49 protein-coding genes and 1 riboswitch (2 of these 50 cut by a window edge) are annotated in these 56,925 nt (G+C 70.3%); of the genes, 24 read left to right on the top strand and 25 right to left on the bottom strand.

Annotated elements, in window-relative coordinates; genetic code table 11:
- Together PO78_RS19880 and PO78_RS19875 are read left to right on the top strand one after the other, a co-directional pair.
- Positions 1–1,002, top strand: partial view of a chorismate-binding protein gene (locus PO78_RS19880; protein ID WP_052484471.1) — the final stretch only. The gene continues 1,026 nt to the left of window position 1, outside the view; 1,002 of the gene's 2,028 nt are visible here — the last part of the coding sequence; its start codon lies off the left edge, out of view; it ends in the stop codon at positions 1,000–1,002.
- Positions 1,003–1,108: 106 nt separating this feature from the next.
- Positions 1,109–1,315, top strand: a riboswitch (cobalamin riboswitch).
- A gap of 157 nt (positions 1,316–1,472) precedes the next feature.
- A complete protein-coding gene (locus PO78_RS19875) occupies positions 1,473–1,988 on the top strand; it encodes a GNAT family N-acetyltransferase (protein WP_004327579.1) in 516 nt (171 codons plus the stop codon).
- A 113-nt stretch (positions 1,989–2,101) separates the two neighbouring features.
- Here PO78_RS19875 and PO78_RS19870 read toward each other — a convergent pair whose 3' ends face one another.
- The 9 genes from PO78_RS19870 to pqqA all read right to left on the bottom strand — a co-directional run bounded on the left by PO78_RS19870 (position 2,102) and on the right by pqqA (position 8,007).
- Entirely contained in the window at positions 2,102–2,497 is a 396-nt protein-coding gene (locus PO78_RS19870; protein WP_043746358.1) for a type II toxin-antitoxin system VapC family toxin, read from the bottom strand.
- On the bottom strand, positions 2,494–2,739 hold the full coding sequence (locus PO78_RS19865) for a FitA-like ribbon-helix-helix domain-containing protein (protein ID WP_004327583.1): 246 nt from the start codon (positions 2,737–2,739) through the stop codon (positions 2,494–2,496). Before PO78_RS19865 ends, PO78_RS19870 begins: the two co-directional genes overlap by 4 nt.
- 148 nt (positions 2,740–2,887) lie before the next feature.
- Positions 2,888–3,634, bottom strand: a complete 747-nt coding sequence (locus PO78_RS23665) for a hypothetical protein (RefSeq protein ID WP_012585699.1) — start codon at positions 3,632–3,634, stop codon at positions 2,888–2,890.
- On the bottom strand, positions 3,631–4,722 hold the full coding sequence (gene serC, locus PO78_RS19855; protein WP_043746354.1) for a 3-phosphoserine/phosphohydroxythreonine transaminase: 1,092 nt from the start codon (positions 4,720–4,722) through the stop codon (positions 3,631–3,633). The genes PO78_RS23665 and serC overlap by 4 nt, the downstream gene beginning before the upstream one ends.
- Positions 4,723–4,727: 5 nt before the next feature.
- Entirely contained in the window at positions 4,728–5,228 is a 501-nt protein-coding gene (locus tag PO78_RS19850; RefSeq protein WP_043746351.1) for a urate hydroxylase PuuD, read from the bottom strand.
- A gap of 103 nt (positions 5,229–5,331) precedes the next feature.
- Positions 5,332–6,477 carry a pyrroloquinoline quinone biosynthesis protein PqqE gene (pqqE, locus tag PO78_RS19845; protein WP_043746348.1) on the bottom strand — a complete coding sequence of 382 codons (1,146 nt, stop codon included), beginning with the start codon at positions 6,475–6,477 and terminating at the stop codon, positions 5,332–5,334.
- A 92-nt stretch (positions 6,478–6,569) separates the two neighbouring features.
- The gene (locus tag PO78_RS19840; RefSeq protein WP_043746346.1) at positions 6,570–7,583 is read right to left on the bottom strand and encodes an alpha/beta fold hydrolase; all 1,014 of its coding nucleotides are present in this window, start codon (positions 7,581–7,583) and stop codon (positions 6,570–6,572) included.
- The gene (gene pqqD / locus PO78_RS19835; RefSeq protein WP_012585695.1) at positions 7,583–7,870 is read right to left on the bottom strand and encodes a pyrroloquinoline quinone biosynthesis peptide chaperone PqqD; all 288 of its coding nucleotides are present in this window, start codon (positions 7,868–7,870) and stop codon (positions 7,583–7,585) included. The genes PO78_RS19840 and pqqD overlap by 1 nt, the downstream gene beginning before the upstream one ends.
- 62 nt (positions 7,871–7,932) lie before the next feature.
- On the bottom strand, positions 7,933–8,007 hold the full coding sequence (pqqA, locus tag PO78_RS23660; RefSeq protein ID WP_144312226.1) for a pyrroloquinoline quinone precursor peptide PqqA: 75 nt from the start codon (positions 8,005–8,007) through the stop codon (positions 7,933–7,935).
- A 270-nt stretch (positions 8,008–8,277) separates the two neighbouring features.
- On the opposite strand from pqqA, the gene PO78_RS19830 reads away from it, so the two are divergent.
- The 5 genes from PO78_RS19830 to PO78_RS19810 all read left to right on the top strand — a co-directional run bounded on the left by PO78_RS19830 (position 8,278) and on the right by PO78_RS19810 (position 17,518).
- Positions 8,278–9,366, top strand: a complete 1,089-nt coding sequence (locus PO78_RS19830; protein ID WP_043746343.1) for a response regulator — start codon at positions 8,278–8,280, stop codon at positions 9,364–9,366.
- A 5-nt stretch (positions 9,367–9,371) separates the two neighbouring features.
- Complete coding sequence (locus PO78_RS19825; protein WP_231570775.1) at positions 9,372–11,513, top strand: PAS domain S-box protein; 2,142 nt, start codon at positions 9,372–9,374, stop codon at positions 11,511–11,513.
- Positions 11,510–15,733, top strand: a complete 4,224-nt coding sequence (locus PO78_RS19820) for a PAS domain S-box protein (RefSeq protein WP_043746335.1) — start codon at positions 11,510–11,512, stop codon at positions 15,731–15,733. The genes PO78_RS19825 and PO78_RS19820 overlap by 4 nt, the downstream gene beginning before the upstream one ends.
- A gap of 99 nt (positions 15,734–15,832) precedes the next feature.
- A complete protein-coding gene (locus tag PO78_RS19815) occupies positions 15,833–16,564 on the top strand; it encodes a PEP-CTERM sorting domain-containing protein (protein WP_231570774.1) in 732 nt (243 codons plus the stop codon).
- Between the two features lie 201 nt (positions 16,565–16,765).
- Complete coding sequence (locus PO78_RS19810; protein WP_043746329.1) at positions 16,766–17,518, top strand: SDR family NAD(P)-dependent oxidoreductase; 753 nt, start codon at positions 16,766–16,768, stop codon at positions 17,516–17,518.
- 20 nt (positions 17,519–17,538) lie between these two features.
- On the opposite strand, the gene PO78_RS19805 is transcribed toward PO78_RS19810, so the two are convergent.
- From PO78_RS19805 to PO78_RS19795, 3 genes are read right to left on the bottom strand one after another with little or no spacing between them, the layout of a single operon-like run.
- Positions 17,539–18,270, bottom strand: a complete 732-nt coding sequence (locus tag PO78_RS19805) for an ABC transporter ATP-binding protein (protein ID WP_012585689.1) — start codon at positions 18,268–18,270, stop codon at positions 17,539–17,541.
- Positions 18,263–19,471, bottom strand: a complete 1,209-nt coding sequence (locus tag PO78_RS19800) for an ABC transporter permease (protein WP_051021759.1) — start codon at positions 19,469–19,471, stop codon at positions 18,263–18,265. Before PO78_RS19800 ends, PO78_RS19805 begins: the two co-directional genes overlap by 8 nt.
- Before the next feature lie 8 nt (positions 19,472–19,479).
- A complete protein-coding gene (locus tag PO78_RS19795; RefSeq protein ID WP_231570773.1) occupies positions 19,480–20,640 on the bottom strand; it encodes an efflux RND transporter periplasmic adaptor subunit in 1,161 nt (386 codons plus the stop codon).
- A gap of 542 nt (positions 20,641–21,182) precedes the next feature.
- On the opposite strand from PO78_RS19795, the gene PO78_RS19790 reads away from it, so the two are divergent.
- Positions 21,183–22,583: an alpha/beta hydrolase gene (locus PO78_RS19790; RefSeq protein ID WP_156147866.1), complete on the top strand. Its 1,401-nt coding sequence runs from the start codon at positions 21,183–21,185 to the stop codon at positions 22,581–22,583.
- A gap of 103 nt (positions 22,584–22,686) precedes the next feature.
- On the opposite strand, the gene PO78_RS23265 is transcribed toward PO78_RS19790, so the two are convergent.
- The 4 genes from PO78_RS23265 to PO78_RS19770 form a co-directional block, all read right to left on the bottom strand.
- Complete coding sequence (locus tag PO78_RS23265) at positions 22,687–26,463, bottom strand: patatin-like phospholipase family protein (RefSeq protein WP_043746324.1); 3,777 nt, start codon at positions 26,461–26,463, stop codon at positions 22,687–22,689.
- A 177-nt stretch (positions 26,464–26,640) separates the two neighbouring features.
- The gene (gene fdhF / locus PO78_RS19780) at positions 26,641–29,490 is read right to left on the bottom strand and encodes a formate dehydrogenase subunit alpha (protein ID WP_043746322.1); all 2,850 of its coding nucleotides are present in this window, start codon (positions 29,488–29,490) and stop codon (positions 26,641–26,643) included.
- The gene (locus tag PO78_RS19775; protein WP_052484469.1) at positions 29,487–31,232 is read right to left on the bottom strand and encodes an NAD(P)H-dependent oxidoreductase subunit E; all 1,746 of its coding nucleotides are present in this window, start codon (positions 31,230–31,232) and stop codon (positions 29,487–29,489) included. The genes fdhF and PO78_RS19775 overlap by 4 nt, the downstream gene beginning before the upstream one ends.
- A 33-nt stretch (positions 31,233–31,265) precedes the next feature.
- On the bottom strand, positions 31,266–31,760 hold the full coding sequence (locus PO78_RS19770) for a hypothetical protein (RefSeq protein WP_043746320.1): 495 nt from the start codon (positions 31,758–31,760) through the stop codon (positions 31,266–31,268).
- Positions 31,761–31,915: 155 nt separating this feature from the next.
- Here PO78_RS19770 and PO78_RS19765 point away from each other — a divergent pair, with 155 nt between their 5' ends.
- The gene (locus PO78_RS19765) at positions 31,916–32,389 is read left to right on the top strand and encodes a tetratricopeptide repeat protein (protein WP_197068812.1); all 474 of its coding nucleotides are present in this window, start codon (positions 31,916–31,918) and stop codon (positions 32,387–32,389) included.
- 91 nt (positions 32,390–32,480) lie between these two features.
- Here PO78_RS19765 and PO78_RS19760 read toward each other — a convergent pair whose 3' ends face one another.
- Together PO78_RS19760 and PO78_RS19755 are read right to left on the bottom strand one after the other, a co-directional pair.
- Positions 32,481–33,509 (bottom strand): quinoprotein relay system zinc metallohydrolase 1, encoded by a 1,029-nt coding sequence (locus PO78_RS19760; protein ID WP_052484486.1) that lies wholly within the window; start codon positions 33,507–33,509, stop codon positions 32,481–32,483.
- On the bottom strand, positions 33,506–34,321 hold the full coding sequence (locus PO78_RS19755) for a quinoprotein dehydrogenase-associated SoxYZ-like carrier (protein ID WP_043746317.1): 816 nt from the start codon (positions 34,319–34,321) through the stop codon (positions 33,506–33,508). The genes PO78_RS19760 and PO78_RS19755 overlap by 4 nt, the downstream gene beginning before the upstream one ends.
- Positions 34,322–34,653: 332 nt before the next feature.
- Here PO78_RS19755 and PO78_RS19750 point away from each other — a divergent pair, with 332 nt between their 5' ends.
- Both PO78_RS19750 and PO78_RS19745 read left to right on the top strand, forming a co-directional pair.
- Positions 34,654–36,462: a methanol/ethanol family PQQ-dependent dehydrogenase gene (locus PO78_RS19750; protein ID WP_043746313.1), complete on the top strand. Its 1,809-nt coding sequence runs from the start codon at positions 34,654–34,656 to the stop codon at positions 36,460–36,462.
- 166 nt (positions 36,463–36,628) lie between these two features.
- On the top strand, positions 36,629–37,486 hold the full coding sequence (locus PO78_RS19745) for a cache domain-containing protein (RefSeq protein WP_004324241.1): 858 nt from the start codon (positions 36,629–36,631) through the stop codon (positions 37,484–37,486).
- 164 nt (positions 37,487–37,650) lie between these two features.
- Here the strand turns inward: PO78_RS19745 and PO78_RS19740 are convergent, their stop codons facing one another.
- Both PO78_RS19740 and pedF read right to left on the bottom strand, forming a co-directional pair.
- Positions 37,651–38,496 (bottom strand): substrate-binding periplasmic protein, encoded by an 846-nt coding sequence (locus PO78_RS19740; protein ID WP_043746308.1) that lies wholly within the window; start codon positions 38,494–38,496, stop codon positions 37,651–37,653.
- Complete coding sequence (pedF, locus tag PO78_RS19735; protein WP_012585679.1) at positions 38,486–38,935, bottom strand: cytochrome c-550 PedF; 450 nt, start codon at positions 38,933–38,935, stop codon at positions 38,486–38,488. The genes PO78_RS19740 and pedF overlap by 11 nt, the downstream gene beginning before the upstream one ends.
- Positions 38,936–39,222: 287 nt before the next feature.
- On the opposite strand from pedF, the gene PO78_RS19730 reads away from it, so the two are divergent.
- The 10 genes from PO78_RS19730 (at position 39,223) to PO78_RS19685 (ending at position 48,066) form a co-directional block, all read left to right on the top strand.
- A complete protein-coding gene (locus tag PO78_RS19730) occupies positions 39,223–41,322 on the top strand; it encodes a sigma-54-dependent Fis family transcriptional regulator (RefSeq protein ID WP_082047919.1) in 2,100 nt (699 codons plus the stop codon).
- A gap of 130 nt (positions 41,323–41,452) precedes the next feature.
- Positions 41,453–41,932, top strand: coding sequence for a 4Fe-4S dicluster domain-containing protein (locus PO78_RS19725; protein WP_004300497.1), 480 nt, complete (start codon positions 41,453–41,455; stop codon positions 41,930–41,932).
- A 12-nt stretch (positions 41,933–41,944) separates the two neighbouring features.
- Positions 41,945–43,792 (top strand): aldehyde ferredoxin oxidoreductase family protein, encoded by a 1,848-nt coding sequence (locus tag PO78_RS19720; RefSeq protein ID WP_012585677.1) that lies wholly within the window; start codon positions 41,945–41,947, stop codon positions 43,790–43,792.
- Positions 43,793–44,024: 232 nt separating this feature from the next.
- The gene (locus PO78_RS19715) at positions 44,025–45,314 is read left to right on the top strand and encodes an NAD(P)/FAD-dependent oxidoreductase (RefSeq protein WP_043746304.1); all 1,290 of its coding nucleotides are present in this window, start codon (positions 44,025–44,027) and stop codon (positions 45,312–45,314) included.
- 22 nt (positions 45,315–45,336) lie between these two features.
- A complete protein-coding gene (thiS, locus tag PO78_RS19710; protein WP_231570772.1) occupies positions 45,337–45,594 on the top strand; it encodes a sulfur carrier protein ThiS in 258 nt (85 codons plus the stop codon).
- A gap of 4 nt (positions 45,595–45,598) precedes the next feature.
- Positions 45,599–45,907: a hypothetical protein gene (locus PO78_RS19705; RefSeq protein WP_004300501.1), complete on the top strand. Its 309-nt coding sequence runs from the start codon at positions 45,599–45,601 to the stop codon at positions 45,905–45,907.
- A 33-nt stretch (positions 45,908–45,940) separates the two neighbouring features.
- Positions 45,941–46,228: a DUF1330 domain-containing protein gene (locus PO78_RS19700; protein ID WP_043746300.1), complete on the top strand. Its 288-nt coding sequence runs from the start codon at positions 45,941–45,943 to the stop codon at positions 46,226–46,228.
- A 113-nt stretch (positions 46,229–46,341) separates the two neighbouring features.
- Positions 46,342–47,046, top strand: a complete 705-nt coding sequence (locus tag PO78_RS19695) for an ABC transporter permease (RefSeq protein ID WP_012585674.1) — start codon at positions 46,342–46,344, stop codon at positions 47,044–47,046.
- Between the two features lie 8 nt (positions 47,047–47,054).
- Positions 47,055–47,789, top strand: a complete 735-nt coding sequence (locus PO78_RS19690; RefSeq protein WP_004300504.1) for an ABC transporter ATP-binding protein — start codon at positions 47,055–47,057, stop codon at positions 47,787–47,789.
- Positions 47,790–47,814: 25 nt separating this feature from the next.
- Positions 47,815–48,066, top strand: a complete 252-nt coding sequence (locus PO78_RS19685) for a hypothetical protein (RefSeq protein ID WP_043746297.1) — start codon at positions 47,815–47,817, stop codon at positions 48,064–48,066.
- Between the two features lie 34 nt (positions 48,067–48,100).
- Here the strand turns inward: PO78_RS19685 and moaC are convergent, their stop codons facing one another.
- Entirely contained in the window at positions 48,101–48,589 is a 489-nt protein-coding gene (gene moaC / locus PO78_RS19680; RefSeq protein WP_012585665.1) for a cyclic pyranopterin monophosphate synthase MoaC, read from the bottom strand.
- Positions 48,590–48,712: 123 nt separating this feature from the next.
- Between moaC and PO78_RS19675 the strand changes: the two genes are divergently transcribed.
- Both PO78_RS19675 and PO78_RS19670 read left to right on the top strand, forming a co-directional pair.
- Positions 48,713–50,152 carry a M48 family metalloprotease gene (locus tag PO78_RS19675; protein WP_043746293.1) on the top strand — a complete coding sequence of 480 codons (1,440 nt, stop codon included), beginning with the start codon at positions 48,713–48,715 and terminating at the stop codon, positions 50,150–50,152.
- A 106-nt stretch (positions 50,153–50,258) separates the two neighbouring features.
- Positions 50,259–50,489: a sulfurtransferase TusA family protein gene (locus PO78_RS19670; RefSeq protein ID WP_004300518.1), complete on the top strand. Its 231-nt coding sequence runs from the start codon at positions 50,259–50,261 to the stop codon at positions 50,487–50,489.
- Between the two features lie 221 nt (positions 50,490–50,710).
- On the opposite strand, the gene PO78_RS19665 is transcribed toward PO78_RS19670, so the two are convergent.
- The 4 genes from PO78_RS19665 to PO78_RS19650 all read right to left on the bottom strand — a co-directional run bounded on the left by PO78_RS19665 (position 50,711) and on the right by PO78_RS19650 (position 56,605).
- Positions 50,711–53,695, bottom strand: a complete 2,985-nt coding sequence (locus PO78_RS19665) for a valine--tRNA ligase (RefSeq protein WP_043746290.1) — start codon at positions 53,693–53,695, stop codon at positions 50,711–50,713.
- Positions 53,696–53,899: 204 nt separating this feature from the next.
- On the bottom strand, positions 53,900–54,649 hold the full coding sequence (locus tag PO78_RS19660) for a hypothetical protein (RefSeq protein WP_004300520.1): 750 nt from the start codon (positions 54,647–54,649) through the stop codon (positions 53,900–53,902).
- Complete coding sequence (locus tag PO78_RS19655) at positions 54,646–55,086, bottom strand: DNA polymerase III subunit chi (RefSeq protein WP_004300521.1); 441 nt, start codon at positions 55,084–55,086, stop codon at positions 54,646–54,648. The genes PO78_RS19660 and PO78_RS19655 overlap by 4 nt, the downstream gene beginning before the upstream one ends.
- Before the next feature lie 19 nt (positions 55,087–55,105).
- Positions 55,106–56,605, bottom strand: a complete 1,500-nt coding sequence (locus PO78_RS19650; protein WP_004300522.1) for a leucyl aminopeptidase — start codon at positions 56,603–56,605, stop codon at positions 55,106–55,108.
- A 138-nt stretch (positions 56,606–56,743) separates the two neighbouring features.
- Between PO78_RS19650 and lptF the strand changes: the two genes are divergently transcribed.
- Positions 56,744–56,925 carry the 5' portion of an LPS export ABC transporter permease LptF gene (gene lptF / locus PO78_RS19645; protein ID WP_004300523.1) on the top strand. The gene runs 901 nt beyond the window's last position, so only the first 182 of its 1,083 coding nucleotides appear in the window; it begins with the start codon at positions 56,744–56,746; its stop codon lies beyond the right edge, outside the window.

The raw sequence follows: 56,925 nt of genomic DNA, 5'->3' as shown, positions 1-56,925 counted from the left end.
GGCTTTCCCGCGCTGCTGCGCGCGCTGTTTCCCTGCGGCTCGATCACCGGCGCGCCCAAGCACCGCACGATGCAGCTCATCGCCGAGCTGGAGACCGAGCCGCGCGGCCTCTACACCGGCAGCCTCGGCTGGATCGACGCGCCGCGCCCGGGGCACGCCTGCGGCGACTTCTGCCTGTCGGTGGCGATCCGCACGCTGACGCTGGAGCGCATCGGGCAGGGTGCGGATGCGCTCGCCGGCGCGCGGCATCGCGGCCGCATGGGCGTGGGCGCCGGCATCGTGATCGACAGCGCGGCCGCCGACGAGTACGCGGAGTGCCGGCTCAAGGCGCGCTTCCTCAGCGCGCTCGACCCCGGCTTCGCGCTCTTCGAGACCCTGTACGCGACCCGCGAGGCCGGCGTGCGCAATCTCGACCGCCACCTCGCCCGCCTCGAAGCCAGCGCCGCCGCGCTCGACTTCGTGTTCGAGCGCGCACGCATCGAGGTCGCGCTGGGCGCCCAGCTCGCCGCGCTGCCGCCGGCCACGCCCTCGCGCCTGCGCCTGGCGCTGCACAAGGACGGCCGCCTCGAGCTCGCCGCCGCCGCGCTCGACGCGCTGCCGCCCGGCGCGGTCACGGTGCTGCTCGCCGAGCGCCCGCTCGACGACCCGCAGGGCCTCGGCGCGCACAAGACCACGCTGCGCGCGCGCTACGACGAGGGCCTCCGCGCCGCGCTGGCCGCGGGCGCCTTCGACACGCTGTTCTTCGACTCGGCGGGCCGCCTCACCGAGGGCGCGCGCAGCAACGTCTTCCTGCTCCTCGACGGCGAGTGGCGCACCCCGCCCGCCGGCCGCGGCGTGCTGCCCGGCACGATGCGCGCCGCGCTGCTGGAGGATCCGTCCTGGGCCGCGCGCGAGGCCGAGCTGCGCGTGGAGGACCTGCTGCGCGCGCAGCGCATCGTGCTGACGAACGCGCTGCGCGGGGTGGTGGAGGCGAGGCTGGAGCGCGCCGTCGGCGGTCGCTGAGCCGGCGGCGAGTGCTCGGGTCCGACCCAGGGTGGCTCGCCAGCGTGCGGCCGGCATCCGCGGGCGGATCCCGGGAGTGGTTTGACAGGCTGGAGGCGCGCGGCTAACCTCGGCCGCGTTTCATGGTTGCCTGCCCTCACCGGCCGGCATGAAAAGGGAATCCGGTAACACGCCCGCGCGTGCAAGCCGGAGCTGCCCCCGCAACTGTATGCGACGAGTCGCGTGCCCATCTGGCCACTGGAGTCTCTCCGGGAAGGCTGGCACGAGGCGAGGACCCGCAAGCCAGGAGACCTGCCATGGACATCACCTTCATTCGTTTAGGGCGGGGTGTCCCTGACAAGAGGCATGGTCCATACCATTTCACTTGCTCGTCTCGCAGATGATCCGGCAGTTCCCTGCGCCCTTCGCGGCGCCGGGGAGGCTGGGACGCGTCCGCCGGAGATCCCGCCCGCCTGCCCGGGGTCTCCGCCATGTCCGTCGTCGCCAGTCCAGTCTCGCCCAGTTCCCTCGCTGCGGATGATCGCAAGCGGCACCGCCCTCCCGGCCCGCTGCTCGGGTTCGCGCCGGCGGATGCCGAGCGCATCCTCGCCCACCTCGTGGCGCTCGATGTCGACGATCGCTTCCTTCGCTTCGGCTACGGCATCGGTGACGAGGGGATCGCCCGCTACGTCGCCCGCATCGACTTCGCGCGCGACCACGTCCACGGCCTGACCGACGCGGGCGGAAGGGTCGTGGCGCTCGCGCACATGGCCGTCCGCGATGGCGAGGTCGATTTCGGTCTCAGCGTGGCACCCGCCTGGCGCCGCCGCGGCTGGGGCCGGACCCTGTTCGCCCACGTCGTCGAGCTCGCACCCCTGCTGCGCGCGCAGCGCGTGCTGTGCCACAGCATCAGCCCCGCGGTGCTGCACATGGCCGGCGCCAGCGGTTTTCGCCGCGTGGGCGGCAATCCGGCCGCGCCCCTGGTGCTGGACATTCCAGTCGGCTGACGCCTCGGCTACCGGAGCACTCGACCGGTTTTTCAGCCGGCTCCGGCGACGCGAGGGAAGCCATTTCGGCGGAGCTTCAGCGAGAAGGTGCGCCAAACCGCTGAATCCAGGGCTCACGCCGCAGTGAGCGGCACCGCGAACTTCGGGAATGCCCTGAGCAGCCTGGCTTCCATCGTCACCAGTTTCACGTCCAGGCGCAGGGCCAGCGCGGCAAACTCGCAGTCATACGCAGAACAATCGGTGTCGCGCACGAGCTCCAGTACCCGCTGAGAGTCGACTTTATGCTCGTTCCCCGCAAGCAGGCTCTCCGCCTCGGCCTGCAAGGCGCGCGCATCATCGAAAGCCAGGGTCTTTCGTCGCAGGTAACCCGCGAGAATGCTGCGGAACTCGCTGCGCCACAGCACCGGCGCCACCCACTCCGGGTCATGCTCCAGCAGCGCCTCGGCATGTGTATTGAACTCGGTCGGCAGGTACAGGTACGCCAGGACATTGGTATCCACCACGATCACAGGCGGTCCTCGCGCTTCAAGGCGTCGATGTCGTGCGCCCTGAACTTCGACGCTGGCAGTGCAGCTCGCAATGCGCGGGCACGGGCCAGTCGCTCACTCGGGGCGATCCTGCCCGGCAGCAACACGGTCTCCAGGCACACGATCGCTTCGCTGTTCAGGCTGCGCCTGTGCGTTACCGCCGACGCCTTCAGACGTTGGTATATCTCATCTGGAATATTCTTCAGGGTCAGCGTAGTGGGCATGGCAGGCTCCTTCCAAAGTGGAACCATAATGGTTCTTGAGGCCAGTGCGTCAAGCCGATACGTCCACCATATCGACCACATCGCGCGCCAGGTGCGATTCGGGCAGCCAATCCTGCAACGAGGGCGGCAGAGGTAGTCCGCCAGCTTGCTAGGCGCTGCCCAGCAACTGCGCCAGACAGGTCGCCCCCGATTCGGAGAATGCGCGGTGAACCTGCACGCCCGCAGCGCCGCTCGCGCGGACTTCGGCGACGTCGCTTGCCTTGCGGATGCCGCCCACTGCCACCACGGCCGGACCGTCGGACACTGCGGTGATCAGAACGTGCAGGCGCGAGAGGCGCTTCGGGTCGTCGTCCGGCAGCACGGCCGTCAGCAGGTCGAAGCCTGCTGCCGCGGCGGCGAGGGCGACCGCCGGCGGCGCCTCATTCGCCCAGTTCGCCCCGCCGAGCCTGAACTTGAGCGCGAGCGGAACCCGGCGCGGCAGCCCGGCGCGCGCCGCCGCCACCGCGCGCAGCGCGGCCTCGACGAGCGGCAGCCTTGCAGGCGCCAGCAGCGGCGCGCAGGCGCGCGCGGACAGGTTGAAGCTGAGGTAGTCCGCCACGTCCCAGGCGCCGTAGAGCCCGGCGATCCAGCACGCGGCGAGCGTCCGGGGCGCTGCGTCGGCGGGCTGGCCGAGGCCGATGCCGATCGCGGCCGCGCCGGGCGCACGCGCGGGCAGGGCGGCGAGCCGGGCGCGCAGCGCGGCCAGCTCCGCGCCTGCCCGCGGCCCGACCGCGACGGTGCCGAACTCCACGCTGCCGAAGCCGAGGCCGAGCAGCTCGGCGGCGCGCGTGGCGTCCTTGTCGATGCCGCCGGCCAGACCCGGGCGGGCGTGCCAGGGGAAGGTCGCCCGGCTCATCCGCGACGGCGGGCGAAGTCCGCCATGAAGCCGGCCAGCGCGTCCGCGCCGGCCTGTGGCATGGCGTTGTAGAGGCTGGCACGCAGTCCGCCCACCTGGCGATGGCCGCGCAGGTTGTGCAGGCCGTGGGTGGCGGCTTCGGCGAGGAAGGGCTCGACGAGTGCTTCGTCGGCGAGGTGGAAGCGGACATTCACCGGCGAGCGGTGCGCCGCGGCCACCGGCGCGCGATAGAAGCCGCCGCTGCCGTCGATCGCCGCGTACAGCGTGGCGGCCTTGCGGCGGTTGGCGGCGCCCATCGCGGCCAGCCCGCCGCATTCGGCGATCCAGTCGAAGACCAGGCCGGCGAGGTGGATCGCCAGCGTCGGCGGCGTATTGAGGCAGCTGTCGGCTTCGGCCTGGCGGCGATAGCTCAGCGCCGCGGGCACCGCGGGCGCGGCGCGCTCGAGCAGGTCCTCGCGCACCACCAGCACGCACAGCCCGGCGACGCCGAGGTTCTTCTGCGCGCTGGCGTAGAGCAGGCCGAAGCGGGCGAGGTCGAGCGGCGCGGTGAGCAGACACGAGGTGGCGTCGGCCACCAGCGCAACCTCGCCGGTGTCGGGCAGGGCCGGGTAGGCGAGGCCGTCGACCGTCTCGTTGGGGGTGATGTGGCAGTAGGCGCAGTCGGCGGGCAGGTCCCAGCGCCCGCCCGGCGGTGCGGCGAGTGGTGCAGCGCCCTCGAAGCCGGGCGCGGCGACCACCTCGCAGTAGCGCCGCGCCTCGGCGATCGCGCGCTGCGCCCAGTAGCCGGAGTCGGCGTAGGCCGCGCGCTGCGCGCCGCCGAGCAGGTTCATCGGCACCAGCGCGAACTGCTGCATGGCGCCGCCGGCGAGGAAGAGGACGCGGTAGCCGGCGGGCAGCTCGAGGAGCTGCGCCAGGCGCTCGCGTGCGCTGTGCAGCGTCGCGCGGAAGGCGTCGCCGGTGAAGGGGCGCTCGAGCGCCGAGGCGCCGTCCGCGCCGCGCACGAACAGGCCGTCGCGCGCGCGCTCGAGCACCGCGTCGGGCAGGCGCGCCGGGCCGGCGGCGAAGTTCCAGGCGGTGGCGGGATTCATCGCGTTCAGCCCGCCAGACCGCCGTGGCTGCTCGCCGCCATGAAGAACAGCAGCGGGATCGACAGCATGGTGTTGGTGCGCGAGGACAGGTGGGTGATGCGCGAGCAGCGCAGGCGCTCGTCCACGCTCGCCGGCACCAGGCCGAGCACCTTCTGCTGGTGCGGCCACAGCACGAACCAGACGTTGAGCATCATGAAAGTGCCGATCCAGGTGCCCAGCCCGATCGGCGCCAGCGCGCCGTCGAGCATGAGCGCGTCAGGCAGCCAGCCGCGCTGCCACAGCATCAGCAGGCCGGCGCTCCACGCCACCACCGAGGCCCAGCGGAAGAAGCCGTGCTCGCGGTTGAGCAGGGCCTGGAAGCGCGGGCTGGTGTCGTCGGTGAGGTCGGCGGCGGCGAGCGGCCGCCAGCCCGGGCGCTGCACCACGCTGGAGTAGTTGTGGCCGACCCAGATAATCCCGGCGATGAAGTGCGTCCAGCGCAGCGCGAGGTCGAAGAGCGGGTCCATGGCGCTTTCAGCCGGCGACGAGCGGCAGCAGGGCGGCGAGCACGGCGGTGAGCAGCAGCCCGAGCGCGATCGTGCCGGTGGCGGTGTCGTAGGGATGGCGCATTCAGCCCTCCATGAAGGCGGTGGAGACCGCGCCGGCGGCGCGCTTGATGAGCGGCTTGCGGAAGCGCAGCGGCGCCGCCACCCCGGCCACCGCCTGCTGCACCAGGTGATGGTGCGGCGAGCGGCTGCACGCCGGGTCGGTGTTGGCGGCGTCGCCGGTGAGCAGGAAGGCCTGGCAGCGGCAGCCGCCGAAGTCCTTCTCCTTCTCCGCACAGGACCCGCAGGGCTCGGGCAGCCAGTCCAGGCCGCGGTACTTGCGGAACAGCGGCGACTCGTGCCAGATCCAGCCAAGCGGTCGGTCGCGCACCGACTCGAACGCCAGCCCGGGGATCACGCGCGCCTCCTGGCAGGGCATGGCGACGCCGTCGGGCGCGATCGTGAGGTGGATCGCGCCCCAGCCGTTCATGCACGCCTTGGGGCGGCCCTCGTAGTAGTCGGGGATCACGAAGTAGATCGTCATCGCCTTGCCGAGCTTCGCGCGCCATTCATTGACCACGCGTTCGGCCTCGCGCACCTGCTCGAGGGTGGGCATCAGTTCGTCGCGGTTCATCAGCGCCCAGTTGTAGTACTGGATGTTGGCGAACTCGATGTACTCGACGCCGAGCCCGGCGGCCCACTCGATCATCTCGCCGATCAGCTCGATGTTGTGGCGGAACACCGGCATGTTGAGCACCATCGGGAAGCCGTGCGCCTTGATCAGGCGCGCGGCCTCGAGCTTGTGCGCGTGGGCGCGCGCGCCCACCAGCGCGTCGGTGAGCCCGGGGCGGGTCGACTGCAGCGAGAGCTGGATCTGCTTGAGGCCGGCGGCCTTGAGGGCGAGCAGGCGTTCTTCGCTCAGGCCGATGCCCGAGGTGATCAGGTTGGTGTAGAAGCCCAGCCCGTCGGCGTGCGCGACCAGCTCTTCCAGGTCGGCGCGCTGCAGCGGCTCGCCGCCGGTGAAGCCGAGCTGCAGCGCGCCGATCGCGCGTGCGTCCCGCAGCACCTGCTTCCACTCCTCGGTCGACAGCTCCTTCGCGGCGTAGTCCTCGAAGTCGAGCGGGTTGTTGCACCAGGTGCACTTGAGCGGGCAGCGATAGGTCAGCTCCAGCGACAGCCACAAGGGCTTGCCCTGGCCGTCGAGGCTGAGTCCGTGGGTTTCCTTGGGCATGGCGTGCATCCTCCGGTGTCGATGCGGCCATGTTGCCCGTCGTCCGGGGGCGTGGCGTCCTGATGCTCTGCGATGCGGGCTGGCGATTTTCTTTATCGGCTGCGGCGGGGGTGGGCGCCGCGGTGGGCGCACTCTGCGACACGGTCGAGTGCGGCGACGCAGGCGGCGGCGATCGCCGCATCCAGCCCGGAGTGGCCCGCGCCGGCGACCTCGGTGTAGTCCGCCGCCGGCCATGCGCGGTGCAGCGCGCGCGCAGTGGCGGGCGGGCACACCGGATCGTCGGCGCCATGCACGATCGCCGCCGGCAGGCGGCGCAAGGCCGCGCAGGTGGCGAGCAGGCGTGCGGCGTCGGTGAAGCAGCCGTGGGCGAGGTAATGCGCCTGGATGCGCGCCTTGGCGAGTTCGCGGGCGTCGGGCGGGGCGGCGAGCGGCGGCTCGCCCATCAGCGCGCGCTCGTGGTCCAGCCAGTGGCGCGCGGCGGCGCGCCTCGTCTCGGGGCGGCCGGCGAGCATGCGGCGGCACCAGGTGGCGAGCAGATCGTCTTCCGCGTGTCGGGATCGGGCCCGGGGCAAGCGGATGAGCGCTTCCTCCGCGAGGCGCTGGCGCAGCCCGGGTGCGCGTGGAGGAATGCGCTCGGTGTAGGTACGCAGTTCCGCCGGCGAGCCGAGGAAGATGCCGCGCAGCACCAGGCCGGCGACGCGATGCGGGTGCGCGCCGGCGTATTCGAGCGCGAGCAGACTGCCCCAGGAGCCGCCGAACACGATCCAGCGCTCGATCGCCAGCGCTGTGCGGATGCGCTCGATGTCGGCGACGAGGTGGGCGGTGGTATTGGCGCGCAGGCCGCCGAGCGGCGTGCTGCGACCGCCGCCGCGCTGATCGAAGAGCACGGCGCGAAATCGTGCGGGGTCGAACAGGCGGCGCTGGCGCGGGTTGCAGCCGCTGCCCGGGCCACCGTGCAGGAAGACCACCGGGATGCCGTCGGCGCGGCCGCATTCCTCCACGTGCAGCACGTGGCCGCTCCCCACCGCGAGGCGGTGCGTGCAGAACGGCGCCGCCTCGGCCCACAGCGGCGGCGCGCCGCGCGAGGGCGCCGGGGCGGCGTCCATCAGGCGGCGCGCAGCCAGCCCTTGTCGCAGGCGAGATCCACGAAGGCGCGCACGCCGTCGGCGATCTCCGCGCCCTGTGCGGGAAAGGCCGCCTGCAGCTCGGCGACGATCGTCGCGACCGTGCGCGCACCGTCGCAGCGCTCGAGGACCGCGCCGGCCGAGGCGTTGAGTTTGATCAGACCTTCCGGGTAGAGCAGGATGAAAGCCGACTGGCTCTCTTCCCAGCGGAAGACGTAGTGGGGCGACAGCCGCGGGCGGGCGTCGGCGGGCAGGGGGAGGGCGTCCATGGCCGTCGGGGCGGCCGCGGCGGCGGCGATCCGTCTCCGCCGCGGCCGCGCGCTGCATACGCTCAACGTACGTATACGTAAGCCGTGACTTCGAAGCCGAGACGGATTTCGCAGTAGGCGGGGGTTTCCCAGTTCATGGCGCTTTCCTTGTGAGACGGGGCGGCACCGTGCTGCCCCCACGACGCATTGTTCTCCGGCGGACACGGCGCAGACCAGCGGCGAATCGCGAACACGGGCTCGCGAAAATCATGAGCTGGCGGGTGCGGGCGAGATGGACGCCATCGTTCATGCCGCTGGTCTGCTCGAGGATCTGCCTGTCGGGCGGTGCTTGCGGAGCGGAAAAATCCCGCAAACGCGCGCCGCAAATACTCGTAAACTGCAGCCGTGGTTTTCGTGCTGGAGCTCCCGTGCTTGAACACACCCTTCTGATCGTGGATGACGAGCCGGCCAATCTGGCGGTGCTGACGCACCTGTTGCAGCCCTACTACCGCGTGCGTGCGGTCAATTCCGGCCGCCGCTGCCTCGCGGCGGTGCGGCCGCCGCTGAAGCCGGATCTGATCCTGCTCGACGTGATGATGCCGGAGATGGATGGCTACGAAGTCCTGGCCCGGCTCCGCGCCGATCCCGCGACGAGCGACATCCCGGTGCTCTTCGTCACTGCACTCGATGACGACCTCAACGAGGAGAGCGGGCTGGCCCGAGGTGCCGCCGACTATCTCACCAAGCCGATTCGCCCCGGCGTCCTGCTGGCCCGTGTGCGCACCCAGCTCGAAGCCAAGCGGGGCCGCGACTTCTTGCGCGACCAGAATGCCCTGCTCGATGCGGAGGTCGCTCGGCGCATGCGCGAGAACGAACTCACCCAACTGGTCAGCATTCGCGCCTTGGCCCATCTCGCCGAAACGCGCGATCCCGAGACGGGCAACCACATCCTGCGCACTCAGGGCTATGTCCACCAGCTCGCCACGGCGCTGCAGCGGCACCCGCGCTTCAGCGATGTGCTCACATCGCGCTACATCGATCTCCTGACCAAGTCGGCGCCGCTGCACGATATCGGCAAGGTGGGCATCCCCGACGCCATCCTGCAGAAGCCCGGCCCGCTCACGCCCGAGGAATGGGCGGTCATGAAGACACACGCAGAGATCGGCGCCGAAGCCATCGATCGCGCCGAGGCCGACATCGAGACGACGGTCGATTTCCTTGTCCTGGCCAAGGAGATCGCCCACTGGCATCACGAAAAATGGGATGGCAGCGGTTACCCCGACGGACTCGAGGCAGAGGCCATTCCGCTCTCGGCTCGCCTCATGGCGCTGGCCGATGTGTTCGACGCACTGATTTCGGTGCGCGTGTACAAGCCAGCCATGTCCTACGAGGAGGCGCGGGAAGTCATCCTGGCCGGCCGGGGCCGGCATTTCGACCCGGACGTGGTCGATGCCTTCCTGACGAACTACGCCGAATTCGTCCGCATCGCCGAGCGCCACAGCGACACCGCCGCTTGAGTGCCATGATGACGCCGAGCACAGCCGACATCGCCGCAGCCTCCGCCATGGAATATCGGCGCGCCGGGCGGCCGGCGTCGTGGCCGCGCGCCGCGAGCGCGCCGCCCATCTCCCTGCGTCACATCCTCGCCGCGCTGTGGCTGGCGCTGATTCCCTCCACCTTGTTCGCACAGGTGCCCGATTTCCGCCAAGTGTTCGACGATCACGGCGTCGTGATGCTGCTGATCGACCCGGCCTCCGGGCAGATCGTCGATGCCAACCCGGCCGCGGCGGACTTCTATGGTTACGGACGCGATGCGCTGCGGTCCATGACCATCGCGCAGATCAACTCCTTCAGCGCGGAGCTGTTGGCGGCCGAGCGCGCCCTTGCCGAAAAGGAAAACCGCAACTACTTCATCTTCCGCCATCGACTGGCGAGTGGCGAGCTCCGTACCGTCGAGGTGTATTCCCATCCTTTCGAATTCGATGGACGTCCCCTGCTGCTGTCGATGATTCATGACATCACCCCCGGACGCAGTCTCGAAGAGGGGATGTGGCACTACCAGCAGCGGCTGGAAGAGTTGGTGGCGGCGCGCACGGCCGAGGCCGAAGCGCGCCATCGTGCCGTTATCGCGCTGCTGGCAGGATTGTCGGTCGCCGCGGTGCTGACCCTGGTCCTTGTCCTGGCCATTCGCCGGATCAAGCGCGCCGAGGCGGAATTGCGCGAGAGCGACGCCCTCTACCGCCATCTCTTTCATGCGAACCCGAACCCCATGTGGGTCTTTGAGCTCGCGACACTGCGCTTCCTGGCCGTGAACGATGCGGCAGTCAGCCACTACGGCTATTCGCGGGACGAATTCCTCTCCATGACGATCAAGGACATTCGCCCGCCCGAGGATCTGCCGCGCCTTTACGAGAATCTGGGCGAGTTGCCCGCAGGGGGCCTCGATCAGGCGGGCGTCTGGCGGCACTTGAAGAAAGACGGCAGTGTGATCGAAGTCGAGATCACCTCGCACGTGCTGGAGTTCGACAGACGGGAGTGCGAACTGGTGCTGGCGCACGACATCACGGCGCGTCGGCAGGCGGAGGAGCGCTTGCGCGAGAGCGAGGAACGCCTGCGTCTGTCCACCGAGCTGGCCCAGGTAGCCGTTTGGGACTATCGCGTGCCGACCGACCGCATGTCGCGCTCGAAGAACCACGACTCCCTCTACGGACTGCCCTGGCAGGACGACTGGGAGTTCGGCACCTTCCTCGACGTAACCCACCCCGACGACCGCGCACGCGCACACGAGACGATCCGGCAGTCGTTGGCGCCCGGCGGCCTCGACCACTATGCGTTCGATTTTCGTGTCATCCACCCCGACCAGAGCATCCATTGGCTGAGTGTGGTCGGTCAGGTGGTCGAGCGCGGTCCGGACGGGAGCGGCATGACGGTTCGCGGCACCTTGACGGACGTCACCGAGCGCAAGAGGGGCGAGCTTGCGCTTGCGCTCGCAGCCCGCCGTGACCAAGCCCTGCTGAACCTGCCGGAGGCCGCCGAGGCGCTCGACGAAGCCGCGTTCATGCAGCGTGGGCAGGAACTCGCCGAGGAACTGACCGGTAGCCGGATCGCCGTCATCCATCTCGTCGACGACGACCAGGAGACCATCGAGCGGGTCACCTGGCCGCGTGCCACGCTGGAACAGGATTGCCGGGCCACCCGCGACAAGCATTGCCCGGTCAGCCAGGCCGGCGTCTGGGCGGATGCCCTGCGTCTTCGCGCGCCCGTGGTTTTCAACGACTACGCCAATGCGCCCGACAAGCATGGATTGCCGCAAGGCGATGCGGGCCTGGAGAGGCTGATCAGCGTGCCGGTGATCGAAGACGGGCGGGTACACATGCTTACGGGGGTCGGCAACAAGCCCGAGCCTTATTCAGGCGCCGACGTGGAAACGGTTCGTCTGCTAGGTGAATCCATCTGGCGCATCGTCAGCAAGAAGCGCCAGCAAGCCGAACTTCGGCAAAAGCTCGCCGAACTGCAGCAGTGGTACGAGGTGATGCTGGGCCGCGAGGGGCGCATCCTCGAACTCAAGCGCGAGGCTGACGCCCTGCGCCAGCGGCTGGATGAACCGCGGCGCTATGCCGAGGACCTGGCAGATCTTCCGCAAGAGGGCGGGATCGCCGAATGAGCACCCCCGCCTCGAGCCCGACTCCCTCCGCAAGCCCGATGAGCCGCTCTTTCGGCGCGCGGCTGCTGCTCGTTCTGGCGCTATCGGTGGCGCTGATCGGCGCCGGCGGCCGCTGGCATTACCACAACCAGCAGGCCGAGGCCCGCCACTTTGCCGCGGAAACGCTCATCCAGATCGCAGACACGAAGGTCGAGCAGATCGCCCAATGGATGACGGAACGGTACGCCGATGCCGAGGCCATGCAGGATGTGCCGCAGGCGGCCCGCTACCTGCAGAGGCCGGACGACGCCCAGGCCCTCGAGAGTGTGCAGGCATGGATGAGCGGAATCCAGCAGCGTCACGGTTACCGCGCGGTGGCCTTGTTCGATGCGGCCGGCGAGCGGTGCCTGGCGGTTCCGGAAACGTATTGCGGCGATGCCGCGAACCTTGCGCATGGCCGCGAGCATGTTCGGCGCAATCGGTTGGCGCGCGAGGTCTCCTTCAGCGACCTGCATCGCCTGCCCGACCAGTCCATCCAGATGATCTTCGCCGCGCCGGTCGGCTTGTCATCCCAGGCGGGGGAGCCGGCAATCGGCATGCTGTTGGTCGTCATCGACCCGCGCCGCTTTCTGTACCCCCTGATCCAGCGCTGGCCCACCCCCAGCGCCAGCGCGGAAACCATTCTCATCCGGCGCGAAGGCGACGAGCTGGTTTCTCTGAACGACCTGCGCCACCGCGCCGATTCGGCGCTCAGGCTGCGGCTGCCGATCGCGACAAACCCGCTCCTTCCGGCGGCGATGGCGGTGCAAGGGGTGCAGGGCGTGGTCGAAGGCGTGGACTATCGCGGCACCCCCGTGCTCGCCGTCGTTCGCAGGGTCATGAACACGCCCTGGTTCATGGTCGCCAAGGTGGATGAGGACGAGATCCATGCGCCGGTGCGTCGGCAGGCCTGGACCACCGGACTGCTGAGCGTTCTGCTGATGCTGCTGGCCAGCCTCGGGGTCGCTCTGCTGTGGCGCCAGCAGCGGCTGGTGAGCGCACAGCAGGCGGCCGCCGTGCTGCGCGAAAGCGAAAACCGGTTGAGGAAGGCTCTGGATGTCCAGAACGTGGGCGTGATGTTCTGGGACGTGACCTCCGGCACCCTGATCGATGCCAACGACACCTTTCTGAAGATCATGGGTTACAGCCGGCAGGAGGTGGACGCGCACCAGTTGACCTGGCAAACGTTCACGCCGCCGGAATACATCGAGACGAGCATCGCGGAGATGGAGTCGTTCCGGGCGAACGGCCGCGTCGGCCCGTACGAGAAGGAATACTTGCGCAAGGATGGCTCGCGGCAATGGTTCGTGTTTGCCGGCAGCGCGCTCGACGAGAACAGGTGCGTGGAATACTGCATCGACGTTTCCGGCCAGAAGCGGGCGGAATCGGCACTCGCCGAAAGCGAAGAAAGACTGCGGCTCGCCTTGCAGGCCACGAACCTCGGCCTGTATGACCTGAACGTCCAGTCCGGGGAGGCACTCGTCAACGCGGAGTACGCCGCGATGCTGGGGTATGACCCCGAAACCTTTGTCGAAACCAATGCAGCCTGGATCGAGCGCATTCATCCGGACGACAGGGAGATCACGGCACGCGCCTACGCGGACTACGTGGCGGGAAGAACTGCGCAGTATCGGGTGGAATTCCGTCAGAAAACGCGCGACGGGGACTGGAAGTGGATTCTTTCGCTCGGCAAGATCGTCGCATTCGATGATGCCGGAAAGCCCCTCAGGATGCTCGGCACCCATACCGACATCACCGAGCGCAAGCGGGCCGAGGCCTCCGTGGCGCAACACGCGCGGGAACTGGAACGTGGACGCCAGGCACTGCTGAGCGTGCTGCAGGACCAGCGCCGTGCGGAAACTTCGCTGCGTCAGCTGGCGCTGGCGGTGGAGCAGAGCCCGGAGAGCATTGTCATCACGAACCTCTCGGCCGAGATCGAATACGTCAATGCCGCGTTTCTGGCCACCACAGGCTACACGCGCGAGCAGGTCATCGGCAGGAACCCGCGCATTCTGCAATCCGGCAGGACGCCGCGCGCGACCTACGACGCGATCTGGGCGGCGCTCACGGCCGAGCAGACGTGGAAGGGCGAACTGGTCAACCGCAAGGCCAGCGGCGAGGACTATGTCGAGTTCGCCCATATCGCACCGCTACGGCAGCCGGATGGCCGTATCAGCCATTACGTCGCGGTGAAGGAGGACATCACCGAGAAGAAGCGCCTCGGCGAGGAACTGGATCGCCACCGCCACCACCTCGAAGACCTGGTGACGCAGCGCACCGCCGAACTGGCGCAAGCGCGACAGCAGGCCGAGGCCGCCAGTCAGGCCAAGAGCGCCTTCCTGGCCAACATGAGCCACGAGATCCGCACGCCGATGAACGCCATCATCGGACTGACTCATCTGCTGCGAAAGGATGGTGTCACTCCGCAGCAGGACGGGCGGCTGGAGCAGATCGAGGCATCGGGCCGGCATCTGCTCGGCCTGATCAACGACATCCTCGACCTCTCCAAGATCGAGGCCGGCAAACTCGATCTGGCGCTGGAAGATTTTCACCTCTCGGCGGTGCTCGACCACGTCGCCTCGTTGATTCGCCCGTCCGCCCAATCCAAGGGCTTGCACATCGAACTCGACGGCGACGCCGTGCCGACGTGGTTGCGTGGCGACCCGATGCGCCTGCGCCAATGTCTGTTCAACCTGGCTGGCAACGCGGTCAAGTTTACCGAAAGGGGCAGCATCGTCCTGCGCGCCAAGCTGTTGAAGGATGGCGCGGAGGGCTTGCAGGTGCGCTTTGAAGTCGAGGACACGGGGATTGGCGTGACGCCGGCGCAGGGGCAGCGCCTGTTCCACGTGTTCCAGCAGGCCGAAGTCGGCACCACGCGCAAATACGGCGGCACCGGCCTCGGTCTGGCGCTGACGCGCAACCTGGCGCAGATGATGGGCGGTGAGGCGGGGATGGATAGCATCCCGGGCGAGGGCAGCACCTTCTGGTTTACGGTGCTGTTGCAGCGCGGCCACGGCATCATGCCCGCACCAACGGCGCGGCGCGCCGATGCCGAGCGGGCGCTGCGCCATGAGCAGGCGGGCACGCGGGTGTTGCTGGTGGAAGACAACCCCATCAACCGGCTGGTGGCATTGGAGCTGCTGCATGCCGTCGGTTTGACGGTGGAGACGGCCGAGGACGGCGCCGAGGCCCTGGAGCGGGTCAAGGCCGCCGACTACGCGCTGATCCTGATGGACATGCAGATGCCGGTGATGGATGGCCTGGACGCGACCCGCGCCATCCGCGCCCTGCCGGGCTGGCGCGACAAGCCGATTCTGGCAATGACCGCCAATGCCTTCGATGACGATCGCCGCACCTGCGTGGAGGCCGGCATGAACGATTTCATCGCCAAGCCCGTGGAGCCGGAGCGGCTCTACGCCACCCTGCACAAGTGGCTGCCGGGGCGAACCGGGAAGTTGCCGCCGTCGGCGTCCGACGAGTCGGACTTCGCACTTGATGAAGGCGACCACCCGTGCAGCGTTGCAGGTGCTGGCGTGATGGCGCCGCAGGCCGACCTGGCTCCGCTGGCCGCAGCGCCTGCGGAGGCCGCCGATGCCGAGCTGCGCACGCGGCTGTCGGCGATTGGCGATCTGGATCTGGAAAGTGGCCTGCGCACCTTGGGCGGTTCGTGGCTGGACTACCCGCCTATCCTGGGGCTCTTCGCCGAATACCATGGCGACGATGCACGCAAACTCGCCGAACAGATCCAGCAAGACGATCTTGCCGGCGCGAGGCGCCTGGCTCACGCGCTGAAGGGTGCGGCCGGCACGGTCGGCGCCACGATCGTCCATCGACTCGCCGGCGACCTCGAGGACGCGCTCAAGCGCGGCGACCGTGCGGAGGTGCAGGCGGCGCTGGTGCCGCTGACCGAACGTCTGCCCAGGCTGATTGCCGCGCTACAGGATGCTCTGGTGCAAGCCAATCGGGTAATGGTGCAGGAGATGCCTGCAAGACGGGTGGACACCAGCGTGCTGGTGCGACTCGAGGCCTTGCTGGCCGGGGACGACACGACGGCGATCAGCTTCCTTGCGGAAAATCGGCAGGCCCTGCGCGAGACCTTGCTGATGGACTTTGAAGAGGTTCGACGCCAGATCGAGGTGTTCGACTTTCCGGGGGCATTGGAAAGTGTGCGCGCGGCGCTTGCGGCCTTGGCGAGCAAGTAGCGTCGGCACGCCGGTTTCAGCGTCTGCAAGAGGACGACGGCGGGCTCGGTTCCGCGCGGCCGCGTCATTTTCCTTGCCTGTCACTTGCCACCGTCTAGAGTGAAGGATCAAGCCGGCGGGGTGGGTCAGGCTGGCAAGGCGCGGAGGATCGACGGATCCATCCACAGGCAGCCAATCGAGCTGCTGCAATCCGGCAGTGATCCGAATGTCCCCCACATCAATAACCCCGGGACTGCGCCGGATACGACCCAGGGTGGGGTGCTCGACTTCTATTGGTGGGACAACAACAATCAGAACATCAGCTCGCCGTTCAGTGCCGCCGATCTCGCCAGGCGTGGCCAGGGGGGCAGTCGGAGCGGCAACGCCGAGGGCGCCTATCAGGGGGTGAGCTGCGCAGCGAACAATAATGCCGGCTGCTATTTTCTTGCGCGTTTCGACTTCACCTCTGGTGCCGATGTCAATAGCCAGGTCAATACGATGATCTCTCCGGCAGGGAGGCAGAACTTCTCGAGTTATCTGAGTGTCGATAGCGGTGTGATGGGCTATTGGAGCGCCGCGCTCGATTCGGATTTCTTCACGCTCAACCCCAACAACCAACGATGCGGCGACCCGGGCGTCTCTTGCGTCCGCGCCAACGATATGCGAACGGCGGGCGACTTCACGAGGCTCGGTGCCGAAAATTGGGATGTCGCCAATACGGATATCATTGGACTGGGCAAGACTGGAACCTCGACGGCGTTCGTCGTGCCGGAGCCGACATCGCTCATCCTGCTCGGACTTGGCGTGGCGCTGATCGGCGTGAGCAGAACGGGGCGCCGGGCAAGGAGATGAAAGGATTCGGTGGGCCAAGGGTGTTCATCAGCAGGCGCGCATTCGAAATGCGCGCCTGCTTTCGTCTTGTGGGCGAAGAGCGTGAGCGCGACGCAAAGGAGGGCCTGATGAGCTGTCTGGAGATGGATGAGCAAATGGAAGACCTGACCCCATCGTATTTCAAATGGAAGACCTGACCCCATCGTATTTCAGGAGCGAGACATGGTGAGAAAGCTTGAAGGCAAGGTGGCCGTCGTCACGGGCGCCAGCAGCGGGATCGGCAGATCGATCGTCGAAAGCTATGCGCAGGAAGGCGCCCGGGTGGTGGCGTTCGCGCGCAATCTCGACGCCTTGAAGGCACTCGAGACCGCGTGGCCCGGGCAGGTCCGGGCCGTGGCGGGTGACGTGACCAGGGCCGAGGACCTGCAGCGCCTGGTCGATGAAGCCGTCCGCGTCCATGGCGGTGTGGATGTCGTCGTGCCCAATGCCGGCATCGCGCGCGTCGTGTCTTTCGCGGACAGCACCGCCGAAGCCTTCCATACGCAGTTCTCGGTCAATCTCTTCGGTGCGGCGGAAACCGCGCGTCTCTTCGTTCCCCACATCCGCAAGGGGGGCTCGATCCAGTTCATCACGACCTTCCTGACCCAGGTCGGCTTTCCCGGGCTGGCCATCTACAGCGCCAGCAAGGCTGCGTTGAAGTCCCTGTCCCAGACCCTGGCGGCCGAGCTTGCCCCCCTGGGCATCCGGGTCAACTCGATCGCCCCCGGCCCGATCGGGACGCCGCTGTGGGGCACGGTCGGGCTGCCGCCCGAGATCCTGGGGGCCGTCGCGGAGAAGATCACGTCCCGGCTCATGCCTGGCGCATTCGGTCAGCCGGAGGATATCGCCGAGCTCTCGGTGTTCCTCGCGTCGGACAGCGCCAGGAACATCTACGGCCAGGAAATCGTCGTGGATGGCGGCTACACGGTCGGATGAGCTTCGTCGCGCTCGCGGCCTCATGAGCCGTCGACCGGGCCAGAGTCCGGCGGCGCGGCGTTGTTGGGCCGGTCGGAGACGACGACCCCGTCCACGAGTTCGATGATGCGGTCGCAGCGGCGGGCGAGGCGGGGGTCGTGGGTGACGATCAGGAAGCTCGTGCCGAGTTGCCGATTGACCTCGCGCAGCAGCGCGAAGACCTCGTCCGCCGAGTGCGTGTCGAGGTTGCCGGTGGGTTCGTCGGCGAGCACCAGCGCGGGCGACATTGCCAGCGCACGGGCGATCGCGACGCGCTGCTGCTGGCCGCCGGAGAGCCGGTTGGCGAGCTGGCGCCGCTGCCGGGCCAGGCCGACGCGGTCGAGCAGCTCGCCGGCGCGCGCGAACATCGCCGCGTCCGGCCGCCCGCGCGCGATCAGCAGCGGCATGGCGACGTTCTCCTCGGCGGTGAAGGCGGGGATCAGGTGGTGGTGCTGGAACACGAAGCCGATGCGTTCGCCGCGCAGGCGGGTGAGGGCGGTGTCGTCGAGCGTCGCGGTCTCCTCGCCATCGATGACGAGGCGGCCGCTGCTGGGGCGGTCGAGCAGGCCGATCAGATTGAGCAGCGTGCTCTTGCCCGAGCCGGAGGGGCCGATCAGGGCGGCGAACTCGCCGCGCCCGAGGCGCAGGTCGATGCCGTGCAGGACTTCGTACTCCGTGTCGGCGCCGGCGTAGGCCTTGCGCAGGCCTTCGAGTTTCAGGACCGCGTCAGCCACGGATCGCCACCACCGGGTCGAGCCCTGCCGCACGCCGTGCCGGCAGCAGCGCCGCGAGGATGCCGACCACGCTGGCGCCGCCCGCGGCGATCGCCACCAGCGCGGGCTCGACGCCGATGTCGAACAGCGGCGTGCCGTCCGGGTTGCGCGCGAGCATCCGCCACAGCATCAGGAAGGCCCACGCCAGCGCCGAGCCCAGGAAGGATCCGAGGAAACCCACGATGCCGCCCTGCAGCAGGAAGATGCGCCGCATCTGCGCCTGCGTGGCGCCCATCGCGCGCAGGATGCCGATCTCCTTGCTGCGCTGGACCACCGACACCACCAGCACGCTGGCGATGCCGAAGGACACCGAGAGCGCGATGAAGAAGCGGATCACGTTGCTCGACACCCGCTGCGAGGTGAGCGCGGTGACGAACTGCGCGTTGGTGCGGATCCAGCTGTCGGCGATCAGGCCGGACTCGGCGGCGATGCGCTGCGCCACGTCCTCCGCGAGGTCGAGGTCGTGGAGGGCGAGGTCGATGTTGGAGACGCCGCCGACCAGGTCGAGCAGGGTCTGACCGGTGCGCAGGCCGACATAGACGTTGCGTGCATTGACGCCCTTGTTGCCGAGATCGAACAGCCCGGTCACGGTCAGCGTCTCGGCCTCGCCCTGCGCGCCGCGGATGCGCAGCTTGTCGCCGACGTCGGCGCCGAGGTCCTTGGCCAGCTCGATGCCGATCACCGCCTCGCCGGCGCCGACGCGCAGCTCGCCGGCGGTGATGCGTCCGCCGAGGTCGATGACCTGCTGGTAGCGCGCGGGTTCGATGCCGAGCAGGGTCACCGCCTTGCTGGCGTCGCCACGCACCGCGAACGCTGGGCCGGAGGCGGCCGGCGACACCGCGGCGATCTCGGGCCAGGCCTCGAGGCGGTCGCGCAGCAGTTGCCACTGGTCGATCGAGCGCAGCCGCTGCGCCTGCTTCTGCAGGCGGATCGCGTCGTGCCCGCTCGAGGCCTGCGGGCGCGCCACCTCCTCGGCCGGCAGCAGCACGATGTGCGCCTGCGAACTGAGCGTGCGGCGCACCAGGTTGGCCTGCAGACCGGACAGCAGCGCCGACATGAACACGATCACCGCCACGCCGACGCCGACGCCGACGATGATCAGCAGCGACTGCATGCGTCCCTCCTGCAGGAAGCGCAGCGCGGCGATCCATTCGAAGGGCATCCACGACTTCATGGCTGCACGCGCGTCCGCACCGCCCGCCCTGCGGGCACGTCGGCCGGCGCCGGCACCACGGCCTCGCCGGCGGCGAGGCCCTCGAGCACCTCCACCCTGCCGGCGCCGCGGATGCCCAGCCGCACCGGCTGGCGTGCGGTACGGCCGTCGCGCACCACCAGCACCCAGGGCTGCGCCCCGCCGGACTCGCGTACCGCCGCGGCGGGCACGGCCAGCGTGCGCTCGCGCCGCGCCGCCTCGATGTCGAGCGATACCGTCATCTCGTGGCGCAGGTAGGGCGGCGGCTCGGGTACGCGCAGGCGGACCTCCACCGAGCCGCGCTGGGCGTCCACCGAGGGGGCGATGTAGGCGAGCACGGCGGCGAAGCGCTCGCCCGGGTAGGCATCGGCCGAGGCCAGCGCGGCCTGGCCGGGGTGAAGCAGGGCGAGGTTCTTCTCGTCGATCTGCACGGTGAGCTCGGTGGCGCCGGCCGGGGCGATCGTCATCAGCGGCGTGCCTGGCTGCACGGTGTCGCCGGCCTCGACGTTGCGGGTCAGCACGGTCCCCGCGACCGGGGCGCGCAGGGTCGCGTAGCTCAGCCGGGTCTCCGCCGCGGCCAGCGCCGCGCGCGCCTGTTCCAGGGCGCTGCGCGCGAGCTCGATCTCGCTGCCGCCAGGCTGCTGGCTGGCGCGCTGCAGGCGGGCGCTGCGGACCTGGCTGTCGGCCACGTCGAGCGCCCGGCGCGCCTCGTCGAGCTGTGCCTGGCTGTAGAAGCCGCGCGCGACGAGCTCCTGCACGCGCCGATGGTGCCGCTGCGCCTGCAGCGCCGTGGCCTCGGCCTGGCGCAGCGCCTGTTCGGCCACCGGCAGGCCGAGCTCGCGCAGCTGGCGCAGGCGCGCCTCGCCCTGCACCACGGCGGCGCCGGCCTGGGCGACGGCCGCCCCCCACTCGCGCTCGTCCAGGCGCAGCAGCGCCTGGCCCGGCGCCAGCGTGTCGCCCTCGCGCGCCTCCACCGCCTGCACCCGCCCGGCGATCTGCGCCGATACCACGATGCGCTCGGGCGTGCGCACCCGCCCGCTCGCCACGATCGCCTGGCGCAGCGGTCCCTCCTCGACGAGGGCCACGTTCACCGTCTCGTGGTGGAAGGTGGCGAAGGCGAGCGCGGAGATCGCCAGCACGCCCGCGCCGACGCCCGCGCGCGAGCCGAGCAGGCGTCGCAGGGTGGAGGGGCGGCCGGCGCGGAGAGGATCGTCGGGGGTCTTGCCGGGTGTGTTCAGGATGATCGTGGCTCCGCTGTCGATGCCGCGGGCTGGGTTTGCTGCTGCGGGTAGGAGGGCCGCGTCGTGCCGCCCGGCCGGCGCCGACCGGCTCGGGGAGGTCCGGCGGGGTTCCGCGGACGGGGCTCGGAGGTCGGGGCAAGGCAGGGCGGACGCGGCGGGAACGCCCACGAGCCGGCGGGACCCGCATTGTCGCCGCCCGGCGCGGTCGCCGACAAGCGCCGGGGCTGTGCGGGGGGCCGCATCGGCCGGAGTCGCCCGTGCCGCTGCGCAGCCGACGCCACGCCCGCCGATGCGGCTTGGCTGGACAGGTGGTGTGCCGCTTCCTAAGCTGAATCGAGGGCGACGATGACGGGCAGGCATGACGGATGGCACGAGGCCCGGCACGCGAAGCGCCCCTTGCCCGTCGAACGACCGCCGTGCGGTCAGGGAGGGAGGCGATTATGAAGCGTGGAAGCGGAGCATTGCGCACAAGGCGGATCCTGACGGCGCTCGCCGCCTGCATCGTGGCGGGCTGTGCTTCGAACGAGGCTTATCACCCGTCCGCCGACGCCACGGCGTGCCGGAGCGCTCCGGACTCCGAAGCCTGTCGCAACAGCTATTACCAGGAGTTCGAATCGCACGATTTCGCCTTCGTCGAATTCACCGAGCGCGGTAATGCCTTCGACGACCGCAGGGTGGCGGACGTGCTCGACAGGATCGGGACCCGGGCGCGCGCGGGCGGGGCGGTGGTCGTGGTCTTCGTCCATGGCTGGAAGCACAACGCCAGCGAGGAGGACGGCAACGTACGCAGCTTCAAGGAAGCGCTGCGCACCCTCGGCACCATCCTCGGCCAACAGTACGGGGCGGGCGGCCTGCGCACGCGCCGGCTGGTCGGCGTCTATGTGGGCTGGCGTGGTGCCAGCATCCAGCTGCCACTGGTGGAGAACCTCACCTTCTGGGATCGCAAGGCGGTCGCGGAGGAACTCGGCAGCGGTTCGGTCACCCGCCTGCTGCTCGACCTCGACCGCGTCACCGCCGGGGAGGCGCGCAACGTGCTCGTGGTGGTGGGGCACAGCTTCGGCGGGGCGATCGTGGTGCGCGCGCTCACCGACGTGTTCACCGAGCGCGTGACCAACCGCGCGGAGCAGGGCCGCGCACGGCTGTTCGGCGACGGCGTGCTGGTGCTGAACCCGGCGATCGAGGCCAACCAGGCCTTGCCCTTCGTCGAGGCGGCGGTCGAGCAGCCCTACGCCCCGAACCAGCTGCCCCTGTTCATCTCGATCAGCTCGGATGCCGACGCGGCCACGCATTACGCGTTTCCGCTCGGCCAGACGATCGGGCTGCTCACCTGGCGGCAGGCCGACCTGCAGCGCACCTACTACCACGACCGTGAGGCGCCGAGCGAGGCCATGCCCTTGCGCGAGCGCCATCTCGACGCCACCACGGTGGGCAACTTCGCGCCCTTCCTGACCCATCGCCTGCACGCGAGCGGGCAGGGCGCGGCGGTGAGCTTCGAGATGACGCGCTGCGACGCGGTGCCCGAACACTGCACGCCCAAGGGCTGGACGACCTTGTCCGGCCAGCCCACGATCGGCCCGCTGCCGGCGAACTATCCGCTCTACTTCATCAAGACCGATGAATCGGTGATGGCCGACCACAACGACATCTTCAATCAGCAGGTGCGCAGCTTCGTGTTCACCGTGATCGACGACGTGGTGCGCAGGAGCCTGCGCGAGACGAAGGCGGCCGATGCCGCCAGAGCCCTCGCGGTGCCGGTCGAGCCGCCCCTGATCGCCGACCCGGGGCGCTTCACCGCCCGCATGAACCAGATCTGGACGGTGGTGGGGCCGAAGGTCGATTGAGCGCTGCTCCGACTGCATCCCGTCGCGCGCGGGCCGCTTCGGGGCGGAAACCGCGGCGCGGGCGAGTCGCCAAGGACTCGCCCGCGCCCTTCGTGCCGCCGATTCATTTGGCTTCGCCCGCCCTGGCGGGGACTTCGGGGCCGATCCAGACCTCGATCACGCCGCGCGTGGGCTTGAGCGATGGCGCAAGCGGCTCGACTATCCAGTTCGGCTTGTTCCGGCACGCTTGGTCGTCCTGCTGCGCTTTCCGGCACTCGCCCTCCTTCTTCTCCTGCTTGCACCGGGCGACGTTTTGCTGCGTACCGTCACACTCGGCCGCGGCTCGCAACTCCCGTGCGCAGGCGAGCGAGCCGGCGTCGTGGTAGCGCACGGTCGTCCGTTCGACCGGCCGCGGCGGGGGGCGCTGCTTCGCGCGTGCGCTCGCCACCACGTCCTCGATTGGCGGCACCGAGGCGCCTAGTTTGCGCCAGGGTTCGCGATAGGTTCGCACCGTGTCGCGTTGGTCGGGGCCGTGGATCTGCACGTAGATGGTCTTGCCGCTACAGACGGGCACCGTCGGTGTCGGGGCGCTCGTCGGCTTCGGTTGCGGCGCGGGCGTCGCAGCCGCGGGCGCGCTGTCGGGAGGGCTTGCGCACAAGGCCCGTCGGGCATTCGCGCGCTCCTCCTCCGCGCTCGCCTTCGAATTGGCGACCGGGTCGCCCGGATGCGCGCTGAGGTTCCTCGTGGCGCCCGACCCGTAAAGATAGGCCCAGTAGTGTGGCTGCCTTCCTGCAGGAGGATCCTCCCTGCGCTTCGCAAAGCAGATCTGGGGCCATGCCTGGCGGTCTTCGACGGGACGCGCCTGGGCGTCGAGCAGCGCCGTACAGGCAACGCTGCGCGTTCGCGTCTCGACCAGACGGCAGCGTTCGATCGCCTCGTCGAAGATTTCCTGCACCAGCCTCGATTCGGCGAGCCAGTCGGCCTCTTCCGATGGGCACAGCGCATCCGCATGGTGCAGGAAGGCGCCCGCCAAGGCGGTGAGCGGCGGCTCTTCCTGCTTCAGGGTCTTGTCGCAGCGATCGAGCTCCGGCAGCTTCGCCCATAGCTCGGTGATCTTGTGGATCGCATCGCGCTCGGCCTTGCGTTCCTCGGCCATCGCTCCGAACGCGCCGTCCACGGCCTGCCACGACGACACCAGCACCGTGGCTACTGCGCCGATGCCGATCGAGGCGCTCACCGCGCTGTTGCGGATGCGCTCGGGCAGCCGGCTGGCCGCGGCCTCGGCGACGGCCGCGGCCGCTGCGGCCGCGCCCGCCGGCATTGTCGCCGGGGTAACGGAGGTCCGGGGCGTTGCCGCGGTGAGGGCGCCGGTGTCGGACTCGAACAGGGCCGCGTTGCGACTGCGCAGCTCCTCCAGCAAGTCCGCATCGAGCACGTCGCCGAGATTGAAGCCGAGCTGGTAGTAGCTCTCCCACTGCGCCTCGTCGAAGAACTGGTCGGCGGTGGTCTGCTGCGGGAAGGCCGGGTTGCTGGCGGCGAAGTTGATCAGGTCGACCGGCAGCCCGGCGCTGATGTTGGGCTTGACCAGCACGAGCCAGCCCGGCTCGGCCGTGTCGACGTAGCGCACGCGCGCGAGCGCGAGGCAGGCGTTGCTCTTGCGCGAGGCCAGATCGTTGAGCGAGCCGAACAGCGCCAGCCCGGCCGGTCGCGCCGCACCCTCCGCACAGGGACGCGGGCGCAGGAACTCGATCTCCGCGCCCAGATCGATGCGCGCCTTGCGCACCAGGTTCTCGAGGTCGCCGAAGCGATAGTCCGGGTCGGCGCCGCAGTCGGCCACCACGATCATGCCGCAGCGCTCGGCGAGCAGGGCGTAGGCGCCCGTGATCTCGAAGTGACCGCCGTCGCTCAGGAACCAGTCGGGGCCGCTGCTGCCCTTGAAGTTGCAGAACACCTCGCTGAGCAGGCCGCGCGACTTGGCTGCGAGGCGGCGTTTCGGGCGCTGCAGGTTCTCGCGTGCAGCGCGCGTCCACCAGTAGCCGAGGCGGATGCCGGCGAAGGCCAGCAGCGCCGAGATGCCGCCGCGCGTCTGGCTGCCCAGGCCGGGCGACACCGCGGCGCCCGAGATCGCCACCCACGAGCCCAGGCCGAGGGCGCCCCGGCCTTCCATCTTTTCCCATTGCCCCAGCCCCACCCGCACCCAGCCCCGTGGTCCCACCGTCAGCGGGAGGCCGCGGCGGTCGCGGTTGAACAGCCCGCCACGCGGATCGTGCGTCTGGTTGATGCAGACCCCGATCAGATGCACCGGGCCGCCCTGCCGGTGCGGCGCGTAGGCTTCCAGCGCCAAGTCGTCGCCCGCGTCGGGGGCGAACACGCTCTTGTGGGCGAGGTGCGCCGCGCCGTTCTCGGAAACGACGCCGATGGGGCCGAGCGGGTCCTGCCGGTCGAAGCGGGCCGGGTTGGCCGCGCCCAGGTAGCTGCGCACCAGGCGTGCACGGTAGAAGGTGTGCAGCGACGAGAGATTGAGGAATTCGAAGTTGCGCCCGGTGGCGAGCACGTAGCCGCCGGCGGCCGCAGCGATCACGAGCAGCCGGAGCCAGGGCGCACCGAAGTCCACCGCCCAGGCGGTCGCGACGAGGTTCGCCGCGCAGTTGGTCGCGACGAGGTCCTCCGCGCACTTGGTCGGGAACATCGGCCCCAGCGCCGCCGCGTGCACCAGCGAGACCCACCACGCGCACAGCAGGAAGCTGAGAACGTAGCCGGCGAGTTGGCCCAGGCTCAGCAGCAGCTTGCCGCTGATTCCGCCCTGGGGGCCGCCACCCAGCACCGGCATCGCCGCCCGTAGCGCGGCGGCGGCCACCGCCAGGGCGAGCGCCGTGTTGGCCTGCGCCTCGAACTCGAAGGCGAGGAACCACGCCACCCGGTCCACCAGCCCGAGCAGCAGTACGACCGCGATCGCCTTCATGCAAAGGGATTGCCAGTCGGCCAGCCAACGCCGCACCGCCTCCTCGCGGAGCCGCAGCGCATCGCGCGCGGTCTCTTCGAAGAGGTGACGCAGCAGGAAGCGCGCCCACGGGATCGCGATCAGCCAGGCGGTGGCAAGGCCGATCGTTCCCCAGGTCAGCGCCATCCGGATCGCATGACCCGGTTGCCCTTGCGGGCCGATGAGGGTGTCGCGAAAGCCCACCAGCAGCCCGCATGCGATCGCCAGGATCCCCCATTGCACGGCGAGGTAGCCGGGCCGCCAACCGGGCCGGCCGGCCGACGCCACCCAGGGCACGACCCAGTACGCCGCGGTGGCCAGGCCGCCGAGCACGGCCAGCACCGGGATCGCGGCCGGCCACAGCGTGGGCAGCCAGAGCGGCAGCCAGCGCAGGGCCTCGATGCGCTCGCCCGTCACCCACTCGTCCGTCACCCAGTGCGCGATCGCAGCCCACACGCCCACATCGATCGTCGCCAGCGCCACGCCGAGCGCGAGGGCCAGCGCGCCGAGCTCGAGGTGGATCGCAAGCAGGTTGCGCAGGAAGATGGCGAACGCGAAGGTCCGGTCTGCCGGCCCGCGCGGCACCAGGTAGCGGCCGTTGGCGCGCAGCCACCAGCGAAACCAGCGTGGCTCCTGGGAGCCGAAGGCCGCGAAGATGGCGCGGGTGTCGTCCGCGGAGCGTGCGCCGTGCAGCAGGCGGCCGAGCATGCCGCCGATGTAGCCGCCGCCGGACACGGTCGAGAGCAGGTCGAAGCGTTCGAGCAGGCGGTTGCGGGCGAGCACGCCGAGCAGGCCGAAGCAGAAGGTCGCGCTGCGGATGCCGCCGCCCGACAGGGCCAGGCCCCATTTGTCCGCGACGCCGTCCTTGCGCCCGAGGGCCGCGCGCCGTTCGCCCACCAGTTGGTCGATCTTCTCGCTCATGGCACCGTCCTCCCCGCCGCTGGTGCGAAGCCGCGAACACCGTTTCGCGCGCACAGTGTCTCTATAGCACCCGAACTCTGCGCATGACAGCATCAAGGACGGCCGCGGCGGTGCCGCGCGGACCCGGTGCACCAGGGCCGCGGCCGTGGCGGTCGGGGAGGGCGCTGCCCGCGAGGCTCAGCCGGGGCCGAGCCGGCACGCCGCGTACTTGAACTCCGGAATCTTTCCGTACGGATCGAGGGCCGGGTTGGTGAGCAGGTTGGCTGCGGCTTCGACGTAGCAGAAGGGCACGAAGACCATGCCCGCGGGCATCAGCGGATCGGCGCGGGCGGCGAGCGTGATGCGGCCGCGGCGGGTCTCGATGCTCAGTGCGGCACCGGGAGCGAGGCCGAGGCGCGCCAGTTCGGCCGGGGCCAGCGTCGCCACCGCGGCCGGTTCGAGCGCGTCGAGCACCGCGCTGCGCCGCGTCATCGCGCCGGTGTGCCAGTGTTCGAGCTGGCGGCCGGTGATCAGCACCGTGGGCCAGGCGGCGTCGACCGGCTCGTCGGGCGGCAGCGGCACGGCGGGGCGGAAGCGCGCGCGTCCGCTCGCGGTGGGGAAGCGGTCGTCGAAGACCACGTCCTTGCCCGGGGCGTCCTCGGCCGGGCAAGGGGTTGTGACCGCTCCCTCGCGCTCCAGACGCGCCCAGTCGATGTGGTCGAGCGAGCGCATCGCCCGCTTCATCTCGGCGAAGACTTCGCGCGGGTGCGCGTACTGCCAGTCGAGGCCGAGGCAGCGGGCGAGCTGCTGGAGGATCCACCAGTCGGGCCGCGCCTCGCCGGGCAGCGGCACGGCGGCGCGGCCGAGCTGGATCTGGCGGTTGGTGTTGGTGACGGTGCCGTCCTTCTCGGGCCAGGCCGAGGCGGGCAGGATCACGTCGGCGAACTGCGCGGTCTCGGTGACGAAGAGGTCCTGCACGACGAGGTGCTCGAGCCTGGCGAGCGCGGCGCGGGTGTGGTGCAGGTCGGGGTCGGACATCGCCGGGTTCTCGCCGAGGATGTACATGCCGCGCACCCGGCCGGCGGCGATCGCGTCCATGGTCTCGACGACCGTGAGGCCGGGCTCGGCGGGGAGCGGCGTCGCCCACAGTTCCTCGAAGGCGGCGCGGTACTGCGCGTCGCCCACCGGGCGGTAGTCGGGCAGCACCATGGGGATCAGGCCGGCGTCGGACGCCCCCTGCACGTTGTTCTGCCCGCGCAGCGGATGCAGGCCGGTGCCGGGGCGGCCGACATGGCCGGTGGCGAGCGCGAGCGCGATCAGGCAGCGCGCGTTGTCGGTGCCGTGCACATGCTGCGAGATGCCCATGCCCCAGAAGATCATCGCGCGCTCGGCGGTGGCGTAGAGGCGGGCGATGGCGCGAATCTCGTCCGGCGCCACCCCGCACAGCGGCGCCATGGCCTCGGGCGTGAGCGGTGCGACGTGGGCGGCGAGCGCCTCGAAGCCCTCGGTGCGCGCGGCGATGAAGTCGCGGTCGCACAGGCCCTCGCCGACGATGACGTTGAGCATGGCGTTGAACAGCGCGACGTCGCTGCCCGGCGTGAAGCTCACCATGCGGTGGGCGTGGTGGCCGAGCACCAGGCCGCGCGGGTCGAGCACGATCAGCCTGGTGCCGCGCTTGGCGGCCTGCTTGAAGTACGTGGCGGCGACCGGGTGGTTCACCGTCGGGTTGCAGCCGGTGAGGATGACCACGTCCGCGTGCGCGGCCTGCATGAAGGAGGCCGTGACCGCGCCCGAGCCGATGCACTCCATCAGCGCGGCGACCGAGCTGGCGTGGCACAGCCGGGTGCAGTGGTCGACGTTGTTGGAGCCGAAGCCCGTGCGCACCAGCTTCTGGAACAGCCAGGCCTCCTCGTTCGAGCACTTGGCGCTGCCGAAGCCGGCGAGCACGCCGGGGCCGTGGGCGTCGAGCAGGCGGCGGAGGCCGGCGGCGGCGAAGTCGAGCGCCTCGTCCCAGCTCGCCGGGCGGAAGTGGCTGAGCGGATTCGCCGGATCGAAGGCGGGATCCACGCCCTTGGGCACGCCCGCGCGGCGGATCAGCGGCGTCGTGAGGCGGCCGCGGTGGTTGGGGTAATCGAAGCCGAAGCGGCCCTTCACGCACAGGCGGTTCTCGTTGGCCGGGCCGTTGCGGCCCTCGACGAAGAGGATGCGCTCGTCCCGGACGTGGTAGGTGAGCTGGCAGCCCACGCCGCAGTAGGGGCACACCGAATCCACCTTGCGCTCGGCGCAGGCCGAGTCGCCGCGGCCCTGCGCATCGACCAGGGTGGCGGGCATCAGCGCGCCGGTGGGACAGGCCTGCACGCACTCGCCGCAGGCCACGCAGCTGCTGTCGCCGAGCGCATCGTCGAAGTCGAAGACGATCTTCGCACGTGCACCGCGGTGGGCGAGGCCGATGACCTCGTTCACCTGCACCTCGCGGCAGGCGCGCACGCACAGGCCGCAGGTGATGCAGGCGTCCAGGTTCACGTGGATCGCGGGGTGGGTGCGGTCCGGCTGCTGCGCTGCGGGGCCGCGGTCGGCGGCGGGCAAACGCATGTGCTCGACCAGCTCCCAGAAATCGCTGGAGCGGTCGGGGCTGTGTGTGCGTGCCGGCTGCTGCTCGAGCAGCAGTTCGAGCACGCCCTCGCGCGCCTGCCGTGCCCGCGTCGAGCTGGCGCTGCGTACCACCATGCCCGGCTGCGCCGCGCGGATGCAGGAGGCGGCGAGCACGCGCTCGCCCTCGATCTCGACCATGCAGGCGCGGCAGTTGCCGTCGGCGCGGTAGCCGGGAGCGTCCTTGAAACACAGGTGGGGGATGCGCTCGCCGGCGCGCAGTGCGACCTGCCACAGCGTCTCGCCGGGGAAAGCCTGCACCGCGACGCCGTCGAGGAGGATCTCGAAGGCGTCCGCACGCTGGTCGAGCGCGTCGTGTGCTGCCGCAACAACTGGCGCCATCGCCAGGTTGGGGGGCTTGGGCGTGGAGCCAAGGGCCTTGCGATCGTGCCGGCTCATGGCTGCAGCTCCCCGGTGTCGCGGGCAGGAGGCCCGGCATGCAGCCTCACCCCGGCGCGCGCGAGCTCGGCCGGGAAGAAGCGCAGCAGGCTGCTCACCGGGTTGGGCGCGGCCTGGCCGAGGCCGCAGATCGAGGCGTCGCGCAGGGTCTGCGCGAGGGCCTGCAGGCGCGCCACGTCCCAGTCGTCCGTGCGCAGCAGCGCGAGCAGCTTTTCGGTGCCGAGGCGGCAGGGCGTGCATTGGCCGCAGGATTCGTCGGCGAAGAAGGCGAGCAGATTGTCGGCGACGGCGCGCAGATCGTCCTGGTCCGAGAGCACGATGATCGCCGCCGAGCCGATGAAGCAGCCATGGGGCTGCAAGGTGTCGAAGTCGAGCGGCAGGTCGGCGAGCGCGGCGGGCAGGATGCCGCCCGAGGCGCCGCCGGGCAGGTAGGCGAGCAGGCGGTGGCCGGGCTGCAGGCCGCCGCAGTGCTCGTCCACCAGCTCGCGCAGGGTGATGCCGGCGGGGGCCAGGTGCACACCGGGCTTGTTCACGCGGCCAGACACCGAGAAGCTGCGCAGGCCGCTGCGCCGGCGCCGCCCCTCGCCGGCGAAGGCGGCGCCGGCGGCGAGCAGCGGGATCCAGTACAGGGTCTCGACGTTGTTCACCAGCGTCGGTCGGCCGAAGAGCCCGGCCTCGGCGACGAAGGGCGGGCGATGGCGCGGCTTGCCCGGCTTGCCTTCGAGCGACTCGATCAGCGCCGACTCCTCGCCGCAGATGTAGGCGCCGGCGCCGCGGCGCAACACGATGAAGCCGGGTGCGACGAGGCCGGCGGCCTCCAGTTCGGCGATCGCCTCGCGCAGCACCGCGTGCAGGCCGGGGTATTCGTCGCGCAGGTAGACGTAGATCGCCGCCGCGCCCACCGCGAGCGCGCTCGCCAGCGCGCCCTCGAGCACCCGGTGCGGCGCCGTTTCCAGGTAGTGGCGGTCCTTGAAGGTGCCCGGCTCGCCTTCGTCGGCATTGACGACCAGGTAGCGCGGCGCGGCGCCGGCGCGCACCGCCTGCCACTTGCGCGCGGTCGGGAAGCCGGCACCGCCGAGGCCGCGCAGGCCGGCTTCGGCGAGCCGGGCCTCGAGCGCGGCAACGCCGGTCTCGCCGCTCCGCAGGCGCTCCAGCAGGGTGTAGCCGCCTGCGGCGCGATAGTCGGCGAGGCGCTGCCAGGCGATCGGTTCGGGGTCGAGCGCTCCGCGGGCGAGTGCGGCCAGGACCGCGGCCGGGGTCGCGCGGCTCAGGTGACGGCGGCCGAGCTGGGCGACCGGGGCCTGGTCGCAGCGTCCCATGCAGGGCGCGCGCAGCACGCGGATGCGCGCCGGATCGAGCGCGGCGTCGAGCGCCGCGCGCAGCGCCTGCGCGCCGGCGAGCTGGCAGGGCAGGGAGTCGCACACGCGCACGGTGAGCGCGGGTGGCACCGGCTCGTCCTCGCGCACGACGTCGAAGTGGGCGTAGAAGGTGGCGGTCTCGTACACCTCGGCCATCGGCAGCCGCATCCAGTCGGCGAGCGCGCGCAGGTGGCGCAGCGAGAGGTGGCCGAAGCGGTCCTGCAGCGCATGCAGGTGCTCGATCAGCTCGTCGCGCTCGCGGCGGGCAGCGCCGAGCAGGGCCTCGATCTCGGCGAGCGCGGCGGGATCGGTCTGGCGTCCGCGCAGGCCGGGGCGGGTGTGCCGGCCTGCGGCTTGGGAGGCGGAGGGGGAGGGAGAAGGCATGGCGATCGGATCCGGGGTGCTGCGGGCGCGGGCTCAGCGTCGCCCGACGAGCCGCGCGGCGCCGGTCACGATGCGCGCCATCAACGCGCGCACGGCGTCTCCGCCGGGGGAGTCGAGCGTCGGCGGGCGCCAGGCGAGGGTGGCGTCGCGCGGGGTGTGCGGCAGACTGTACACCGCGATCGATAGCGGGCACAGCGCGATGTGTTCGCGCGCCTCGGCGACCAGACGGGCGGCGACGCCGGCACTGCAGAAGCTGAGTACCTCGGCGTCGCCGTAGAGCGCGGGGTCGTGGCCGAGATCGGGTGCGGTGCGTTCGAGCATGGCGCCGAAGCGGCTGACCACCGGCGCGCTCAGGCCCTCGTCGGCGATCGCGTCGGCGAGGGCCTCGCGCAGGTCGGCGAAGGGCACGCCGGGAAAATGTTCGACCGCGATGCCTTCGGCCCGCGCGCTGGAGCTGGTCGCCGGAGCGAGCGCGAGCGCACAGCAGATCGCGGCCAGGCGCAGGGCGCGCAGCAGTCGTCGCGGCACGGCGTGGGTCGGGGACGCCGCTGGCGTGCTGGTGTGCGTACCTGTGCGCGCCGGCCGCGGATCCGTCCGTGCGCGGCCGCGTGCGACGTCGCGTCGCGCTACGGGCCCGCTTGTTGCTTCGTTCATGTCCTCACCTCGACCGGAGCCGCAACGCCATGCGTCCTCTCGTTGCACGATTGTTGACCGCCTGGATCATTGCACAGGCGCCCGGCGCGGCGCACGCGCTCGAACCCGAAGAGATGGACGCGCTGGTGGCGCGGCCCAGCATCGGCCTCTACAAGGCCTACGCCGAATTCAAGATGGCGCGCTACGGCAGCGCGCGCGAGATCTGGAGCGCGCTCGCGCAGGCCGGCGTGGCGGAGGCCTGGTTCCACCTCGGCATCCTCGCCGAGGATGGCCTGGGCGAGCCGCGCGACGCCGCCGCGGCGCTGGAGCGTTACCGCCGCGGCGGCGAGGCCGGCTCCAGCAAGGCGCAGTACCGGCTCGGCCTGCTCCATCTCGAGGGCCGCCTGGTGCCGGCCGATCCGGTGCAGGCGCGCTACTGGCTGGCGGTGGCCGCTGCCAACGGCGACGAGGAGGCCGCACGCCGGCTCGCCACGTTGCCCGCGTCGACCCCCGCCGCGCGCTGAGCGCGCAAGCCGGCGCGCACCCGCGCGCGGGATGCTCGCGTGGCCGCGCCGGCGACCGTCCCGCCGCACCCTCGGCGTGATCGCGCCGCGCTCAGCGCGACGCCTTGTTGCGCGCGGCTTCGAGCACGGCCTGCTCCGCCGCGGGGAAGAGGTGCACCACCGAGCGGCGGAACTCCGCCTGCACCAGCGCCAGGCCGGCGAAGCGCTGCGGGATCGGGGTCTGGAAGAGCTCGGTCATGTCCTGGCCCGACTCGGCGCCGGCGCGGATGGCCTGCGCCAGCCAGCCGAGGTAGTCGCGGGTCTGGCGCAGCGGGGCGAGGTCGGTCGCCGGCTCGCCATGACCCGGCACCCAGCGCCGCGCGGGCAGGCCTTCCAGCGTGTCGAGCGCGGCGAGCCAGCGCGCGATGTCCGCGTGCGGCGTGGTGGGCGCGCGGCCGTTGAAGAGCAGGTCGGCGGCGTACACGGTGCCGCTGTCGTGGTCGATCACCACCAGGTCGGCGACGGTGTGGCCGCCGAGCGCGACCAGCTCCACGTCGCGCCCGCCGATGCGCTGGCGCCCGGCGGCGAGTGCGCGCTCGGGGACGACGACCTCGGTGTCGCGCATCCAGTCGCCGTTGAGGCGGTACATGTTGGCGTTGAAGCCTTCGCCCTCGCTGCGGAGCGCGGCGATGGTCTCCGGCAGCGCGGCGAGCGTCGCGCGCGGGAAGGCCTGGTTGCCGAGGAAGTGGTCGGGGTGGTGGTGGGTGTTCACCGTCAGCACGATCGGCAAGGGAGTGACGCGGCGGATGGCGGCGAGCATCTGCTCGCCGTAGCGCTTCGACGAGCCGGTGTCGATGACGATCACCCCCTCGCGGCCGACGATGAAGCCCGTATTGACGATGTTGCCGCCGTTGGCGAAGGAGAAATCCTCCTTCAGGCCGACCACGACCCAGGCGCCGGGGGCGAGCTCGCGCGGCTGCAGGCGGTAGTTGAAGTCCCCGGCGAAGTCCTCGGCGTGCGCCGGCAGGGCGGTGAGGAGCAGGGCGCACAGCGCGACCAGCAGCCCCGCGAGCAGGGTCCGCAGCGCGCGGGCGGCAGGACGGCGCTGGAGCGCCGGAGCGCAAGAGGCGGGTCGGCTCATCGGGTCACCCATGCGTCGATGCGGTTGCCGTTGTTGTCGCGCCCGGCCACGTGCAGGCGCGCGCCGGGCGCGGCCGCGCGCAGGTCGAGCGTGAAGCTGGGGTTCTCGGAGACCGGCTCGAGGGGCTGGATGCGGCTCAGCGTGCGGCCTTCGGCGTCGGCGATCACGATGTCCTCGATGTGGAAGGCGGGGATGCCGGCGGCCAGGCCGGTGTCCATCGGATGGATGATGCGCATGCGCAGGCGCTCGCCACCGTCGACCCGGGGCCACAGCTTGCCGTTGACCTCGTTGAGGCGCTCCTGCCATTCCGGCGAGCCCGAGCCCACCGAGGGCAGCGTGCAGCCGCCGCCGGTGGCCGTGATCCAGGCGCCGCCGACGTGCCACACCCCGTCGGCCGTGCGCGCGGCGGCGCGCACCGGCGAGGACTGCTGCAGCTTGATGCGGAAGCCCAGGCGCGGCTGGGCGGCGCCGGGCTCGAAGCGCAGCGCCTTGACGATCGGGTTGAAGTCGGCGAACACGATCAGCTCCTCCACCCCGGGGAGGGCGCTCGCATCGACATTGACCGGGACGTTGAGCGAATCCTCCGCGACCGCCGGGCCGCTCACCTTGACGCGCTCGTCGAACACCACCGTGACGTCCGCGAAGAAGCTCTTGCGCATGTCTTCCCAGCGTGGCGAGTCGAGCGGGTCGGTGTGCGCGGCGGGGGGGGAGGGGGCGCCCGTGCGGGGGGCTGCGGCGAGCGCTGCCGGGCTGGCCAGCGCGGTCAGGGCCGCGGCGATCCAGGCGAGGGCGGGGCGGGCGGACGGTCTCATCGGTGCTCCTGTGGGCCGGGCGCGGTGCGTGCGCCTGCGTGTGCCGGAGCGTGGATGCAAGCCACATGCCAATTCCGCGAGCGGGCCACGGACGCGGACCTGCGCAGCCGCGGAGCATTGCGCCCGGATCCCGGGTGTTCCGATCCGCAACATCCTGTGCTCCGCCGCCACAGTGTCCGTCCGCAATGCGCCCGCGTTGGAGCAGCGCGGGCGCGAGCGCATGGGTTCGTGGCCCTGGCACGGGCTTTGCGGTGGGGTCGTGGTCCGGCACGAGTTGGTGCCGGAAGTCACACCACCCGGAAAAGCTTAGAAAGAAATCCAAGGAGGAGTCGATGATGAAGAACGACAGACGCGCGCGCACCCTGCCGGCGATGCTGACCGCCCTGACGGTCGCGCTGGCCGCGGCGGGCATGGGCGCCACGGCGCAGGCCGCGAGCGTGAGCGACGAGGACATCCTGAAGGATGCCGAGACGACGCATCAGGTCGTCACCAACGGCCTCGGCACCAAGGGTCAGCGCTACAGCCCGCTCGCCAAGGTCAATGTCGACACCGTGAAGGACCTCGTCCCGGTGTGGGCCTTCTCCTTCGGCGGCGAGAAGCAGCGCGGCCAGCAGTCGCAGCCGTTGATCCACGACGGCAAGATGTTCGTGACCGCGTCCTACAGCCGCATCTACGCGCTCGACGCCAAGACCGGCCAGAAGCTGTGGAAGTACGAGCACCGCCTGCCCGAGGGCATCATGCCGTGCTGCGACGTGATCAACCGCGGCGCCGCGCTCTACGGCGACCTGGTGATCTTCGGCACCCTGGACGCGCAGCTCGTCGCGCTCAACCGCGACACCGGCAAGGTGGTGTGGCGCGAGAAGATCGACGACTACAAGGCCGGCTACTCGATGACCGCCGCGCCGCAGATCGTCAAGGGCATGGTGATCACCGGGGTGTCGGGCGGCGAGTTCGGCGTCGTCGGCCGCGTCGAGGCGCGCGACGCCAAGACCGGCAAGAAGGTCTGGGTGCGCCCGGTGGTCGAAGGCCACATGGGCTACAAGTACGACAAGGACGGCAAGGAGATCGAGAACGGCATCTCGGGCACGACCAACGCCACCTGGCCGGGCGACCTGTGGAAGACCGGCGGCGCCGCGACCTGGCAGACCGCCTACTACGATCCGGACGTGAACCTGATCTTCATGGGCACCGGCAACCCGGCGCCGTGGAACTCCTGGCTGCGTCCGGGCGACAACCTGTACTCGTCGTCCACGGTCGCGGTCGACCCGGACACCGGCAAGATCGTCTGGCACTACCAGAACACGCCGCACGACGGCTGGGACTTCGACGGGGTGAACGAATTCATCTCCTTCGAGTACAAGGACCCGAAGACCGGAAAGCTGGTCAAGGCGGGCGCGAAGGCGGACCGCAACGGCTTCTTCTTCGTCAATGACCGCACCAACGGCAAGCTGCTGGGCGCCTACCCCTTCCTGACCCGCATCGACTGGGCCAAGGGCTACGACCTCGAGACCGGTCGGCCGATCACCAACGACGACAAGCGTCCGCCCAATCCGTTTGCCGAGGGCGCGGCCGGCGAGGGCGGCAAGGGCAAGCCGGTGTTCGCCGCGCCGTCCTTCCTCGGCGGCAAGAACCAGATGCCGATGGGCTACAGCCCGGACACCGGCCTGTTCTACGTGCCCGCCAACGAGTGGGGCATGGACATCTGGAACGAGCCGGTGAGCTACAAGCGCGGCGCGGCCTACCTGGGCGCGGGCTTCACCATCAAGCCGCTGTACGAGGACTACATCGGCGCGATGCGCGCGATCGACCCGGTGAGCGGCAAGATCGTCTGGGAGGTCAAGAACAACGCGCCGCTGTGGGGCGGGGTGCTCAGCACCGCCGGCAACCTGGTGTTCTATGGCACGCCCGAGGGCTACCTGAAGGCGGTCAACGCGAAGACCGGCGAGGAGGCGTGGAAATTCCAGACCGGCTCGGGCGTGATCGCGCCGCCGGTGACCTGGGAAGCCGACGGCGAGCAGTACGTCGCGGTGGTGTCGGGCTGGGGCGGGGCGGTACCGCTGTGGGGCGGCGACGTCGCCAAGCGGGTGAACTTCCTCGAGCAGGGCGGCACCGTGTGGGTGTTCAAGCTGCACAAGAGCTGATCGCGTTGCCTGCGGCGCCCTCCGGGGGGCCGCAGGCCGCGGCGCCGCACTCCCCGCGGCCCGGACGCGATGGCGCCCGGGCCGTGTCGTGTCGGGACGCCGCATGCGTGGCTGCGGTCGCGCCGCGAGAAAGAGGCAGGTTTTTCGGCAACATGGAGCATTTCCGATGACAAAGTTACAGCTATCCAGCTTCGCCACCGCGGTCGTGCTCGCGGTCGGCGTCGGTACGGCCGCGCATGCGGCTGAGCGCGCGACACCGCGCGAGGCGCGCACGATGTTCGAGCAGGCCGTGCGCTACATGGAGGAGAACGGCCCCGAGCGCGCGTTCGCGGCCTTCAACGATCGCCAGGGCGGGTTCGTGCGCAAGGACCTCTATGTCTTCGCGATCGACGACAAGGGTGTGTATCAAGCCAGCGGCGCGGCGCCCGAGGCGCTGGTCGGGCTGAAGGTGCTCGACACCACCGACGCGGCGGGCAATCCGCTGTTCCGCGAGATGATCGACGCCACCCGCGTCAGCCAGGAGGCGACGGTGCGCTACGTGTGGCTGAACCGCGCGAGCAACAAGGTCGAGCCCAAGGTCAGCTATGTGCGCAAGGTCGGGCAGTACGTGGTCGGGGTGGGCTACTCGGCGCCACGCGCGAGCGCGGACGATGCGCGCGCGATGCTCGAGCGTGCGGTCGCGGTGGCGCGCGGCGAGGGGGGCGCGCGGGCCGCGGCGCGCTTCAACGACCGCCGTGGCGACTTCGTCAAGGACGACCTCTACGTGTTCATGGTGAACATGGAGAGCGGCCGCTTCGAGGCGATGGGCATGAACCCCGCGCTCTCGGACACCGACGCGCTCGGCCTGCGCGACGCCGCCGGCAATCCCCTGATCGCCGAGATGATCGCCCGGCTGCAGCAGGCGGACGAGGCCACCGTCGATTACGTGTGGCGCAATCCGGTCACCAACGCGGTGGAGCACAAGCGATCCTACGTCCGCAAGGTGGGCAAGTCCCTGGTCGGCGTGGGGCACTATCTCGAGTAAGTGCAGGGTGTTGCTCCACCATGGAGCACATGCTCCGTGGTGGAGCAATATGGAGCAGAAAAAAGGGCCCGCGATGCGGGCCCTCTTCATTGGCGGGTGGATTGTCGGAGCGAATCTGCGCGGCTGGGGTGGCGTGGGCGTGCGAGCCCGGCTGCCCCGAAGGATCAGGGGGTGCGCTGCCTGACCCCGTGCGCGGCGAAGATCCTGCCCAGCTCGCCGGAGCGCTGCAGCTCGGCGATCGCCCCCGACAAGGCCTGCTCCAGGCCGCTGTGCTCCGCCTTGACGGCCATGCCGAGCGGCCAGGAGGCGACGCGCAGCTCGGGCATCGACAGGGTGTCGAGCGCGATCGCGGCGTCGCCGCCGATCGCCGTCTCCAGCTCGGAGCGCGTGCCCATCACCGCGGCGATCTCGCCGCGCTTCATCGCCGCCACCGCCTCGCCCACGTTGCGGAAGTGCGCGACGTTGGGCTGCAGGCGCCCGCCCAGGATGTGGCGCAGGAAGTCGCTCGCATGCGAGTCGAGCTCGGCGCCGATGCGTTCCTGCTCGAACACCGCGAAGCTGGCGTCGGCCGAGCCCCCCGGTGCGGGCACGCGCTCGGGCAGGCGGGCGAGCGCGATGGTCTCGAGGTGGTAGGGGCCGAAGATCTTCACCTGCTTGTTGAGTGCTGCGAAGCGCGGGTCGACGGGCACGTGCAGCATGACGTCGCCCGGCTTGTGGCCGAGGTAGTGGCCGCGCCAGACCATGTTGCGCAGGTCGTCGTTCATGTTCTCGTCGGCGGGAAACTCCACGACCTGCGGCTGCAGGCCGAGGCGCTCGGCGAGCGCGCGCCCGAGTGCGATATCGATGCCCTTGCCGGCGGTCGACCAGGGCGCGAAGTTGGCATAGACCGCGACGCGCAGCGTGCCCGGCTGCTGCAGCTCGAGTTCGGCCGCGGCCGCCCGCGCCGGGCTGGCGGCAAGGACGGCGAGCGCGCCGGCGGCGAGCAGGAAACGGCGGCGATCAGTTTTCATGGACGGTCTCCAGCCAGGCGCGGATGGCCCACATGGCCTCCTGGGTCAGCATGCCCTCGAAGGGCGGCATATAGACCGCGCCGTTGCGGGTGACACCGTTGCGCACCTTGCCGATGAAGAACTCGTCGGTGCCGTCGTCGGCGACGTCGAGCAGGCGCAGGTCGGGGGCGATGCCGCCGGAGACCGCGCCGAGGCCGTGGCAGCGCGCGCAGTTCTGATTGAAGGCGGAGTCGCCGATGCGGATCGCCTCCTTGTTGCCGCGGTAGGGGTTCACCGTGACCCAGGTCCCGCCGAGCTGCTTGAGCGAGGACGTGTCGACCGCCTGCGGCGTGACGTCGCCGTGGGCATGGGCCAGCGCGCTGGCGGCTGCAAGGGCGATCCCGGTCGCGGTGATGGCCAGGCGCTTGCGCAGGTTCTCCTTGATGGTACGAGTGTTCACCTTGTCTTCCTCTTCGATGTGGTGGTGTTTGGATCCGCTCCGGTTCACCCCGGATGGGAGTCCTACTGCAATCCCTGTGCCATGTGCGTCCGGCTGCCCAGGCATGGACGGCCCCGGGTTCCGGCCGCCATGCCGCGGTCGGCCTGGCAGGATTCCTGCTTGCTCCTTCGCCGGCGGAGCAGCGGATTTGTATCGATCCGCATCAGGTGCTACGTTTTGAATCGAAGTCGAAGAGTCACAAGAGGCGGTCGCCGGCACGTCGCGCGGCAAGGCTGCCCGGAGGAGACATGAAAGTCATGCAACAGACCGCGATGGCGCCGGCCGTCCGCGAGGACGCAGTCCGGCTGGCACGAGGCCAGTTTTTCGGGGAAGGGCGTGCGCCCGAGGCAGGCGTGTCCCCGCTCATCGTCGACTCGTGGCTGCGTTGCCGCGAGCGCGGAATGGCAGCCGACGACCGCGCCGAAGCCGAGCATGCGGGTCGCCTGCAGCTGGCGGAGGCGCGCGAAGGCAACCGCGGCCTGCTCGATTACGCCAGTGGGGTCATGGAACACGTGTTCGAGCAGATCCGTGCCTCGGGCAGCCTGGTGATCCTGTCCGACCCGCAGGGCATGATCCTGCACAGCCTGGGCGACGCGGAGTTCGTCGATCGGGCGAGCCGGGTGGCGCTGCAGCCGGGCGCGTGCTGGAGCGAGGCGGCGCGCGGCACCAACGCCATCGGCACGGCGATCGTGACCGAAGCCCCCACCGTGGTGCTCGGCGGCGAGCACTACCTCGACCGCAACGGCTTCCTGTCCTGCACGGCCGCGCCGATCCGCGATCCGCGCGGCGCGCTCGCCGGCGTGCTCGACGTGTCCTGCGAGCAGCGCATGCACCAGCGCCACTCGCTCGGACTGGTACGCTTGTCCGTGCAGCTGATCGAGAAGCGCCTCTTCGAGGCCGAGTTCGCCAACCACATCCTGGTCGCCTTCCACGAGCGCCCGGAGTACGTCGGCAGCCTGCAGGAAGGACTGGTTGCGGTGACGCCTGAGGGCCACCTGGCCGGTGCCAACTCGATCGCGCGCGAGTGGATCGGGCGTCGCGTCGAGTGCGGAGGTGGGGCCTCGTTCGCGGAGCTGTTCCGCCAGGGGCTCGGAAAGGTGGTCGACCGGGCGATGAGTTCGAGCGACGCGCTGATCCGGCTGGGACTGCGCGATGGTTCCGAGATCCACGTTCAGCTGCGCTCGCTGCGCCCGCGCTTCACCGCCTTCGGCTCGGCCCAGGCCGGGGAGGGCATGCGCACGTTTGCCGCGGAATCCAGCCCGGCGGCGGTCGGCTCCGCACCCCCGGTGTCGGCGCCGGCGCCTGTGTCGGCGCCGCACGGGCCGATCACGCTCCACGATCTCGCCACCGGGGACGCGGGTATCGGGCGGGCGGTCGATCGTGCGCGGCGCATCCTGGGCAAGGACATTCCGCTGCTGATCCAGGGCGAGTCGGGCGTGGGCAAGGAGCTCTTCGCCCAGGCCTTCCACAACAGCGGGCCGCGCGCCGACAAGACCTTCGTCGCGCTCAACTGCGCCGCGGTGCCGGAGACCCTGATCGAGTCGGAGCTCTTCGGCTACGTCGGCGGCGCCTTCACCGGCGCGCGCAAGGAAGGCGCGCTCGGCAAGATCCAGCAGGCCAACGGTGGCACGCTCTTCCTCGACGAGATCGGCGACATGCCGCTCGGCATGCAGGCGCGCCTGCTGCGCGTGCTGCAGGAGCGCTGCGTGACGCCGGTGGGCTCGGTCAAGTCAATCCCGGTCGACATCTCGCTGGTGTGCGCGACCCACCGCGTGCTGCGCGATGCGGTAGCGCGCGGCGAGTTTCGCGAGGACCTCTACTACCGGGTCAACAGCCTCACCGTGACCCTGCCCGCGCTGCGCGAGCGCAGCGACATCCGCTGCATCGTCGAGCGCATCCTGGCCGCGGAGTGCCGCGAGGCCGGGCTGCAGGGCGTATGGATCGGCGACGAGGTCATGCGCTTCGTCGAGCGCCACGGCTGGCCGGGGAACGTGCGCCAGCTGCAGAACGTGATCCGCGTCGCGGTCGCGCTGCTCGACGAGGGCGAGCGCGAGATCCGGCCCGAGCATCTGCCCGAGGACCTCTTCCTCGCCGATCCGGTCGACGGCGGCAAGACGCCGCCGGCGGCCCACGCGGGGCCGCTCGTGGCGGCGGCGAGCGCCGCGCTGCCGCTGGCGGCCGACGCGCCGCCGATTTCCGCCGCGAAACGCCTGGACCAGCTCGAGATCGAGTTGATCGAGCGCGTCATGCGCGAGGTCGGCGGCAACCTGTCGGCGGCGGCGCGCACGCTCGGGGTCAGCCGCAACCGCCTCTATCGCAAGCTCGGCCGCGCCGGCGGGGTGTCCTGAGTGGGGTAATCCCGCCTTGCCCGCGGGCAGGTATGACTTATGCTTGTACTTGCATAGGTGAGCAGTGGGGCGTACTGCCCGCAGCACTGTGACCGAGCGCAGGAATCGATAAACGACAAGGAGACGATCGATGTGGAAAGCACTGCACATTGATCCCGCGAAGTGCACCGGCTGTCTGCAATGCGAGATGGCCTGTTCCTACGAGCACACCGGGGTCATCAATCCGAGCAAGTCGCGCATCAAGGTGTTCAACTTCGAGCACGAGGGCCGCAAGGTGCCCTACACCTGCACGCAGTGCACCGAGGCCTGGTGCCTGAACTCCTGTCCGGTGGATGCGATCCGCATCGACCTGTCGACCGGCGCCAAGATGGTGTTCGAGGACACCTGCGTCGGCTGCAAGGTGTGCACGATCGCCTGTCCGTTCGGCACCATCAACTACAACCAGGACAGCGGCAAGGTGCAGAAGTGCGACCTGTGCGAGGGCAACCCCGCCTGCGCCAGCGCCTGTCCGACCGGGGCGATCACCTATGTGGACGCCGACTGGACCGGCATCGACAAGATGCGCGCCTGGGCCGCGAAGGCCAACACCCCGGCTTCGGCCGCTGCCTGAGGAGGATGCGTCATGGGATGGAATCGCAAAGTCCTGCGCGTGAACCTCACCGCAGGGACCTGTACCGAAGAAGCGCTGAACATGCAGTGGGCCGACGAATACCTCGGCTCGCGCGGGCTGGCCACCAAGTACCTGGTGTCCGAGATCGACCCCAGGGTCGACCCGCTGTCGCCCGACAACAAGATGATCATGGCCACCGGGCCGCTCACCGGCACCATGGCCTCGACCGGTGGCCGCTACACCGTGGTCACCAAGGGGCCGCTGACCGGCGCCATCGCGTGCTCGAACTCGGGCGGCTTCTTCGGCGCCGAGATGAAGTTCGCCGGCTGGGACATGGTGATCTTCGAGGGCAAGTCGGCCAAGCCGGTATGGCTCTACATCGAGAACGACAAGGCCGAGCTGCGTGACGCTTCCGGCCTGTGGGGCAGGAGCTGCTGGGAAACCGAGGAGAAGATCAAGGAGCAACTCCAGGACCCGCTGGTGCGCATCTCCTCGATCGGCGTCTCGGGCGAGAACCAGGTGCTCTATTCCTGCATCGTCAATGACCTGCACCGTGCCGCCGGGCGCTCCGGCGTGGGTGCGGTGATGGGCTCGAAGAACCTCAAGGCGGTGGCGATCCGCGGCACCAAGGGGGTCTCCGGCATCAAGGACTTCGGCGCCTTCCTGAAGGCCACGAACGACGCCAAGAAAGTGCTCGCCGACAACGCGGTCACCGGCCAGGGCCTGCCCAAGTACGGCACCCAGGTGCTGATGAACGTGATCAACGAGATCGGCGCGCTGCCCACGCGCAACCACCGCGACGTGCAGTTCGAGGACGCCTCGAAGATCTCCGCCGAGGCCATGCACGAGAAGCGCGCGTCCGACGGCAAGACCCACCTCGTCACCAATGCCGCCTGCTTCGGGTGCACGATCGCCTGCGGGCGCATCTCCGAGATCGACAAGACCCACTTCACGGTCAAGAACAGCCCGAAGTACTGGGGCGCCTCCGGCGGCCTGGAGTACGAAGCGGCGTGGGCGCTCGGCGCGGCCAACGGCGTGGGCGACCTCGAGGCGCTGCAGTACGCCAACCTGATCTGCAACGAGCAGGGCATGGACCCGATCTCCTTCGGCGCCACTGTCGGCGCGGCGATGGAGCTCTACGAGCTGGGCCTCCTCGACGACGCGAAGATCGGCATCGCAGCGCCCTTCGGCTCGGCCGAGGCGCTGGCGAAGATGGTCGAGATGACCGCGCTCGGCGAGGGTTTCGGCAAGGAGCTCGGCCTGGGCAGCAAGCGCCTGTGCGAGAAGTACGGCCGTCCCGAGCTGTCGATGAGCGTGAAGGGGCAGGAATTCCCCGCCTACGACTCGCGCGGCATCCAGGGCATGGGCCTGGCCTACGCCACCTCCAACCGCGGCGCCTGCCACCTGCGTGGCTATACCGTGGCGTCGGAGGTGCTCGGCATCCCGGTCAAGACCGACCCGCTCACCACCGATGGCAAGCCCGAGCTGGTGAAGGCCTTCCAGGACGCCACCGCGGTGTTCGACTCCGCCGGGATCTGCGTGTTCACCAGCTTCGCGTGGACCCTGGCCGACGTGCAGCCGCAGGTCGCCGCGGCGTGCGAGGGCGACTGGAGCATGGAGAAGCTCAACGAGGTGGGCGAGCGCATCTGGAACATGGAGCGCATGTTCAACAACGCCGCCGGCTTCACCGCCAAGGATGACAACCTGCCGCCGCGCCTCACCCAGGAACCGGCCAAGACCGGCCCGGCCAAGGGCCTGGTCAACGGCCTGGCGAAGATGCTGCCCGAGTACTATCAGGTGCGCGGATGGACGCCGGGTGGCGAGCCGACCGCGGAGACACGGGCACGCCTGGGCCTGTGATTCAGCAAACGCCCATGGACGCCCCCGCGGGCGCCCATGGCGCTGGATTGCCCTGCAGGAGCGGCGTCAGCCGCGAGGGTCTGGACGGGCGCGGTTGGCGCCGCGCACGCTCGGCCCGATCCGAAGGGCGCGCGGCTTGCGCCGCTCCTACGGGGCCCGGATCACCCGGATTACCTGCGATCGCCTTGCCGCGGCCTGCCTTCCACGCCGCGGTTCGCTAGAGGACGCTGCAATGAAACACCTGATTCTCGGCAACGGCCCCGCGGGCGTCGTTGCTGCCGAAACCCTGCGCAAGGTGGCGCCGGCCGACGACATCCTGATGGTCGGCCACGAGGACGCGCCGCCGTATTCGCGCATGGCGATTCCCTACCTGCTCGAAGGCAACATCGACGAGTCGGGCACCTGGCTGCGCAAGGACCCCGGCCACTTCGAGCGCCTGCGCATCCGCCAGCTGCGCGGCCGCGCGGTCGCGCTCGACGCCGACAAGCGCAAGGTGCTGTTCGACGACGGCCACTTCGAGCACTACGACCGCCTGCTGATCGCCACCGGCTCGCATCCGGTGCGCCCGCCCATCCCCGGCGTGGACCTGCCCTCGGTGCACACCTGCTGGACGCTCGCCGACGCGCGCGCGATCGCCGCCCATGCCAGACCCGGCGCGCGCGTGCTGCAACTGGGCGCCGGCTTCATCGGCTGCATCATCATGGAAGCGCTCGCCAAGTGCGGCGTGCAGCTCACCGTGGTGGAGATGGGCGACCGCATGGTGCCACGCATGATGACGCCGAAGGCTGGCGGCATGATCAAGCGCTGGGTCGAGGAGAAGGGCATCCGCGTGCTCACCTCGGCGGGCGTGCAGCGCATCGACCGCGGCAGCGAGGCCGGTTCCGATGCGCCGCTGGTGGTGAGCCTGTCCACCGGCGACCGCCTCGACTGCGACCTGGTGATCGTCGCCGCGGGCGTGGCGCCCAACGTCGGCTTTCTCGACGAGACGCCGGTGCATGTGGCCAAGGGCGTGCTGGTCGACGACCACATGGAGACCAGCGTGCCCGGCATCTTCGCGGCCGGCGACGTGGCCGAGGCGCCCGACCTGTTCACCGGCGCGCACCTGGTGTCGGCGATCCAGCCCAACGCCGCCGACCAGGCGCGCATCGCCGCCACCAACATGGCGCGCGACCGCGTCCACGAGTCGCGCCTCAACGGCGTGCTGGCCATCAACGTGCTCGACACGCTCGGCTTGATCTCCTCGTCCTTCGGCCAGTGGTGGGGCGAAAAGCCCGAGGCCGGCGGCAGCGGGGTCGAGATGGTGGACGAGGCGCGCTACCGCTACCTGAGCCTGCAGTTCAAGGACGACGTGCTGGTCGGCGCCACCTCGATCGGGCTCACCCAGCATGTGGGCGCGCTGCGCGGGCTGATCCACGGCCAGGTGAAGCTGGGCGACTGGAAGGAGCGCCTGCTCGCCAACCCGCTCGCCTTCGTCGATGCCTACGTCGCGCGCAGCCAGCAGCCGATGGCGCTGGCGCGCTGAGGGGACGATCCTGGAGACTCGCGTGACGATCCGCATCGCCTTCAAGCTCTTCGCCTCGCTGTCGGACTATCTGCCCGACGGCCACCGTGGCAACCGCCTCGAACTCGAGGTGGACGAGGGCACCACGGTGGCGGAGATGATCCGGCGCTACAACGTGCCCGAGCGCAGCGCGCATCTGGTGCTGGTGAACGGACACTTCGTGCCGCCCTCGGAGCGCGCCCGCAAGCGCCTCGCCGACGGCGACGAGCTCGCCATCTGGCCGCCGATCGCGGGTGGCTGAGCAGGTGGCGTTCATCAACGGCCCGGTGCCCGAGTCCTTCGAGCGCCGGGTCACCGCCACCGCGCGCGAGTTCGAGCGCGACCTGCGCCAGGCCTGGCCGGGGGTGGAGGGCGGCGCGGCAAGCCTGCGCTTCCGCCTGCAGGACGGCGCGCAGCGCCTGGTCATCGACATCGAGCCTGCCGGCGTGCGCCGCCTGGGTCTGTTCGAGCTGCCGCAACTGATCGTGCGCTACGGCTTCGGTCCGGGCGAGGAAGCCGCGCGCCGCGCCTTGCTGGCGCGGCTCGATCGCGCGATGCAGAAGGGCGGCGGTTGATCTGCAGCACAATCGATTTCTGGAAGCCCGTCCATGAGTGAAGCATACGTCGTCGGCCATATCACGGTGAAGAACGCGGAGATGTGGGCCGAATACCGCAGCAAGGTTCCGCAGACCTTGGTCCCCTGGGGCGCGGAGCTGGTGTTTCGCGGCCGGCAGGTGGCCGCGCTCGCGGGCGAAAGCCCCCACCCGGACATCGTCGTGATCCGCTTTCCCAGCGTCGCGGCGGTGAACGACTGGTTCTCGTCGCCAGCCTATCAGGCCCTGATCCCGCTCCGGGAGCAGGCGGCGGACGTGCTCCTGCTGTCCTACGAAAGCTAGCCGCGGGCGCCTTTCGCACCGGCCTCCGACACCTGCGCGCGCCGCGGCGGCGCCCGGCTGAAGCCGCTCCCGGCGTTCCGGCCGGCGTCGGCTTTCGGTTATCCTCCCCGCCGATGTCCGCCTTCGCCGCCACCTTCTCCGATGCGCTGTCGCTGCTTGCCCATTTCGACCACACGGTGCTCGAGATCGTCGCGCTGTCGCTGCAGGTCAGCGGCGCGGCGGTGGTGCTCGGCACGCTGATCGGCCTGCCGCTCGGGGCCTGCATCGCGGTCGGGCGCTTTCCGGGCAAGACCACGCTGTCGGTGCTGATCAACGGCATGATGGGCCTGCCCTCGGTGGTGGTGGGCGTGGTGGTGTACCTGATCCTGTCGCGCTCGGGGCCCTTCGGCGCCCTGGGCATGCTGTATTCGCCGGCGGCGATGGTGGTGGCGCAGACCCTGCTGGTGGTGCCGTTGATGGCGGCGATCACCCGCCAGGTGGTCGAGGACGTGTGGGCGCGCTACGCCGAGGAGCTGCAGGTGATGCGCTTTTCGTGGTGGGACAGCGTCACCACGCTGCTGCACGACTGCCGCCACTCGCTGGTGGTGGCGGTGCTCGCGGGCCTCGGACGGGCGATGAGCGAGGTGGGCGCGGTGATGATCGTCGGCGGCAACATCGACGGCGCCACCCGGGTCATGACCACGGCGATCGCGCTCGAGACCAGCAAGGGCGACCTGGCGCTGGCGATCGCGCTCGGCATGGTGCTGATCGTGATCATCCTCGCGCTCAACGCGCTCGCCTACGTGCTGCGGCAGTGGGCGATGCGGCGCTTCGGGTGAGGTCCGCGATGCCCATCTTCCCCCTCTCCATCCACGACCTGCGCTTCGCGCCCAACGGGCGGGAGGTGCTCGCGGGCGTGGATCTGGAACTGAGCGAGGAGGGCATCACCCTGGTGCTCGGCCCCAACGGCGCAGGCAAGAGCGTGCTGCTGCGCACGATCTGCGGGCTGATCGAGCCGAGCTCGGGCAGCATGGCCTGGGGCGGGGCCGGCGGTACGCGGCCGCAGCAGGGCGTGATGATGGTCTTCCAGCGCCCGATGATGCTGCGCATGGCCGTGCTCGACAACGTCGTCCTCGGGCTCAAGCCGCTCGGCGTGGCGGGGGCGGAGCGGCGCCGGCGCGGCCTGGAGATGCTGGAGCGGGTCGGCCTCGCCGACCGCGCCGGCGACAGTGCGCGCCAGCTCTCCGGCGGCGAGCAGCAGCGTCTCGCGCTCGCGCGCGCCTGGCTGACCAGGCCGCGCCTGCTGCTGCTCGACGAGCCCACCGCCAGCCTCGACCCCTCGGCGAGCGCGGCGGTCGAGCGCATCATCCGCGAGATCCGCACCGACGGCACGCGCATCCTCATGGTCACTCACAACCTCGGTCAGGCGACTCGCCTGGGCGACGACATCGTCTTCATGGCGGGCGGCCGGGTGTGCGAGCACACCCCGGTGCGCGCCTTCTTCGCCCGTCCGCGCTCGGAGGAGGCGCGCCTCTTCATCCAGGGAGAATTGCCATGGCGGATGCGTTTTCAGGGCGCATGAGATCGACGCTGCGGGAGGCGGCGCGATGAGTCCGGTGGCCGCCCGTCTGCCGCTCGTCGCGCTTTCCCTGTTCGGGCTCGCAGCCGTGTCGCTCGGGGCCGCGCTGCTGTGCTTCGTCGGTGCCGGCGCGCTTCTGCACCCCGCCTTGTCCGACCCGATGGCCGGGCTGGCCTTCCTCGTCTCGGCGATCGCGCTCGCCGGCACCGGCGCCTTCCCCTTGGTCTTCGCGCGTCTCGCGCGGCGTGATGCAGGCCCCCAGCCGCCGCCCGGCGCCTGAGGCCTCGCTCCTTACGCCCGACGCCGCGCCCCCCTCACGCCTTCCAGTGCCCCGACTTGCCGCCCAGCTTCTCCATCAGCTGGATGCCCTCCATGCGCATGCCGCGGTCCACCGCCTTGCACATGTCGTAGATGGTGAGCAGGCCGACGTTGACCGCGGTGAGCGCCTCCATCTCGACGCCGGTGCGGCCGACGGTCTCGGCGGTGACCGTGCAGCGGATGGCGTGCGCGGCCGCGTCGAGCTCGAACTCGACCGCGACGCGGGTGAGCGGGATGGGGTGGCAGAGCGGGATCAGCTCGCTGGTGCGCTTGGAGGCCTGGATCGCGGCGATGCGGGCGATGCCGAGCACGTCGCCCTTCTTCGCGCTGCCCGACTTCACCATGTCGAAGGTGGCGGGCAGCATGTGGATGCGGCCGGTGGCGACCGCGACGCGGCGGGTTTCGGCCTTGGCACCGACGTCGACCATGTGGGCCTGGCCGTCGGCGTCGAAGTGGGTCAGCGGACTGGATTCCGGAGTGCTCATGGTGGGGCAGGGCAGAAGATGCGGGTGTGCCGCGGCGGCAATCGCCACGCGGCGGGAGGCGCCGCTACACGTCGATACATCGGCGGGGGAACGGGCGCGGATCGGCGGGTATCATAGCATCCGATGATGCGCCGACCCCTCGCCCTGCTGCTCAGCCTCGCGCTGGCCCTGCCTGCGCCGGCCCCCGTGCTCGCCGCCGATCTGCCCGATCTCGGCGACGTGGCCGCGTCCGAACTCTCTCCCGCGGCCGAACGCAAGATCGGCGAACAGATCATCCGCGAGATCCGCTGGCGCGACGCGGCCTATCTCGACGATGCGGAGGTCGAGGAGTACGTGAACCGCCTCGGCCAGCGCCTGGCGGCGGTGAGTAACAACCCGGGACTCGACTTCGACTTCTTCGTCGTGCGCGACGCCACGCTCAACGCCTTCGCGCTGCCGGGCGGCTTCATCGGCGTGCACACCGGGCTGATCCTGGCGGCGGAGGGCGAGTCCGAGTTCGCCTCGGTGCTCGGCCACGAGATCGCCCACGTCACCCAGCGCCACATCGCGCAGATCGTCGGCAAGCAGAGCCAGTCGGCGATGCTGATGATCGCCTCGATGCTGGTGGCGGTGCTGGCCGCGCGCAGCAACTCGGATGTCAGCACCGCGGCGATCGCTGCCGGCCAGGCCGGGGCGATCCAGTCCCAACTCGGCTACACCCGCGCCTTCGAGCGCGAGGCCGACCGCGCCGGCCTCGAGACCCTGGACAAGGCCGGGCTCGACGTGCGCGGCATGCCCGGCTTCTTCGAGCGCCTGCAACGCAACACGCGTGTGTACGAGAACAACGCGCCGGCTTACCTGCGCACTCACCCGCTGACCACCGAGCGCATCGCCGACATGGAGAACCGCGTCGCGGCGATGCGCTATCGCCAGGTGCCGGACTCGGCGGATTTCCGCTTCGCGCGTGCCAAGCTGCGCGCCAACGCCGGCCAGCCCGCCGAGGCGGTGCAGGAGCTGGAGGACCGCCTCGCACGCGAGCCCAAGGACGAGGCGCTCGCCTACGGTCTCGCCCGTGCGCTGATGCGCGCCGGTCGCCTCGACGAGGCCGAGGCCCGCCTGCAGCCGCTGCGCGCGAAGGCGGCGGGCCTGGCCTGGGTCGAGGGGCTGGCGGCGGAGATCCGTCTCGCGCGCAACGACGCCGGGGGCGCGATCCGCATCCTCGAGGCCGCGCAGAAGCAGTTTCCGTCCAGCCGCAGCGTGAGCTACGCGCTCGCCGATGCGCGCATCCTCGGCGGACGGGCGGACGTCGCCGCGACCGAACTGCGCCGCCGCATCGACAACCGCAGCGCTGATCCGCGCCTGTGGCAGCTGCTGTCGCGCGCCTACGCGGCCCTCGGACAGCGCACCGAGCAGCACCGCACCCAGGCCGAGGTGTACTACCTGCGCGGCAGCCTGCCGGCCGCGATCGAGCAGCTCGAGATCGCGCGCAGGGCCAGCGATGGCGACTTCTATACCCTGTCGGCGGTGGATGCGCGCCTGCGCGAGCTCAAGCAGCGCCTGCTGGAGGAAAAGCGCGAGCGCTGAACGACCTCGCGCCGCATGTCGCGCAGCGTGACGGGCGCGCCTTCCGGGGCGCAATGCCATCCTTTAGAATCGGCCGCCTTCAACACGACCCAACCAGGGAGCGGGGATGAGATACGACAAGGAAGTGGATGCGCGCGGGCTCAACTGCCCGCTACCGATCCTGCGGGCCAAGAAGATGCTGTCCGAGATGCAGAGCGGACAGATCGTCCGCGTGCTGGCGACCGATCCCGGGTCGATCAAGGATTTCCAGGCGTTTGCGCGCCAGACCGGCAACGAGTTGCTCGGCCAGGGTGAAACGTCCGACAAGGCCTACGAGTTCTTCCTGAAGCGGAAGTAGTTTTCGGCGCTTGCCGGAGTTCCGCGCGGGCTGGGGCGCCGCATCGCGACTCGCGTCGCTCCCACGGGCGCTTTCGGAAGGAGCGACGCAAGTCGCGATTTCGGCGCTGGAGGAAGCGAAGCGCTACGGCATTGGTAGGAGCGACGCAAGTCGCGATTCCGGCGTCGGAGGAAGCGCGACGCGCATTTGAACGGAATGCACGCGCGCCCTCCGTGCGGCCATCAGCCCCCCAGCTTGGCGAGCTGCGGCTTGAGCTTGCCCACCGTGGCCTTGAAGCCCGCCAGGCGGTCGCGTTCCTGCTGCACCACCGCGGCCGGCGCGCGGTCTACGAAGCTGGCGTTGCCGAGCTTGCCTTCGGCCTTGGCGATCTCGCCCTCCAGGCGGGCGATCTCCTTGCCCAGACGCTCGCGCTCGGCGGCGACGTCGATCTCCACCTTCAGCATCAGGCGGGTCTCGCCTGCGACCGCGACCGGGGCGAGCTCGTCGGCGCCGATCTCGTCCACGACCTGCACCTCGGCGAGCTTGGCGAGGCCGGCGAGGTAAGGCGCGTACAGCGCCAGTGCCGCCTTGTCGCCCGCGGCCACCAGCGGCAGGCGCTGCGCCGGGGAGATGTTCATCTCGCCGCGCAGGTTGCGGCAGGCGTAGATCATCGCCTTGAGCTCGGCGACCTTGGCCTCGGAGGCCTCGTCGATGCGCTTGGGCTCGGCCTGCGGATAGCGCGCGCGCATGATGCTGTCGCCTTCCTTGCGCCCTGCGAGCGGGGCGACCGTCTGCCAGAGTTCTTCGGTGATGAAGGGGATCAGCGGGTGCGCCAGGCGCAGCACGGTCTCGAGCACGCGCAGCAGCGTGCGGCGGGTGGCGCGCTGCTGCGCCGGGGTGCCGGACTGGATCTGCACCTTGGCGAGCTCCAGGTACCAGTCGCAGTACTCGTCCCACACGAACTCATACACCGCGCGCGCGACCAGGTCGAAGCGGTAGGCGTCGAAGTGCTCGGCCACCTCGGCCTCGGTGCGTTGCAGGCGCGACACGATCCAGCGGTCGGCGAAGGAGAAGTCGAGCACCTCGGTGGAGCAGGCGACGGCCTCGCCGATGCCGCAGTCCTGGCCTTCGCAGTTCATCAGCACGAAGCGGGTGGCGTTCCACAGCTTGTTGCAGAAGTTGCGGTAGCCCTCGCAGCGCGCGAGGTCGAACTTGATGTCGCGGCCCGGGCTGGCGAGCGAGGCGAAGGTGAAGCGCAGCGCGTCGGTACCGAAGGCGGGGATGCCCTCGGGGAACTCCTTGCGCGTCTTCTTCTCGATGCTCTGCGCCTGCTTGGGGTTCATCAGGCCGAAGGTGCGCTTCTTGATGAGCTCGTCGAGCGCGATGCCGTCGATGAGGTCGATCGGGTCGAGCACGTTGCCCTTGGACTTGCTCATCTTCTGGCCTTCCGCATCGCGGATCAGGCCGTGCACATACACGTGCTTGAACGGGATCCTGCCGGTGATGTGCCTGGTCATCATGACCATGCGCGCCACCCAGAAGAAGATGATGTCGAAGCCGGTGACGAGCACGGTGGAGGGCAGGTAGAGGTCGAGCGCGTCGTTGCTCTTCTCCGGCCACTCGGCGGTCCAGTCGAGCGTGGAGAACGGCCACAGCGCGGACGAGTACCAGGTGTCGAGCACGTCCTCTTCCTGGCGCAGGCGGCCGGCGTCGTGGCGGGCGTGGAGCAGCGCGAGGCGTTCGGCGATCTCGGGGTACTGCTCGGCGGTCTGGCCTTCGCGCTGGCGCGTCTGCACCTCGGCGGTGAGTGCGTCGATGCCGCGCTGCAGGTCGGCCTTCCAGGCGCGGATCGCTTCTTCCTCGCAGGTGGCGACGTAGATGCGGCCTTCCTCGTCGTACCAGGCCGGGATGCGGTGGCCCCACCACAGCTGGCGCGAGATGCACCAGTCCTGGATGTTGTTGAGCCACTGGTTGTAGGTGTTGACCCAGTTTTCCGGGTAGAAGCGGATCTCGCCCGAGGCCACGACCTCGAGCGCCTTGTCGGTGATCGACTTGCCGTCCGCGCCCGGCTTGCTCATGGCGACGAACCACTGGTCGGTCAGCATCGGCTCGATCACGACCCCGGTGCGGTCGCCACGCGGCACCTGCATCTTGTGCGCCTTGACCTCGAGCAGCAGGCCGAGCGCCTCGAGCGCCTCGACCACCTTCTCGCGCGCCGGTACTCGGTCGAGTCCGATGACGCCCGCCGGCATCGGCACACCCTCCAGGGTGACGCCGTCGGCGGTGTAGCGCTCGGCCACCGCGGGCACGGCGCCTTCGAGGGTGAGTACGACGATGGTGTCGAGCTTGTGGCGCTGGCCCACCGCGTAGTCGTTGAAGTCGTGCGCCGGCGTGACCTTGACGCAGCCGGTGCCGAACTCGCGATCGACGTAGTCGTCGGCGATGATCGGGATATGACGGCCGGTGAGCGGCAGCTCGACGGTCTTGCCGATGAGGTGGGCGTAGCGCTCGTCCTCGGGATGCACCATCACCGCGACGTCGCCGAGCAGGGTCTCGGGGCGGGTGGTGGCGACCGTCAGTCCTTGCAGGTCACCGATGGGGCCGTCGGAGAACGGATACAGGATGTGGTAGAGCTTGCCGTCCTCTTCCTCCGACACCACCTCGAGGTCGGACACCGCGGTGCCGAGCTTGGGGTCCCAGTTCACCAGGCGCTTGCCGCGGTAGATCAGGCCCTCGTTGTAGAGGCGCACGAAGGTCTCGGTGACGGTGCGCGACAGGCCCTCGTCCATCGTGAAGCGCTCGCGCTTCCAGTCCGGGCTGGTGCCGAGGCGGCGCATCTGGCGGGTGATGGTGCCGCCGGAGTATTCCTTCCACTCCCACACCTTTTCCAGGAAGCGCTCGCGGCCGAGGTCGTGGCGGCTGACGCCCTGGGCGTCGAGCTGGCGCTCGACGACGATCTGGGTGGCGATGCCGGCGTGGTCGGTGCCCGGCTGCCACAGCGTGTTGTCGCCGCGCATGCGATGGTAGCGCGTGAGCGCGTCCATGATCGTCTGGTTGAAGCCGTGCCCCATGTGCAGCGTGCCGGTGACGTTGGGCGGCGGCAGCAGGATGCAGAAGGCGGCGGGGTTCGACTTGTCGAGCCCGGCGTCGAAATAGCCGCGGGATTCCCATTCCGGGTACCAGCGACGTTCGATGTCGGCGGGCTCGAAGCTCTTGGCCAGTTCCATGGTGTTCTACGCGCGTGAAGGCAAAGCGCGGATTATAGCGGATGGAGCACCGGCGCCCCGGTACGAGCGCGCCATGGGGCGGTGTCGCGCCCTTCTCCCCTGCCGAACCGCGGTGGTCCGCCGTGGGAGCGACGCGAGTCGCGATTGCGGTGGCCGTCCGGCCGCAGCGCAAGGCAGCGGTCCCGTTCGCGACTCGCGTTGCTCCTACCGGGCAGGCGGAACGTCGTGGGGACGGTCGTCGAACAGGCTGCTGACGCGTGCAGAGATCCCGGGCAGCAGCGTGGCGCGCAGGTGGGCGAGGGCTTCGTCCTGGATGCGCTCGCCGAGGCGCTCGAGTTCGCGGGCGATGATCTGCGGCAGCTCGCGCGCGGCCCATTCGTCGATTTCGCGCGCGATCGCGGTGTCGAGCTCGACCAGGCGTTCGGCGAGCTGCTGCTCTTGCGCCGCGGCGCTCCGTGCCGGTGGCGATGCCGCCGCGGATTCGGCGGCGGAGGGCGCGGACTGCGGGTGGGGTGTCTGCGGCGCGGGCGGTTCGGGCTGCGTGACGGGCTCCGGCGCTGCATCGCGCACTGTCGACGCGGCAGGCTCCCCCGCAGGCGTGAATTGCGCCGCTGCAAGGCTGCGCACGAAGGACGGCATGGCCGCCGTGCTCGCCACCGCGGCCGCCGCGAACGGCGCCTCGACCGGCTGGAAGATTTCCGCAGGCAGATCGAGGTCGTCGACGACCTCGGTCAGGATCGGCAGGTCGTCGTCGTCGAAGGCCTGCATGGTCGCGGGCGAGATCGCCGGCGCGGCATCGGCGGGCTCGGCGGGGCCCGCGCCGCCCGGCGATGGTGTGCGGGGGGAGGCTGGCGTGGCGTCCCCGCGATGGCGGCGCAGCAGCGCGTCCGCCTGGCCGAGCAGGTCGTCGGCGCGCTCGAGTTCGTCGTCGGAGTCGTCTTCCCAGCCTCTCACAGCGCCACCCTGCGTTCGGCGTCGAAGGCCTTCAGTTCGTAACCGCGCTGCCGGTAGGCGGCCCAGCGCAGGCGGGCGGCGTGCACTTCGGCGGCGTCGCGGCCGACGATCTCGACGACCATGCGAAACCCTTCCGCCTCGGCGGGAACGTCGTCGGCGAGGTTGAACAGCATGTCGGCGTGCGGCCACGGGCAGGGCTCGCCGGCTGCGCCCAGCACCACCGGGGTCTCCGCGGCCAGCGCCGACCCGACGCCGACGTGGGGCACGAAGTCGAGCGGCACCGCGGTCCATAGCGCCTGGTCGAGTCGGCGCAACTGGGTCGCGTCGGTGCAACGCAGTGCCACCTTGCGGCCGCGTGCGTGCGCCCCGGCGGCCAGCTCGTGCGCGAGCGCGAGGCGGTCGGGGGTGTTGTGATAGAACTGCACGCGCGGGGCCATGGCGGCCGCCGGCCGGCGCTCAGGCCGCATGGGCGCGGGCGCGCCCGATCAGGAAGCTGCTCAGCAGCGGCACCGGGCGGCCGGTCGCGCCCTTGGCATCGCCCGACACCCAGGCGGTGCCGGCGATGTCGAGGTGGGCCCACTTGTAGGCCTTGGCGAAGCGCGACAGGAAGCAGGCCGCGGTGATCGTGCCGGCGTAACGGCCGCCGATGTTGCCCATGTCGGCGAAGTTGCTCTTGAGCAGTTCCTGGTATTCGTCCCACAGCGGCAGCTGCCAGGCGCGGTCACCCGACTCGGTGCCACGGCGCAGGATCTCGGCGGCGAGCTCGTCGTCGTTGGCGAGCAGTCCGCTCGGGATCTTGCCGAGCGCGACCACGCAGGCGCCGGTGAGCGTGGCGATGTCGATCACGCACTCGGGCTTGAAGCGCTCGGCGTAGGTGAGCGCGTCGCACAGGATCAGGCGGCCCTCGGCGTCGGTGTTGAGCACCTCGATGGTCTGCCCCGACATCGAAGTGACGACGTCGCCGGGCTTGGTGGCGCCGCCGCCGGGCATGTTCTCGGTCGTGGGGACGAGGCCGACCAGGTTGATCGGCAGGCCCATCTGCGCGACCGCCTTGAAGGTGCCGAGCACGCTCGCGGCGCCGCACATGTCGAACTTCATCTCGTCCATCTCGGCTGCGGGTTTGAGCGAGATGCCGCCGGTGTCGAAGGTGATGCCCTTGCCGACGAGCACGACCGGCTTCGCCTTGGCCTTGCCACCCTTGTAGTGCATGACAATGAACTTGGGCGGCTGGTGCGAGCCGCGCGCCACGGACAGGAAGGAGCCCATGCCGAGCTTCTCCATGTCGTCGCGCTCGAGCACCTCGACGTCGAACTTGTACTGCTTGCCCAGGGACTCGGCCGTTTCCGCCAGATGGGTGGGGGTGCAGTGGTTGCCGGGCAGGTTGCCGAGGTCCTTCGCCAGCGCCATGCCGCTGGCGATCGCGTGGCCCTGCAGGACGGCGGTGTCGAGCTCGGCGCCGAGCTCGCAGCTCACCAGCAGGCAGAGCTTCTTCGCGCCACGCTCCTTCCGGGTCTTCTTGTCGGACTTGAGTGCGTCGAAGCGGTAGGCGCCGTCGGCGAGGATGCGCGCGGCCTGCTGCAGCCGCCACGCCATGTCGCGACCGGAGAGCTCTGCGTCGGCGAGCGCGACCACGGCGTCCTTCGCCGGCCCGGCGGAGATCGCCTTCGCCGCGGCGGCGAGCGCGTCGCGGTACGCCTTGTCGCCGAACTCGTCGTGCTTGCCCAGGCTCACCAGCAGCACGCGCTCGGCGTGCACGCCGGGCAGGTCATGCACCAGCAGCGTGGCGCCCGCCTTGTCCTCGAGGTCGCCACGCTTGATCAGGGCGGCCAGGCGGCCTTCGGCAGCACCGTCGGCCGCGGCCGAGAGGGCGGGGAGACGGCCTTCGGCAAACGCGCCGAGTACCAGCAGGCCAGTCTTGAGCTTGGCCGGGCTGCCGGTCTTTATGGTAAATTCCATGCGTTTTTCCTTGTTTGGATGCCTGGTTTCGATTGCCGAAGATTATGGCGCGTTCGCAACCGGGGCGTCAAAAACGCTTCCCATCCACATCCGCCGCGGCCTGCCGCCCGGCCTCATCCCGGTATCGACCCCCGCCCGATGATCTTCCGGCGCGCCCTGCAACGGGAATTCGCGCAGACGGCCGCCGCGGTCTTCGTGGCGCTGTTCGCGATCCTGATCTCCACCGTGCTCATCCGCCTGCTCGGCCAGGCGGCGGGCGGGCGCGTGCCGCCCGATGCCGTGGTGGCGCTGATCGGGTTTGGCGCGCTTGCGCAGCTGCC

Source organism: Thauera sp. SWB20 (assembly GCF_000831325.1).
Classification (GTDB): domain Bacteria; phylum Pseudomonadota; class Gammaproteobacteria; order Burkholderiales; family Rhodocyclaceae; genus Thauera; species Thauera aminoaromatica.
This window is presented reverse-complemented; position numbering and strand designations above follow the sequence as displayed.

Excerpts from the sequence above, each read along its gene's own strand:
- PO78_RS19875 (WP_004327579.1), top strand. The coding sequence starts at position 1,473 with ATGTCCGTCGTCGCCAGTCCAGTCTCGCCCAGTTCCCTCGCTGCGGAT.
- PO78_RS19865 (WP_004327583.1), bottom strand. The coding sequence starts at position 2,739 with ATGCCCACTACGCTGACCCTGAAGAATATTCCAGATGAGATATACCAA.
- PO78_RS23665 (WP_012585699.1), bottom strand. The coding sequence starts at position 3,634 with ATGAGCCGGGCGACCTTCCCCTGGCACGCCCGCCCGGGTCTGGCCGGC.
- serC (WP_043746354.1), bottom strand. The coding sequence starts at position 4,722 with ATGAATCCCGCCACCGCCTGGAACTTCGCCGCCGGCCCGGCGCGCCTG.
- PO78_RS19850 (WP_043746351.1), bottom strand. The coding sequence starts at position 5,228 with ATGGACCCGCTCTTCGACCTCGCGCTGCGCTGGACGCACTTCATCGCC.
- pqqE (WP_043746348.1), bottom strand. The coding sequence starts at position 6,477 with ATGCCCAAGGAAACCCACGGACTCAGCCTCGACGGCCAGGGCAAGCCC.
- PO78_RS19840 (WP_043746346.1), bottom strand. The coding sequence starts at position 7,583 with ATGGACGCCGCCCCGGCGCCCTCGCGCGGCGCGCCGCCGCTGTGGGCC.
- pqqD (WP_012585695.1), bottom strand. The coding sequence starts at position 7,870 with ATGGACGCCCTCCCCCTGCCCGCCGACGCCCGCCCGCGGCTGTCGCCC.
- PO78_RS19825 (WP_231570775.1), top strand. The coding sequence starts at position 9,372 with ATGATGACGCCGAGCACAGCCGACATCGCCGCAGCCTCCGCCATGGAA.
- PO78_RS19820 (WP_043746335.1), top strand. The coding sequence starts at position 11,510 with ATGAGCACCCCCGCCTCGAGCCCGACTCCCTCCGCAAGCCCGATGAGC.
- PO78_RS19810 (WP_043746329.1), top strand. The coding sequence starts at position 16,766 with ATGGTGAGAAAGCTTGAAGGCAAGGTGGCCGTCGTCACGGGCGCCAGC.
- PO78_RS19800 (WP_051021759.1), bottom strand. The coding sequence starts at position 19,471 with ATGCCCTTCGAATGGATCGCCGCGCTGCGCTTCCTGCAGGAGGGACGC.
- PO78_RS19790 (WP_156147866.1), top strand. The coding sequence starts at position 21,183 with ATGAAGCGTGGAAGCGGAGCATTGCGCACAAGGCGGATCCTGACGGCG.
- PO78_RS23265 (WP_043746324.1), bottom strand. The coding sequence starts at position 26,463 with ATGAGCGAGAAGATCGACCAACTGGTGGGCGAACGGCGCGCGGCCCTC.
- fdhF (WP_043746322.1), bottom strand. The coding sequence starts at position 29,490 with ATGAGCCGGCACGATCGCAAGGCCCTTGGCTCCACGCCCAAGCCCCCC.
- PO78_RS19775 (WP_052484469.1), bottom strand. The coding sequence starts at position 31,232 with ATGCCTTCTCCCTCCCCCTCCGCCTCCCAAGCCGCAGGCCGGCACACC.
- PO78_RS19765 (WP_197068812.1), top strand. The coding sequence starts at position 31,916 with ATGCGTCCTCTCGTTGCACGATTGTTGACCGCCTGGATCATTGCACAG.
- PO78_RS19760 (WP_052484486.1), bottom strand. The coding sequence starts at position 33,509 with ATGAGCCGACCCGCCTCTTGCGCTCCGGCGCTCCAGCGCCGTCCTGCC.
- PO78_RS19755 (WP_043746317.1), bottom strand. The coding sequence starts at position 34,321 with ATGAGACCGTCCGCCCGCCCCGCCCTCGCCTGGATCGCCGCGGCCCTG.
- PO78_RS19750 (WP_043746313.1), top strand. The coding sequence starts at position 34,654 with ATGATGAAGAACGACAGACGCGCGCGCACCCTGCCGGCGATGCTGACC.
- PO78_RS19745 (WP_004324241.1), top strand. The coding sequence starts at position 36,629 with ATGACAAAGTTACAGCTATCCAGCTTCGCCACCGCGGTCGTGCTCGCG.
- PO78_RS19740 (WP_043746308.1), bottom strand. The coding sequence starts at position 38,496 with ATGAAAACTGATCGCCGCCGTTTCCTGCTCGCCGCCGGCGCGCTCGCC.
- PO78_RS19730 (WP_082047919.1), top strand. The coding sequence starts at position 39,223 with ATGAAAGTCATGCAACAGACCGCGATGGCGCCGGCCGTCCGCGAGGAC.
- PO78_RS19725 (WP_004300497.1), top strand. The coding sequence starts at position 41,453 with ATGTGGAAAGCACTGCACATTGATCCCGCGAAGTGCACCGGCTGTCTG.
- PO78_RS19720 (WP_012585677.1), top strand. The coding sequence starts at position 41,945 with ATGGGATGGAATCGCAAAGTCCTGCGCGTGAACCTCACCGCAGGGACC.
- PO78_RS19715 (WP_043746304.1), top strand. The coding sequence starts at position 44,025 with ATGAAACACCTGATTCTCGGCAACGGCCCCGCGGGCGTCGTTGCTGCC.
- PO78_RS19700 (WP_043746300.1), top strand. The coding sequence starts at position 45,941 with ATGAGTGAAGCATACGTCGTCGGCCATATCACGGTGAAGAACGCGGAG.
- PO78_RS19695 (WP_012585674.1), top strand. The coding sequence starts at position 46,342 with ATGTCCGCCTTCGCCGCCACCTTCTCCGATGCGCTGTCGCTGCTTGCC.
- PO78_RS19690 (WP_004300504.1), top strand. The coding sequence starts at position 47,055 with ATGCCCATCTTCCCCCTCTCCATCCACGACCTGCGCTTCGCGCCCAAC.
- PO78_RS19685 (WP_043746297.1), top strand. The coding sequence starts at position 47,815 with ATGAGTCCGGTGGCCGCCCGTCTGCCGCTCGTCGCGCTTTCCCTGTTC.
- moaC (WP_012585665.1), bottom strand. The coding sequence starts at position 48,589 with ATGAGCACTCCGGAATCCAGTCCGCTGACCCACTTCGACGCCGACGGC.
- PO78_RS19675 (WP_043746293.1), top strand. The coding sequence starts at position 48,713 with ATGATGCGCCGACCCCTCGCCCTGCTGCTCAGCCTCGCGCTGGCCCTG.
- PO78_RS19670 (WP_004300518.1), top strand. The coding sequence starts at position 50,259 with ATGAGATACGACAAGGAAGTGGATGCGCGCGGGCTCAACTGCCCGCTA.
- PO78_RS19665 (WP_043746290.1), bottom strand. The coding sequence starts at position 53,695 with ATGGAACTGGCCAAGAGCTTCGAGCCCGCCGACATCGAACGTCGCTGG.
- PO78_RS19655 (WP_004300521.1), bottom strand. The coding sequence starts at position 55,086 with ATGGCCCCGCGCGTGCAGTTCTATCACAACACCCCCGACCGCCTCGCG.
- PO78_RS19650 (WP_004300522.1), bottom strand. The coding sequence starts at position 56,605 with ATGGAATTTACCATAAAGACCGGCAGCCCGGCCAAGCTCAAGACTGGC.